Source organism: Arthrobacter sp. NPDC056886 (genome assembly GCF_042788715.1).
Lineage (GTDB): Bacteria > Actinomycetota > Actinomycetes > Actinomycetales > Micrococcaceae > Arthrobacter.
On record NZ_JBHUBT010000006.1, the window covers coordinates 222,833 to 276,703 of the forward strand.

At 64.5% G+C, this 53,871-nt stretch carries 59 protein-coding genes (1 of these 59 running past the window's edge); 33 read left to right on the forward strand and 26 right to left on the reverse strand.

The window, feature by feature from the left end; translation table 11 throughout:
• Positions 1 to 456: the 5' portion of a response regulator transcription factor gene (locus ACFRJ8_RS12340; RefSeq protein WP_377986448.1), read on the reverse strand. The gene continues 228 nt to the left of window position 1, outside the view; only the first 456 of its 684 coding nucleotides appear in the window; it begins with the start codon at positions 454 to 456; the stop codon falls past the left edge of the window.
• Positions 457 to 587: 131 nt separating this feature from the next.
• On the opposite strand from ACFRJ8_RS12340, the gene ACFRJ8_RS12345 reads away from it, so the two are divergent.
• A complete protein-coding gene (locus tag ACFRJ8_RS12345; RefSeq protein ID WP_377986449.1) occupies positions 588 to 1,010 on the forward strand; it encodes a hypothetical protein in 423 nt (140 codons plus the stop codon).
• 170 nt (positions 1,011 to 1,180) lie between these two features.
• Here the strand turns inward: ACFRJ8_RS12345 and ACFRJ8_RS12350 are convergent, their stop codons facing one another.
• From ACFRJ8_RS12350 to ACFRJ8_RS12360, 3 genes are all read right to left on the reverse strand, one after another.
• Complete coding sequence (locus ACFRJ8_RS12350; protein WP_377986450.1) at positions 1,181 to 2,635, reverse strand: MFS transporter; 1,455 nt, start codon at positions 2,633 to 2,635, stop codon at positions 1,181 to 1,183.
• A gap of 210 nt (positions 2,636 to 2,845) precedes the next feature.
• Positions 2,846 to 3,193, reverse strand: coding sequence for a UBP-type zinc finger domain-containing protein (locus ACFRJ8_RS12355; RefSeq protein ID WP_377986451.1), 348 nt, complete (start codon positions 3,191 to 3,193; stop codon positions 2,846 to 2,848).
• Positions 3,194 to 3,313: 120 nt separating this feature from the next.
• Positions 3,314 to 4,255 carry a DUF5996 family protein gene (locus tag ACFRJ8_RS12360; protein WP_377986452.1) on the reverse strand — a complete coding sequence of 314 codons (942 nt, stop codon included), beginning with the start codon at positions 4,253 to 4,255 and terminating at the stop codon, positions 3,314 to 3,316.
• Between the two features lie 385 nt (positions 4,256 to 4,640).
• Between ACFRJ8_RS12360 and ACFRJ8_RS12365 the strand changes: the two genes are divergently transcribed.
• The 3 genes from ACFRJ8_RS12365 to ACFRJ8_RS12375 are packed head-to-tail and all read left to right on the forward strand — an operon-like array spanning position 4,641 to position 6,700.
• On the forward strand, positions 4,641 to 5,141 hold the full coding sequence (locus ACFRJ8_RS12365; protein ID WP_377986453.1) for a VOC family protein: 501 nt from the start codon (positions 4,641 to 4,643) through the stop codon (positions 5,139 to 5,141).
• A gap of 27 nt (positions 5,142 to 5,168) precedes the next feature.
• Positions 5,169 to 5,336, forward strand: a complete 168-nt coding sequence (locus ACFRJ8_RS12370) for a hypothetical protein (RefSeq protein ID WP_377986454.1) — start codon at positions 5,169 to 5,171, stop codon at positions 5,334 to 5,336.
• Positions 5,333 to 6,700 (forward strand): dihydrolipoyl dehydrogenase family protein, encoded by a 1,368-nt coding sequence (locus ACFRJ8_RS12375; RefSeq protein WP_377986455.1) that lies wholly within the window; start codon positions 5,333 to 5,335, stop codon positions 6,698 to 6,700. Before ACFRJ8_RS12370 ends, ACFRJ8_RS12375 begins: the two co-directional genes overlap by 4 nt.
• Positions 6,701 to 6,832: 132 nt before the next feature.
• Here ACFRJ8_RS12375 and ACFRJ8_RS12380 read toward each other — a convergent pair whose 3' ends face one another.
• The 6 genes from ACFRJ8_RS12380 to ACFRJ8_RS12405 form a co-directional block, all read right to left on the reverse strand.
• Positions 6,833 to 7,537 (reverse strand): SOS response-associated peptidase, encoded by a 705-nt coding sequence (locus tag ACFRJ8_RS12380; protein WP_377986456.1) that lies wholly within the window; start codon positions 7,535 to 7,537, stop codon positions 6,833 to 6,835.
• 106 nt (positions 7,538 to 7,643) lie between these two features.
• Entirely contained in the window at positions 7,644 to 8,606 is a 963-nt protein-coding gene (locus tag ACFRJ8_RS12385) for an alpha/beta hydrolase (protein ID WP_377986457.1), read from the reverse strand.
• Between the two features lie 321 nt (positions 8,607 to 8,927).
• On the reverse strand, positions 8,928 to 9,770 hold the full coding sequence (locus ACFRJ8_RS12390; protein ID WP_377986458.1) for an alpha/beta hydrolase: 843 nt from the start codon (positions 9,768 to 9,770) through the stop codon (positions 8,928 to 8,930).
• Between the two features lie 227 nt (positions 9,771 to 9,997).
• Complete coding sequence (locus ACFRJ8_RS12395) at positions 9,998 to 10,417, reverse strand: DoxX family protein (RefSeq protein ID WP_377986459.1); 420 nt, start codon at positions 10,415 to 10,417, stop codon at positions 9,998 to 10,000.
• A 237-nt stretch (positions 10,418 to 10,654) separates the two neighbouring features.
• Positions 10,655 to 12,193: a CoA transferase gene (locus tag ACFRJ8_RS12400; protein WP_377986460.1), complete on the reverse strand. Its 1,539-nt coding sequence runs from the start codon at positions 12,191 to 12,193 to the stop codon at positions 10,655 to 10,657.
• A gap of 147 nt (positions 12,194 to 12,340) precedes the next feature.
• On the reverse strand, positions 12,341 to 13,036 hold the full coding sequence (locus tag ACFRJ8_RS12405; RefSeq protein ID WP_377986461.1) for an alpha/beta hydrolase: 696 nt from the start codon (positions 13,034 to 13,036) through the stop codon (positions 12,341 to 12,343).
• A 614-nt stretch (positions 13,037 to 13,650) separates the two neighbouring features.
• On the opposite strand from ACFRJ8_RS12405, the gene ACFRJ8_RS12410 reads away from it, so the two are divergent.
• Positions 13,651 to 14,085: a hypothetical protein gene (locus tag ACFRJ8_RS12410; protein WP_377986462.1), complete on the forward strand. Its 435-nt coding sequence runs from the start codon at positions 13,651 to 13,653 to the stop codon at positions 14,083 to 14,085.
• Between the two features lie 277 nt (positions 14,086 to 14,362).
• Here ACFRJ8_RS12410 and ACFRJ8_RS12415 read toward each other — a convergent pair whose 3' ends face one another.
• Both ACFRJ8_RS12415 and ACFRJ8_RS12420 read right to left on the reverse strand, forming a co-directional pair.
• Positions 14,363 to 15,856: a hypothetical protein gene (locus tag ACFRJ8_RS12415; protein WP_377986463.1), complete on the reverse strand. Its 1,494-nt coding sequence runs from the start codon at positions 15,854 to 15,856 to the stop codon at positions 14,363 to 14,365.
• A 103-nt stretch (positions 15,857 to 15,959) separates the two neighbouring features.
• On the reverse strand, positions 15,960 to 18,716 hold the full coding sequence (locus ACFRJ8_RS12420; RefSeq protein ID WP_377986464.1) for a glucosidase: 2,757 nt from the start codon (positions 18,714 to 18,716) through the stop codon (positions 15,960 to 15,962).
• A gap of 430 nt (positions 18,717 to 19,146) precedes the next feature.
• On the opposite strand from ACFRJ8_RS12420, the gene ACFRJ8_RS12425 reads away from it, so the two are divergent.
• From ACFRJ8_RS12425 to ACFRJ8_RS12445, 5 genes are all read left to right on the forward strand, one after another.
• Positions 19,147 to 19,323, forward strand: a complete 177-nt coding sequence (locus ACFRJ8_RS12425; protein WP_377986465.1) for a hypothetical protein — start codon at positions 19,147 to 19,149, stop codon at positions 19,321 to 19,323.
• 147 nt (positions 19,324 to 19,470) lie between these two features.
• Complete coding sequence (locus ACFRJ8_RS12430) at positions 19,471 to 20,064, forward strand: sulfite oxidase-like oxidoreductase (RefSeq protein WP_377986553.1); 594 nt, start codon at positions 19,471 to 19,473, stop codon at positions 20,062 to 20,064.
• Positions 20,065 to 20,074: 10 nt separating this feature from the next.
• Entirely contained in the window at positions 20,075 to 20,812 is a 738-nt protein-coding gene (locus ACFRJ8_RS12435) for an FAD-binding oxidoreductase (RefSeq protein WP_377986466.1), read from the forward strand.
• Complete coding sequence (locus tag ACFRJ8_RS12440; protein WP_377986467.1) at positions 20,809 to 21,156, forward strand: DUF6510 family protein; 348 nt, start codon at positions 20,809 to 20,811, stop codon at positions 21,154 to 21,156. Before ACFRJ8_RS12435 ends, ACFRJ8_RS12440 begins: the two co-directional genes overlap by 4 nt.
• A gap of 72 nt (positions 21,157 to 21,228) precedes the next feature.
• Positions 21,229 to 21,804 (forward strand): hypothetical protein, encoded by a 576-nt coding sequence (locus tag ACFRJ8_RS12445; RefSeq protein ID WP_377986468.1) that lies wholly within the window; start codon positions 21,229 to 21,231, stop codon positions 21,802 to 21,804.
• Here ACFRJ8_RS12445 and ACFRJ8_RS12450 read toward each other — a convergent pair.
• Positions 21,779 to 22,204: an ASCH domain-containing protein gene (locus ACFRJ8_RS12450; protein WP_377986469.1), complete on the reverse strand. Its 426-nt coding sequence runs from the start codon at positions 22,202 to 22,204 to the stop codon at positions 21,779 to 21,781. The two genes, ACFRJ8_RS12445 and ACFRJ8_RS12450, sit on opposite strands and share 26 nt — an antisense overlap.
• Positions 22,205 to 22,384: 180 nt before the next feature.
• On the opposite strand from ACFRJ8_RS12450, the gene ACFRJ8_RS12455 reads away from it, so the two are divergent.
• Positions 22,385 to 23,017 (forward strand): hypothetical protein, encoded by a 633-nt coding sequence (locus tag ACFRJ8_RS12455; protein ID WP_377986470.1) that lies wholly within the window; start codon positions 22,385 to 22,387, stop codon positions 23,015 to 23,017.
• A 12-nt stretch (positions 23,018 to 23,029) separates the two neighbouring features.
• Here the strand turns inward: ACFRJ8_RS12455 and ACFRJ8_RS12460 are convergent, their stop codons facing one another.
• From ACFRJ8_RS12460 to ACFRJ8_RS12475, 4 genes are all read right to left on the reverse strand, one after another.
• Positions 23,030 to 24,175 carry a YihY/virulence factor BrkB family protein gene (locus ACFRJ8_RS12460; RefSeq protein ID WP_377986471.1) on the reverse strand — a complete coding sequence of 382 codons (1,146 nt, stop codon included), beginning with the start codon at positions 24,173 to 24,175 and terminating at the stop codon, positions 23,030 to 23,032.
• A gap of 83 nt (positions 24,176 to 24,258) precedes the next feature.
• A complete protein-coding gene (locus ACFRJ8_RS12465; protein ID WP_377986472.1) occupies positions 24,259 to 24,855 on the reverse strand; it encodes a DUF3618 domain-containing protein in 597 nt (198 codons plus the stop codon).
• Between the two features lie 18 nt (positions 24,856 to 24,873).
• Positions 24,874 to 25,287 (reverse strand): phage holin family protein, encoded by a 414-nt coding sequence (locus ACFRJ8_RS12470; RefSeq protein ID WP_377986473.1) that lies wholly within the window; start codon positions 25,285 to 25,287, stop codon positions 24,874 to 24,876.
• Positions 25,284 to 26,123: a hypothetical protein gene (locus ACFRJ8_RS12475; RefSeq protein ID WP_377986474.1), complete on the reverse strand. Its 840-nt coding sequence runs from the start codon at positions 26,121 to 26,123 to the stop codon at positions 25,284 to 25,286. The genes ACFRJ8_RS12470 and ACFRJ8_RS12475 overlap by 4 nt, the downstream gene beginning before the upstream one ends.
• Positions 26,124 to 26,312: 189 nt before the next feature.
• Between ACFRJ8_RS12475 and ACFRJ8_RS12480 the strand changes: the two genes are divergently transcribed.
• The 8 genes from ACFRJ8_RS12480 (at position 26,313) to ACFRJ8_RS12515 (ending at position 32,992) form a co-directional block, all read left to right on the forward strand.
• Positions 26,313 to 26,915, forward strand: a complete 603-nt coding sequence (locus ACFRJ8_RS12480) for a MarR family winged helix-turn-helix transcriptional regulator (RefSeq protein ID WP_377986475.1) — start codon at positions 26,313 to 26,315, stop codon at positions 26,913 to 26,915.
• 205 nt (positions 26,916 to 27,120) lie between these two features.
• Positions 27,121 to 27,387, forward strand: a complete 267-nt coding sequence (locus tag ACFRJ8_RS12485; RefSeq protein WP_377986476.1) for a GlsB/YeaQ/YmgE family stress response membrane protein — start codon at positions 27,121 to 27,123, stop codon at positions 27,385 to 27,387.
• A 270-nt stretch (positions 27,388 to 27,657) separates the two neighbouring features.
• Entirely contained in the window at positions 27,658 to 28,098 is a 441-nt protein-coding gene (locus ACFRJ8_RS12490; RefSeq protein WP_377986477.1) for an Hsp20/alpha crystallin family protein, read from the forward strand.
• A 33-nt stretch (positions 28,099 to 28,131) separates the two neighbouring features.
• Positions 28,132 to 28,479 (forward strand): hypothetical protein, encoded by a 348-nt coding sequence (locus tag ACFRJ8_RS12495; RefSeq protein ID WP_377986478.1) that lies wholly within the window; start codon positions 28,132 to 28,134, stop codon positions 28,477 to 28,479.
• Between the two features lie 107 nt (positions 28,480 to 28,586).
• A complete protein-coding gene (locus ACFRJ8_RS12500; RefSeq protein ID WP_377986479.1) occupies positions 28,587 to 31,253 on the forward strand; it encodes a PEP/pyruvate-binding domain-containing protein in 2,667 nt (888 codons plus the stop codon).
• Between the two features lie 41 nt (positions 31,254 to 31,294).
• Entirely contained in the window at positions 31,295 to 31,720 is a 426-nt protein-coding gene (locus ACFRJ8_RS12505; protein ID WP_377986480.1) for a GNAT family N-acetyltransferase, read from the forward strand.
• 195 nt (positions 31,721 to 31,915) lie between these two features.
• Positions 31,916 to 32,422, forward strand: a complete 507-nt coding sequence (locus ACFRJ8_RS12510) for a hypothetical protein (RefSeq protein ID WP_377986481.1) — start codon at positions 31,916 to 31,918, stop codon at positions 32,420 to 32,422.
• A 33-nt stretch (positions 32,423 to 32,455) separates the two neighbouring features.
• Complete coding sequence (locus ACFRJ8_RS12515) at positions 32,456 to 32,992, forward strand: dihydrofolate reductase family protein (protein WP_377986482.1); 537 nt, start codon at positions 32,456 to 32,458, stop codon at positions 32,990 to 32,992.
• Positions 32,993 to 33,047: 55 nt separating this feature from the next.
• Here ACFRJ8_RS12515 and ACFRJ8_RS12520 read toward each other — a convergent pair whose 3' ends face one another.
• Entirely contained in the window at positions 33,048 to 33,395 is a 348-nt protein-coding gene (locus tag ACFRJ8_RS12520) for a hypothetical protein (protein ID WP_377986483.1), read from the reverse strand.
• 267 nt (positions 33,396 to 33,662) lie between these two features.
• Between ACFRJ8_RS12520 and ACFRJ8_RS12525 the strand changes: the two genes are divergently transcribed.
• Together ACFRJ8_RS12525 and ACFRJ8_RS12530 are read left to right on the forward strand one after the other, a co-directional pair.
• Positions 33,663 to 34,487 (forward strand): SDR family NAD(P)-dependent oxidoreductase, encoded by an 825-nt coding sequence (locus ACFRJ8_RS12525; RefSeq protein WP_377986484.1) that lies wholly within the window; start codon positions 33,663 to 33,665, stop codon positions 34,485 to 34,487.
• 143 nt (positions 34,488 to 34,630) lie between these two features.
• Positions 34,631 to 35,593, forward strand: a complete 963-nt coding sequence (locus ACFRJ8_RS12530; RefSeq protein WP_377986485.1) for an aromatic alcohol reductase — start codon at positions 34,631 to 34,633, stop codon at positions 35,591 to 35,593.
• A 51-nt stretch (positions 35,594 to 35,644) separates the two neighbouring features.
• Here ACFRJ8_RS12530 and ACFRJ8_RS12535 read toward each other — a convergent pair whose 3' ends face one another.
• Entirely contained in the window at positions 35,645 to 36,421 is a 777-nt protein-coding gene (locus ACFRJ8_RS12535; RefSeq protein ID WP_377986486.1) for an ion transporter, read from the reverse strand.
• A 52-nt stretch (positions 36,422 to 36,473) separates the two neighbouring features.
• Positions 36,474 to 37,223 carry a phosphotransferase gene (locus ACFRJ8_RS12540; protein ID WP_377986487.1) on the reverse strand — a complete coding sequence of 250 codons (750 nt, stop codon included), beginning with the start codon at positions 37,221 to 37,223 and terminating at the stop codon, positions 36,474 to 36,476.
• 1,026 nt (positions 37,224 to 38,249) lie between these two features.
• Here ACFRJ8_RS12540 and ACFRJ8_RS12545 point away from each other — a divergent pair.
• Positions 38,250 to 38,546, forward strand: a complete 297-nt coding sequence (locus ACFRJ8_RS12545) for a DUF4190 domain-containing protein (RefSeq protein WP_377986488.1) — start codon at positions 38,250 to 38,252, stop codon at positions 38,544 to 38,546.
• A gap of 84 nt (positions 38,547 to 38,630) precedes the next feature.
• Here the strand turns inward: ACFRJ8_RS12545 and ACFRJ8_RS12550 are convergent, their stop codons facing one another.
• The 4 genes from ACFRJ8_RS12550 to ACFRJ8_RS12565 form a co-directional block, all read right to left on the reverse strand.
• The gene (locus ACFRJ8_RS12550; RefSeq protein ID WP_377986489.1) at positions 38,631 to 39,062 is read right to left on the reverse strand and encodes a cupredoxin domain-containing protein; all 432 of its coding nucleotides are present in this window, start codon (positions 39,060 to 39,062) and stop codon (positions 38,631 to 38,633) included.
• Between the two features lie 170 nt (positions 39,063 to 39,232).
• A complete protein-coding gene (locus ACFRJ8_RS12555) occupies positions 39,233 to 40,009 on the reverse strand; it encodes a MerR family transcriptional regulator (protein WP_377986490.1) in 777 nt (258 codons plus the stop codon).
• A 73-nt stretch (positions 40,010 to 40,082) separates the two neighbouring features.
• The gene (locus tag ACFRJ8_RS12560) at positions 40,083 to 41,273 is read right to left on the reverse strand and encodes a Fic family protein (protein ID WP_377986491.1); all 1,191 of its coding nucleotides are present in this window, start codon (positions 41,271 to 41,273) and stop codon (positions 40,083 to 40,085) included.
• Between the two features lie 202 nt (positions 41,274 to 41,475).
• Positions 41,476 to 42,366, reverse strand: a complete 891-nt coding sequence (locus tag ACFRJ8_RS12565) for a helix-turn-helix transcriptional regulator (RefSeq protein WP_377986492.1) — start codon at positions 42,364 to 42,366, stop codon at positions 41,476 to 41,478.
• Positions 42,367 to 42,468: 102 nt separating this feature from the next.
• Here ACFRJ8_RS12565 and ACFRJ8_RS12570 point away from each other — a divergent pair, with 102 nt between their 5' ends.
• The 5 genes from ACFRJ8_RS12570 (at position 42,469) to ACFRJ8_RS12590 (ending at position 46,760) form a co-directional block, all read left to right on the forward strand.
• The gene (locus ACFRJ8_RS12570) at positions 42,469 to 43,917 is read left to right on the forward strand and encodes an MFS transporter (RefSeq protein ID WP_377986493.1); all 1,449 of its coding nucleotides are present in this window, start codon (positions 42,469 to 42,471) and stop codon (positions 43,915 to 43,917) included.
• An 83-nt stretch (positions 43,918 to 44,000) separates the two neighbouring features.
• Positions 44,001 to 44,882, forward strand: a complete 882-nt coding sequence (locus ACFRJ8_RS12575; RefSeq protein WP_377986554.1) for an aldo/keto reductase — start codon at positions 44,001 to 44,003, stop codon at positions 44,880 to 44,882.
• Between the two features lie 36 nt (positions 44,883 to 44,918).
• Positions 44,919 to 45,944: an aldo/keto reductase gene (locus tag ACFRJ8_RS12580; RefSeq protein WP_377986494.1), complete on the forward strand. Its 1,026-nt coding sequence runs from the start codon at positions 44,919 to 44,921 to the stop codon at positions 45,942 to 45,944.
• A 73-nt stretch (positions 45,945 to 46,017) separates the two neighbouring features.
• A complete protein-coding gene (locus tag ACFRJ8_RS12585) occupies positions 46,018 to 46,350 on the forward strand; it encodes a carboxymuconolactone decarboxylase family protein (protein ID WP_377986495.1) in 333 nt (110 codons plus the stop codon).
• Between the two features lie 8 nt (positions 46,351 to 46,358).
• The gene (locus ACFRJ8_RS12590; RefSeq protein WP_377986496.1) at positions 46,359 to 46,760 is read left to right on the forward strand and encodes a cupin domain-containing protein; all 402 of its coding nucleotides are present in this window, start codon (positions 46,359 to 46,361) and stop codon (positions 46,758 to 46,760) included.
• A gap of 132 nt (positions 46,761 to 46,892) precedes the next feature.
• Here ACFRJ8_RS12590 and ACFRJ8_RS12595 read toward each other — a convergent pair whose 3' ends face one another.
• Together ACFRJ8_RS12595 and ACFRJ8_RS12600 are read right to left on the reverse strand one after the other, a co-directional pair.
• The gene (locus ACFRJ8_RS12595) at positions 46,893 to 47,948 is read right to left on the reverse strand and encodes a DNA polymerase IV (RefSeq protein WP_377986555.1); all 1,056 of its coding nucleotides are present in this window, start codon (positions 47,946 to 47,948) and stop codon (positions 46,893 to 46,895) included.
• 108 nt (positions 47,949 to 48,056) lie between these two features.
• Positions 48,057 to 48,449 (reverse strand): VOC family protein, encoded by a 393-nt coding sequence (locus ACFRJ8_RS12600; RefSeq protein WP_377986497.1) that lies wholly within the window; start codon positions 48,447 to 48,449, stop codon positions 48,057 to 48,059.
• 293 nt (positions 48,450 to 48,742) lie between these two features.
• On the opposite strand from ACFRJ8_RS12600, the gene ACFRJ8_RS12605 reads away from it, so the two are divergent.
• From ACFRJ8_RS12605 to ACFRJ8_RS12630, 6 genes are all read left to right on the forward strand, one after another.
• Positions 48,743 to 50,116 (forward strand): DJ-1/PfpI family protein, encoded by a 1,374-nt coding sequence (locus ACFRJ8_RS12605; protein WP_377986498.1) that lies wholly within the window; start codon positions 48,743 to 48,745, stop codon positions 50,114 to 50,116.
• 93 nt (positions 50,117 to 50,209) lie between these two features.
• Positions 50,210 to 50,596 (forward strand): hypothetical protein, encoded by a 387-nt coding sequence (locus ACFRJ8_RS12610; protein ID WP_377986499.1) that lies wholly within the window; start codon positions 50,210 to 50,212, stop codon positions 50,594 to 50,596.
• A 108-nt stretch (positions 50,597 to 50,704) separates the two neighbouring features.
• Complete coding sequence (locus ACFRJ8_RS12615; protein ID WP_377986500.1) at positions 50,705 to 51,922, forward strand: sensor histidine kinase; 1,218 nt, start codon at positions 50,705 to 50,707, stop codon at positions 51,920 to 51,922.
• Entirely contained in the window at positions 51,910 to 52,593 is a 684-nt protein-coding gene (locus tag ACFRJ8_RS12620) for a response regulator (RefSeq protein WP_377986501.1), read from the forward strand. The genes ACFRJ8_RS12615 and ACFRJ8_RS12620 overlap by 13 nt, the downstream gene beginning before the upstream one ends.
• A 270-nt stretch (positions 52,594 to 52,863) precedes the next feature.
• Positions 52,864 to 53,106 carry a hypothetical protein gene (locus tag ACFRJ8_RS12625; RefSeq protein WP_377986502.1) on the forward strand — a complete coding sequence of 81 codons (243 nt, stop codon included), beginning with the start codon at positions 52,864 to 52,866 and terminating at the stop codon, positions 53,104 to 53,106.
• A gap of 168 nt (positions 53,107 to 53,274) precedes the next feature.
• Complete coding sequence (locus tag ACFRJ8_RS12630) at positions 53,275 to 53,859, forward strand: 5-formyltetrahydrofolate cyclo-ligase (RefSeq protein ID WP_377986503.1); 585 nt, start codon at positions 53,275 to 53,277, stop codon at positions 53,857 to 53,859.
• Positions 53,860 to 53,871 lie beyond the last annotated feature (12 nt).

Consider the following 53,871-nt stretch of genomic DNA (forward strand, 5'->3'; position numbering starts at 1 on the left):
CACCCCGTCGAGGGCCACGCGACGCGACCGCTGGTCAATGCTCAGGCCGCCGATGTTCCTGCTGATGTCCGCCTCGGAGCGGCCGTTCGGGAGCCGCTCTTCGGAGCGGCGCGCCACTGCCCGGATCCGTGCGATGAGTTCCCGCATCCCGAAGGGCTTGACCAAAAAGTCGTCGGCGCCCAGTTCCAACGCCAGCACCCGGTCGATCTCTTCATCCCGTGCACTGACAACGATGATCGGGGTGGCGGTCAGGGCGCGAATGGCTCGGCACACATCGGTTCCGTCCATATCCGGCAGCCCCAGATCCAGGAGGACAAAATCGGGACACAGTTCACGGACCACCTCCAACGCACGGCCGCCCGTCCCGACATGGCTTGCCCCGAAGCCGGCCCGGCTCAGCCCTTCGAGGACGCCGGCGGCCACTGATTCGTCGTCCTCCACTACCAGGATTTGCATACCTGATTATGTTCCAGCCCACGCGAATCGTGTCGCAATCCACACAATTTGGCCGATCGCGGGCGCAAACTTGGACAGTTCTTGGATTTCCTGAGGGTCTGTCCTGTCCGTTGAATACCTAGGGTTGACACATGAATACAAAAACGGCCCTCGCCCTCACAGCAGCCGGTGTCCTTTTCACCGGATCCGCGGCCCTGGCCGTAAATATTCAGACCCTCAACAGTCCACCGGCCGGGACGACCCCCGCGAACACCGTCCTTCTGCCCCAGAATTCCACAACCGCCACGTCCCCTTCCCCCGCGTCGACGCCGACCACTTCGTCCGTGGAGGATCGCAGACCGGCATCATCTCCGAGCCCCTCCCCCAGTGACGACCGGGGCAACGACAATCCGGCCGCATCCAGACCCGCCACCGGCGGCCGGACCGCGGTCTCCCCCGCTCCCGTCCCGGTACCGGCCCGTGCACCCTCCCGCACGAATGAACCCGGCGACGATCACGGCGGCCACGGCGAACCCGAACCGGGCGACGACAGGCACTCAGGCACCGACGACTAAGGACCACTGCCAACTGCCGAGGCTGAACTGCCGCCAGTCGGTTGTCGGCGGCCTCGACCCCTCACCCTGGGTGCGGCCCATGAACCGAACCCTGGAAATGCCGGCCCCGAAGGAGCCAGCTAGCTTGTCCGCGCGTCGGGCGTGAACGCCCGGTGGCCCACAATCCAAGGCTACCCGCGGCGGCGACGGGAAGGGAGCCTCGCCCCCATACCCGATGGGGCTTTCTGTGTCCGGCCCGCCGGCCGCTTGATCGGGTTCTGGATACCGACGGCGGAAACAACACCACCGAGGATGAGCAGCACCGCCGTAACGGCCACCACGCGGTGAAATCCTTCGAGCTCCAGTTTGCCGCCCACCACCAGGCCCACCAGCGCGATGCCGATCAGACCGGCAACCCTGCTGACGGCGTTATTCACTGCCGAGCCGATGCCCGCCTGCTGTTCCGAAACGGACCCGAGAATGGCCGCGGTGAGCGGTGCGACAGTCGCCGAGAGCCCGACCGCGAACAGGAGGATCCCCGGCATCAGTTGGGTCCAATAGTTGACCGGAATTTCCGACTCAAGCATCAGGAGGTAGCCGACTCCGGCCAGGGCAGGTCCGCATGCCATGAACCAGCGGGGGCCGAACCGCCCGGCCAGCGAGCCAAACCATGACGCGAGGAAGATGTTGACGATGCTGACGGGGAGCAAGGCAAGAGCGGCCAATGTCGCCGGATAGCCGGCAACCTGCTGCAGGAAAAGCACGATGATGAATCCCCCGATCGACAGCGCGGCGTAAACGAACGCAGTGGCTACATTGCCGACGGCAAAGTTTCGGACGGAGAAGAGGCTCAGCGGCAGGAGCGGCTGCCGTGCGGTCTTTTCCCGCCAAATGAAACCGGCGAGGCACAGGATGCCGAGGACGAAGGGCATCATGATGAGCGGGCTCCCCCAGCCGTAATTGGCTTGTTCGATCAGTGCGTAGACCGGCCCGGCCAACCCGAGCACACAGAGCACGGCGCCCGGGTAGTCGATGCTCACGCCCGCCTTGCGAACATCTTTGGCCCGCAACACGCCCAACAGGTATAAGGTCACAGCGATGGGCAGGACGTTGATCCCGAAGACCCACCGCCAGCCCACCGAATCGACCAGCACTCCGCCGAGCAGGGGGCCCGCGATGAAAGCCACGGTGGTACCAGCTGTCCACTGGCCTATCGCCTTCGCCCGGGGCGCCTCGTCAAAGTTTGACGTGATGAGGGCCAAGGAACTGGGCACCAGCAAGGCGCCCGCGACGCCCTGAAGCGCCCTGGCCAAGACCAGCACTTCCGCCGTGGGTGCCAGCGCACACATCACTGACGTCGCGCCGAACCCGATCAGCCCGGCCCGGAGAACCACAACGCGTCCGAGCAAATCGGACAGCGAACCGGCGACCAGGATCAGGGAACCCAGGGTGATCAGGTAGGCATCGACAACCCACTGCTGCGTCGTCAGTCCGCCGCCCAGGTCGCGGGAAATAGCCGGCAGTGCCACGTTGATGACGCTGCTGTCGAGAAACGACACGAAGGACGCGAGAATCGCGATCCAAAGCACAAGCCTCTGCGTACGCGCCGACGGTAGTGAACTCACCCTCCCAGTTAACACCCGCACCCGCGGTTGCCGGACGCTATCCGGGACACGCTCACGCAACGAAGTACGCAGACGACGGCGACTGGCGGGCCGCCACACAGCCCGCGCCGGGCAGGGTGATGGTTCCACGAACTTTGGACGTCCGTCAGCTTCCGGATGAAGCCGGGGACCCAGTCCTAGGAAGTCCACTACCCATCCCGGCGCGGTGAGCGGTTCTTCCGTGGCCCGTGGTCAGTGCAGCTGCCGCTGCCAGTCTTTGGGGACGCGCGAGGCCGGTCCCGGGACGGTCTGATCAAGGGGGTGGTGGGCCGGCGGTTCAAGGTCGGGTCCGTCGATAAAAGAGGAGCTTGGGTAATCGAAGAACCAGTTTTCACCGGGTTCGAAGCTGCGGATGACCGGGTGGCCCGTGGCTCGAGCATGGGCCGTGGCGTGTTGAGCCGGCGAGGTGTCGCAGCACCCGATGTGACCGCACTGGGCGCACCGACGAAGATGCAGCCACCACCCGCCGCCGGCCAGGCACTCAACGCAGCCGGTCCCGCTCGGTGGAACTGAAGCTTCGATTCCAGCTATGGCGTTCATGTGGCTTCCTCCTCGGACCGAGTGCCCCTTGACTCACCCACAACGCTACTCTCGGAGACAATTCCAGCGAAGGAATCGGCTCCCGCGACGGCCACCCTTGAAATGGGTCGACTGCCGGGGTCACCGCCGCCAACCGTCCCGGTCCACCTCAAGGCCCGCTCGGTCCCAGCGTCCTGTCTCTGCGGCCGCCTCGTAGGTGGAATGAAGGAACCGCAGCAGCTTGCTGTCCGGGTCCGGCGCAGAGCGGACATTTTCATATGGAAGGAGGTAGAGCCTGTCGCTTTGGCGATATACGACTCCGTCGGCTTCGCTCACATACTGGGCGTAGCCTGGCGGCTCCGGGTAGGTGTAGGCATAGAAGGCCCCCTCCTCCCCCACTCCGGGCCAGAACCCGCAACTGCTCAGCTCGTGGGAGTAGCCCTCCACCATCACCCAGTCGGCGCAGTTCGGGACCCCGCCGGGGTGGGTTGGCGCCGCCCGTCCGGAGAAGCGCGCGTAGGCCAGATCCATAGACCCCCAGAAAAGGTGGACGGGACTGGCTTTGCCCCTGAAGTGGGAGCGAAACTCGTTCAGGACCCGGTCCGCCTGGAGTAGCTGCTGCCAGAAGGTCCGGATGGCCCTTGGGTCGTAGGAGGCGTGCTGATGGTCGTCGGCGAAGGGTATGGCCGGTTCCACCTCGTTGGGAACCGCACGGATGGGTGCCTGGATGCCGAGCCTGGCGAGGGTTTCAAACACCTCCGCATGGAACGCGGCCACGGACTTGGGTTCGAGGACGACGCTCCGGGTAGTTCCGTCGCTAGCGCGGACGTGCAACTGATGGTCACAGAAATCGAATTCGATGTCGAATGCCCCGCCCCCGTAGGGGATTTTCGACGTCGACAGTCCGCGCGGCGTCACGTACAGCGTCACGTGCCACCAGTGGTTCAGCATCGGGGTGAGCGCCATGCGGATCTTGCCGACAATCTGCGTCCACATGTGCACAGTGTCCCGGGTTTGGATCCAGTCATCGACCCGGAGTTGGGGCCACCCATTGCCAGCGCCAGGAACTTCAGCCGAGCCCATCGCAGGTCCTTCCGTGCCCTATGCCGCCTCAACGGTTTCCGTTCGGCCGTGTCCGTTGGTTCCATCCGTGGAAGCGCGCCCAGTTGCCGGCGCCACGGCTCCGCCATTCCTGCGGGCGAGCCTACGCCGAGGCCGGGAAGCCAGCAAGGGTGCCTGGAGTGGACGCCAATTTACCCTTGACTTTCGCTCTGGAGCGGACAAATGTGGGGTTCCGAGGGCAGCGTCCCCGGTCCGAAGACCGGCCGGGGGGCGACCAGGAAAAGCTTGCTGCAGACCTGCAGCGCGGCCCGCAGCGTCAGCATTTCGACCGGCGTTCGGCAGCGTTCCCGGGTCCACTAGTCTGGTGTCGCCCTGTTCTGGCGCGCCCGACTCAGGGGAGGCCGAGATGAATAGTGTCGATACGAACAGCCACAGCGCTATCGCCAGCCCGCCGGTGAAGCCCGGCGAGTTCAGGCTGGAGGTCATCGTCCTGCCAGTCTCCGACGTCGACCGGGCCAAGCGCTTCTACGAGTCGCTGGGATGGCGGCTGGACGCCGAAGCCGCCGTCGAGGACGGCTACCGTCTGATGCAGCTGACGCCTCCCGGTTCCGGCTGCTCGATCATTTTCGGCGAGGGCGTCACCTCGGCGCCGCCGGGCTCGGCCCAGGGCCTGCACCTGGCTGTCTACGACATCGACGCAGCCCGGGCCGACCTCATCTCGCGCGGGGTCGAGATCAGCGAGACATTCCACGACACCACGGGCGTCTTCCATCACGCCGGGACGGAGGCACGCCTGGACGGTCCGGCCCCCGAACACCGGGACTACGGCTCCTTCGCGTCCTTCAGTGACCCGGACGGCAACGGCTGGGTCCTCCAGGAAATCAAAACCCGGCTGCCGGGCCGCTAAAGCATCAAACGCTGAAAGGAGAGGCTGATGGCCACCACTTACGAGTCCGTGGGCGAGCTTGCGGACGCCCTGAGGCGCGCCGCGAAAGCACACGGCAAACACGAAGAGCTCACCGGCCAGGAGGACGCGAACTGGCCCGACTGGTACGCGCTCTACATGGTGCGCGAGCACGCCGGGGAGGAGTTGCCAACATGAGCGACTACGACGTCATAGTGATCGGCGCCGGCTCACCAGGCGAACACTGTGCGGGCGCTCTCGCCGAGGGCGGCCTGCGCGTGGCCGTGGTGGAACGGGAACTCGTCGGCGGCGAGTGCTCGTACTGGGCGTGCATCCCGTCCAAGACGCTTTTGCGGCCGGGTGAGGCGGTCCATGCGGCAGGTGAGGCCGCCGCCACGGCTGAAGTCGACGTGAAGGCGGCCCTCGCGTGGCGCGACTTCATGGTCTCGGACTACTCCGACGCCGGGCAGGAACGCTGGCTGGCAGATAACGGCATCGACCTGCTGCGCGGCACCGGCCGTCTCGCCGGACCGGGCGTGGTCGAGGTCGACGGCGTGCGCCACACCGCTAGCCACGTGGTCCTCGCCAACGGTGCCGAACCTGTCATACCCCCGGTCCCGGGCCTGCGCGAGCTCGACGGCGTGTGGACCAGCCGCGAGGCGACCTCCATGAAGGCCATCCCCCGCCGCCTGCTCATCCTCGGCGGCGGCCCGGTGGGCGTCGAAATAGCCCAGACGGTGCGCCGATTCGGCGGCGAGGTGGCAGTCATCGACAGGTCCGCACACGTCCTGGCCCGGGAGCCTGCGGCGTTGGGTGAGGCCCTCGGCGAGGTCCTGACCAGTGAGGGCATCGAACTCGTGCTCCCGGCGACCTCGACCGCGGCGCGGCGAGAGGACGGCGACTACATCGTCGAGATCGACGGCGGACGCGAGCTGAGAGGCGACCACCTGCTCGTCGCCACGGGCAGGCGCCCACGCATCCAGGCGATCGGCCTGGAGACCGTAGGCGTCGCGGCCGAGGCCCATGGAGTACCTGTCGACGCGCGTCTGCGCGTGGCGGAGGGCCTGTGGGCGATCGGCGACGTCACCGGCATCTGGCCGCTGACCCACGTCGGGAAGTACCAGGGCGATGTCGTCGCCGCGAACATCCTCGGGGAGCCGCGTGAGGCAAACTATGAGGCCGTCCCGAGGGTTACCTACACGGACCCGCAGGCCGCTGCGGTGGGCGCCGTCGACGGCCGCTTCAGCGCCACGGTGCCGGTCTCTGAGGTATCAAAGACTGCCACCTACACGCGTGCCTACGCCGAAAGCAACGGTTTCCTCACCCTCCTCAGCGACGGCGACCGGCTGACCGGTGCCTACGCGCTCGGCCCGGAGGCCGGCGAGTGGCTGCAGCAGGCAACACTGGCTATCCGGGCGCATATCCCCATCGACGTCCTGAGCGACACCATCCAGCCGTTCCCGACGTTCTCGGAAATCTACGTGTCCGCGCTGAAGGCACTACGCGGGGAGATCGCGGCTACGCGCAGACCGGTAGGCGCCGGACCATCCACGGCGGACTGAGGGCGATCCGATGAACACGACAGCTGCCGCTTCGCCGACCAAACGTGAGCCAGATTTGGCGGGGCAAACCGTGGTGCTGATAGGCGGCAGCGCCGGCATCGGGCTGGAGACGGCACGGCGCTGAGGTGTGGGTCAGGAGGCCGGGTCGATGAGTTCGGGGCCGTTGTTGCGGACGCTGTTCACCCGGTCCGTCACCACCGTCGGCGTCAGGACCGGTTCGGGAATAGCATCCAGGATCCTTTTCACTTCGGTCTTGTCGGTGGTGCCGGGGTTGAGCCAATCCCGGAACATCTCCGGCGGGACGATGACCGGGGCCCGGTCGTGGACGTGGCCCGTCGAGTCGTGGGCCGTAGTGGTCAGCACAGTGCAGCTAAGCAGCCACCTGTGCGGATCATCCTCGGGCAGGGACGGGTCCGGCCAGAACTCGTACAGCCCGGCGAAGGCCAGCAGCTCGTTCTTCTCGGAATGGAGGTGATACGGGATCTTCTTGCCGTCCGGGGTCTTCTCCCATTCGTAATATCCCTCGGCCGGGATCAGGGCCCGCCGCTTGATCGCCGCCTTCCGGAAGGCCGGCTTGTCCAGGATGGATTCGCTGCGGGCGTTGATCAGCTTCGAACCGATCTTTACCTCCTTCGCCCACGACGGGACCAGACCCCAGCGGGCGATCAGGAGCTGGCGCTCCACGGCGTCCTCGTCCAGCCTCTCGGCGATGATCGGGACGTCCTGGGTCGGTGCCACGTTCCAACTCGGCGGAGGCGGGCTGCCCTCGGCGTCCTTCGCCTCGAAATGGCGCAGAAGATCCCCCGTCGCCTTGGACATCACATACCTGCCGCACATGCATTAATTGTGCTCCCGTACCGGCGGCGACGGAGGTTCGGACGGTCAGTCCGGCGTCGCCGTCTGGGACGGAATGCGTGGGCGTATGGGCGTGGGATTCCCCTGCCTATGCGGTCTCCTGCATGTTCCCGAACGCCTTGCGGAGGACATGGATAGCCTGCTCAACGGCGGCCGTGGCAGCGGCGCTTTCGCGCACAGGATTCAACATCATGAAATCGTGGATGATGTTGTTATAGCGTGCGCTTGTGGTCCTGACGCCTGCTTCAACGAGCCGGCGTGCGTATGCCTCGCCTTCGTCGCGAAGGACATCGTTTTCGTCGACAATGAGGAAGGCTTCGGGAAGCCCGGCGAGGTCTTCAAGGGACGCTTGGAGCGGTGAGACCGTGATTTCGCTTCGCTTATCCGTATCGGGCAGGTAGGCGTCCCAGAACCATGCCATACCTTTCGCGGTGAGAAATGGCCCTTCAGCGAACTCCTGGTAGCTTTCGGTGTCCTGTCGTGCGTCGGTGACCGGGTAGTACATCGATTGATGGATGAACTTTACATCCCCGCGCTGCTTGGCCATGAGTGCGACTGCCGCCGTCATGTTGCCTCCGACGGAGTCTCCGGCGATAGCAATCCGTGAGGCGTCCAGACCCTCCGAGCCACCGTGACGAGTGATCCACTGAGCCGCTGCGTACGCCTGCTCAATCGCTACGGGGTATTGGGCCTCAGGCGATCGGTCGTACTCCACGAACACAATTGCTGCTTCGGCGCCGACCGCCAGTTCACGCACCGGACGGTCGTGCGTGCCGGCATTTCCGAGGATCCATCCTCCGCCGTGGATATAAAGGACGGGCGGAAGGACCCCATCGGTGTTCTTGGGCCTGACGATCCTGACTTTCACGTCCCCTACGTCAGTGGGTACTGTGAGCCACTTGTCGTCGACGTCGGGCATGGGGACAGGAGCGGCCTGAATATCGTCGAGGACTTTCCGGGCCCCCTCCGGGCCGAGCTGGTACAGGAAGGGGGGCTTGGATGTTGCATCGGCAATTCCTTGCGCTGAGGTTTCCAGAATGTGCTTTTTCATTGCGAGGGTCCTCATCCTTTATGTGCTGCGAATAGGTGGCCGGCCGCCCGACGGAACCTGATGGCACGCACGCTTTGTACCAATAGGACCGGAATGCATCCGGCAATGTGACAGGGCGAAAGGTCTTCCTCTCGAAGAGAAGCGGCGGGGCTTACCTCCGCAAGGCACAGGCCCGGACCGATGGGCGCCAAGAGCCCACTAGGGCTGCGTCTCTGACAGCAAACTATCCGCTGGCGCCAATCCATGGATGTGCACCAAGTCAGACCTCGCCCTTGCGAACTTGAGGGCAAGCGAATCCTTGGCACCACTGCAGGCTTGAGGCTACGTTCCCGCGGCTGGTCGCTTCGCGTGCTCTACGGCCCATTCGAGGGCGAAGTCTGCTACCTCCTCCCATCCGTCCTGCCCCACGGTGTAGTGCGAGCGTCCAGGGAACTCCTTGTAGTCAGTAACGGTGTTGACGTGGCTGTAGTGCTTGACGTTTGACTGGTTGACCGCTGGAGGCATGAGGTTGTCGTCTCCACCTGCGATGAACAGCAAGGGCGCGCGGTCCTCGTTCCTGAAGTTCACGTAGGTGTCCTGGTGTCCAGGTGTGAAGTTGGCGAGGGGACCGGCCCACACGAAGCTGCCAGGCGTTGGGATGTGGTAGCGCTGGTAGACCTTATCCGACTCTTCCCGGCTGAGGGTGTTGGCGAAGGCGTAGTGGAACTGTTCTGGGGTGAAGCCCACCGCCCGGTGGCGGTTGGCGGGGTTTTTCAATATGGGGAAGAGGGATCTTATCTGTGAAACCGGGGTCACCCTGACGCCCTCCGCTGGCGCGGAGTCTATGACCACCCCTGCTGCCCCGTAACCGTGATCGAGCAGGATCTGGGTAAACAGGCCTCCTGCCGAGTGGCCCATGATGATCGGAGCTCTGTCCAGCTCGCCTACGACACTCTCGAGGTGTTCGACGACCGCAGAGATAGTCAAAGCCTCAATCGGGGACGGATCCTCGTTGAGGGCTTCGACCTCGACCTCGAAGCCTGGGTAGGCAGGCGCGAGCACGCGGTAACCTCGGCCCTCGTAGCGCTCGACCCACTTCTCCCAGCTGCGGGGTGTCACCCAGAGCCCGTGAACCAACACGATGGTGTCCGGGGCGCCCGGGGCGGCGGGGTTTTCTTCAGTCACGGGGGTCCTCCTAACGTCGGGGTGGAAACCCGTGATGGCCTCGCGGGCCGGCTCTGCCGGCTGTTTCGGGCTTCCTCCCACCATTAGGAACCCACCACCATCTATGTGCAATACCGGGACCCGACAACATAGCGATCACTGAGTAGGAGGCGCCCCGAGCCAGACACGAGGCCTTCTTCGATAACCTTGCCACGACGCAGGCAACCCAAGAGGCGGGCCGTGGGAATTCAGGCCAGCCTGCTCAACCTTGAGCGCCTTCCCCCGAACAGTTTGTGGTCCACGGAGTACCGGCCGGCCCCGGCGAGGACAAACAGCAGGCACGCTGCGGCAAGCACCAGGACGAGTTCAATGCCGTTGTTGGCAACAAAAAATCCATGGGTGTGGTGCACAAAAAACATCGCACCGAGCACGTCGACTATGAACAGAGCGGCGAAAATCCGCGTGAGCACTCCAAGAATCAAGGCGACCCCGCCAACCAGTTCCAGGGTTGCCAGCCCCGGGGCTGCAATATCCGCCAGCGGCACGCCCACGTTCCGGAACGCAGCCTGGGTGCCGGCAATCGTGAACTCATTGAACTTCTGCCATCCATGCATCGCAAAAGTGAAACCAAGCACAACGCGCAGAACAAGCATTCCAAGCTGAGCCATTATGTACCTGCCTTGGCGGGAGCCGAACCCGGCCGGTTGGCCATGGGTTTCCTTCAACCTAGCGCCGCACTCCCGATGCCACAATCATTCCGCGGGCCAACCCACATTTCAGCCGGACCGTCCAGAGCCGCAATTTCATCGGGCACCGCTGGGCGACAGTTTGGCAGGCGCCGAACCGGCAGCCAGGTTCGGCCACCGCCCGGACCGACGCAAACTCGCCTGATGAATCCCTGCGAATCAGGCCGGATTTTTTGCTCGCGGCAACCACTCCGGCTGATCGGCGCCCATCGGATGCAGCACGGTGGTGGTGAACCCCTGCGGAAGTGAAGAGAATTCGATCTGATCGGTCATTCCCTGATAGGTGCCGAGTGGGGTCTTCGCGGTGAACAGCTCGGGCGGAATGGCGGAGTGTTCCGCAGTGCTCCCCGCTGCGGTCGTAGCGAACTCCTTGTCGAAGATTCCCAAGGAGATCAGCCAGAGGCAGACGCGGGTAAGAGAGACCCGGACGCGGTAGGAGCCGCCCTCTACAGCTCTGCGGCGGAGCGCCTCCAGTACCCCAACCGTGCCGAACCAGCCGACGATGTTGTCGACGATGGGCAGCATCGGTGGCATCCTGGGGTCTTCGAGGGTGCCGCCGAGAGCGAAGATCCCGCTGACGCAAGCGCCGATCTCATCGAAGCCCGGACGTGTCGCCCACGGCCCCTCGGCGCCGTGCAGCAGCACCTGCGCATGGATCAAACCCCGGTGACCGACAGCGACTTCGTCGGCGGTCAGGCCGACCTGCTCCAGGTGGCCAGGGTGACGGTTGGAGAAGAAGACGTCCGCCTCCCGCAAGAGCTCGTCCAGCTTGGCACGGTCGTCGCCGGCGTCGGACAGGCACGCCGATCGCATGCCTACCTGTGTGTCCCAGTAAAACATTTCGACCTCACTGTCGTCGGGGCGCCACACGTTCAGGACGTCGGCCCCGAACGATGCCAGGTCCCGGCCGATCCCGGAGCCGGCAATGACATGCCCCATTCCCAAGGCCCGGATGCCTTCCAGCGGCGTTGACGCACCCGCTGCCAGCGGCTGCGGGTCGCCGTCGGCGATCTTCTCGACGGAGATGAGCGGCATGTGCTGCAGCACCTGCTGGTACTGCTGCTCCTGGAAGAACTCCTCGGTCGATCGCACCTTGGCGATGATGATGCCAGCTTTTGCGGCCGCTTCCTCAAGCTCGTCGGCGTCCCGCCTGGCGATGGCCTCGTTGATCGACTGGGCGTTGTCCGCGCAGTCCAGGAACGTCAGGGCTTTCTGGTGCAGCCCCGGGTAGACATTGAGTGCCACCACATGCCGCCCGTCCCGGGTAGCGCGGAAGAACGGCACGTCGCCGAACGGGTTGTACTTGTTCCACTTGAGCGACGGCGGCCGTCCGTTGATCTGCTCCCAGCGCCCGTCCGCGAATCCGGAGAACCGCTGGAACGCCCTCCGAATGTCGATGGCGATGTCCTGACCGCTGCCGCCGCGGTCGCGCCAGATCGCTGAGGCAGCAACACCCTTGGCGCCGAGCGCTACCGCAGACGCAGACGCGAAAAGGAAGGGGCTGGCGATCAACGGGTCGGCTCCGCCGTAGAAGCGCACGTGCCCACCAGCGTCCCTGGCGCTGAGACCGACGGCGCTCAGCACGTCGTCGAGGACTTCGGCGTAGTCGAATTCAGAAGAAGTGAGGGGGTTGTTGACGCTGCGCCTGATCCGGTCCGTGAGGCCTGACACTGCCGCTCCCTTGCCGTTGACGCTCATTGCTGATCCTTTCGTAAGAACGTCTGCGTTCCGTAAGACAAGTCGGCCCGCCCGCCTCCCGGCCGCGCCCGTGAATACCACTGGCCGATCCCAGGTCCCTGGCGGCAAGGGGTTGAGCGCTCCTGGTTCTCAGACGTACGACCTCTGCTAACCGCGCTGCGCCGCGGCTTCCTTGATGATTGAAGCCACGGCTTGTGGCTGGGAGACGTACACGGAATGGCTTGCGGCAACTTCGGTGACCGATGAACCAGCGCGTGTCGACATTGCCTGCTGCGCGGCGGGCGGAATCATCCGGTCCTCTGTGGTGAGCAGGTACCAGCTGGGCAGGGTTCGCCACGCAGGCTTGGTGATTGCGCCCTGGAGTGCGCCGACGCCCCAAGGGACCTGTGAGTCCGCCATGAAGGCCGCCTGTGCGGGCGGCACATCCGCGGCGAAGGAGGCGGAAAACTTTTCGCGGTCCAGGAAGAGGAACCCGTCCTGGGGCGGAAGGATGGGCGGGACGGGGGCGCCGGGTGGCGGGTCGGCGATGAGGGTGTTCACGGATTCGCCCGCGTCGGGGACGAACCCCGCGATGTAGACGAGGGCGGCGACTTTCTCGTCGGTGCCGGCTTCGGTGACGACGGCGCCTCCGTAGGAGTGGCCGACAAGTACGACGGGCCCATCGCACTCTGCGATGGCCCGCCTGGTCACGGCGACGTCGTCGTCCAGGGACACCGTCGGGTTCTGGACAACCTTGACGCTGTAGCCCTCCGCGCTCAGCAGGTCGTACACCCCCTGCCAGCCGGATCCGTCGACGAAGCCGCCGTGCACGAGCACGACGTTCTGTAATGATTCTTCGGACATGGGATTCTCCTGTTTCGAATGGAGTAATAGCCGGATGCTAACCCGGGGCGGAACGTGCCGCTAGGGTCTATGGACTCGGCAATGCCTCGCCGCCACGCCGGCGCGCCGCCCTGGTCACTTCCTCAGCTGGGCAAGACCCGGACGCTCATGTTTGGTTCACCCGGAACCTGCATCTAGGCGGCCCCCTGTTGCCGCCAATAGAAGCGGTGGTAGCATGCCGGCATCCGCGACAGGGCATTCCAACATTCCAGCACTGCAACTCCAAAAGCATGCGGCGCTCCCCATGACATCGACATCATGCGGTATTCCCGCACCGCCCAGATTCGGCCCCATGGGCAGGCTCACAAGCTCGCGCCCGAAGGGGTGGTACACACGAATCCCAATCCATTTCGTCAAAATCCTTGGGATTCGGTCCCGTATTTACGCGAACGATTCGGACGAATGAACGCTCCACGCCTACATCATCCATCCCCGTCCCCCGCAGTTCTCGCGGGCTGACCGGCCTGTCGGCGAAGGGACGCTGGTATCCATCAAGCGAACAATCCGGGTCTGGGCACTCACGTCCGGTGTACCAGACGCACTCGATCCAGGACGTCCGCTGAAAGGAATCGAAAATGGCACTCTCAGACGCTCTCATTAATCTTGGAAAGCAGGCGAAGGACCTCGAGGACTCGGCTGCCGGAACCCGCCAGGAAAACGAGGCAAAACTCAAAGCCCGCTCCGATGCGCTTCGCACCTCGATCGCCGAGGCCAAGTCCACCATGGACGCCAAAGTCGAGGAACGATCCGCGGAAATTTCCGGCCGCTGGAAGCAAATGCAGGTATCGGTCGCCGACGGATTCGACTCGCTGCGCCAGAACATCGAGGCGCGGCGCGCCGACCGCGCGGTTGCCCGCGCGGAACGAACCGCCGAAAACGCCGAATTGGACGCCGAGGAAGCCGTGAACTTCGCCGTTTACGCCCTCCAGGAGGCGGAGTACTACGTTCTGGCGGCCGCCGTGGCCCGCGCGGAATCCGACGCCGCGGAAGCAGGCACCCCGACCCCCTAGCGTTCACCCGCGCACGGTATCCTGTCGCGCGTGGCAGGAGTCGAGGCACAAAATTTGATCAACGCACGGGGTTCGACTATCTGGGAAATCATCACCGACTCCGGCAACTTCGCGGTCTGGCAATCGCTTTGTCCGGCCTGTGACGACGTTTCCGGCCATTCCGAGCTCCTTTCGAAGGGGATCACTCGGGTGCGGGGGTGGTGACCGTCCACCGCCTCGACGGACGGCACAACGGCGGTCGCCCCGCGGCGGAAGCGCTGGCGCAAAGGGCATGCAGTCAGTCGTTGGTACCGCCTTCTGGCGATCGGTCGAGGCGGAGCAAATGCCATTGCCGTGCGTCGAGTCCGATGAACAGCCCCTCGACCAGATCGTCACCGGTGCGTTCGAAACTCATATCCCGGGTCGGGTCGGTCAGTTGCCACCGGTGACCACGCAGGTCCGGCCACGGTGCTCTCACATGACCTTCTGCGGGCGCATCGCTCAGATTTACCACGATCAGCCACCGAGTGGCACCGTCCCAGCTCCAGGCGACGAGATTTTCGAAGCTGTTGTCCCCCGGCCACCCCGACCGTTCACACAATTGCCAGTTCCCGTCCCGAAACGTGGGGTCGGCGACAGCCGCCAAGAGCCGGCGGTAGAAGGCGGCCAGCTGGTCATCGACCGGCTCGGCGGGGAACCGGCCGAGGAACACCGGAAGGTGTGTCCGCCACCCCAGCAGCTGGCCATGGTGAACGAGCCGTGCCCCGGTCTGGGTCAGTGCCGTCACCGCCGCCGCCTGTGCACGCCCGGCTGTGAACGCCGACGCGGCCCGGGGCTCGTCGTGATTCTCCACGAACCGAACGAGGGCGTTCTGATACGTGCGCTCTGCCAGCAGGTGCAGCCGCACCTCGTCGGCACTGAAGCCGAGAAGGCGGTCATACAAACGCTTGTCGTAGCAGTAGTCGAAACCCTGCTGCATGAGGGACCACTCAAGATCCCAGTAGGCTTCGGCGAGGAATACGAAGCCGGGGTGGCTTTCACGAACGGCGGTGATCACCGTCGGCCAGTACTCCGTGCTCGGTGCAGGACCGACCCGGGCACCCCACGTGCGGGCGAAAACGTCGTTCATGACCAGCATCGCCATGTCGCAACGCACCCCGTCGCACTGATCGGCGATCGACCTCACCGTCTCCACCGCCGCCGATCGAAGGGCGGGGTCGAAGGCGTTGAGCTGGACGACATCCGGCCACGCCGGGAAATAGGGGTCCCGCCCATTGGCGAGCACCCGGCCGCCTACCTCGACGAAGGACGCCGGATCCAGGTCCCGATCCGCGGCGGTCCCCTGCACGAAGAGACCGGGTGACTCCGTGGTCCACGGATGATCCGGTGCGACATGGTTGGGAACGAAGTCCAGGATCAACCGGACTCCTCGCACCGCCAGCGCTCCCCGGGCGGCGGCAAGCCCGGCAGGCCCACCCAGACGGTCATCGGCCACATAGTCCCGGACGCAGTACGGGGACCCGACGACGTCCTCGGCACGCCAATCGGGAAGAGCGGCCTGGAAATCGGCCCGCAGGGCTGGGTTTGCCAGTGCAATCCCGATTCCGGCCGGGCTGCGACGCCAGACCCCCATCAACCACACCGAATCGAATCCCAGATCCGCTATCTCGTCCCAGGGCCGTTCAGGGACGGAGCCCAGATCGATTGGTTTGTTTTCCTCGGCGCTGATTGATTCGAGCCATGCCCATGTGTTGATCTCGTAAATAAACGGGTGGGCCACTGCTGGCGACAAGCCAGGAGGCCGGGCCGCCGCTACCATCTCGTCCATCACCGCGCCGTCGCCCCTCATGGCTCTCCGCAAACGGCCTTCTCCCTCAGTGTTGTTTGACATCGGTTCACGGCTCCGTTTCCGGTGGTCCTGTCGTGGTGGTCGGGTCCGGATCGTCCGGATGGTCGGTGAACACCATCCGGTAGCTCTGGCGGGGTGGGTCGAGGAGGAGGTCCGCGACCAGGGCGGTCCATCCCGTCTGGTGCATGGCGCCGAGTCCGGCCCCGTTGTCGCCGTGGAAGTATTCGTAGAACAGCAGATTGTCCTTCCACGCGGGATCGTTCTGCAACAGATCGACGCCGCCATAGGCCGGCCTGCGTCCGTCCGGCCCGGGGAGCCAGATGCTCACCAGCCGATCGGTGAGGTCACCGGCTATCTCCCGCAGGGTCAGGTGGTGGCCGGATCCGGTGGGGTATTCGACGGTGAAGTCGGGACCGAAGAACTCGTCGTACTGCAGCAGCGCCCGGATGGTGAGGTAGTTGACCGGCAGCCACACCGGGCCCCGCCAGTTGGAATTCCCGCCGTACATCGCGGTCCGCGATTCGGCTGGTTCGTACTGGATGGTCGCGGTGGGTAGCCCCGGAACCGCATAGGGCGTGTTGTGCCGCTTGGAGATCGATCGCAGCCCGTGGGGAGACAGGAATGCCTCCTCGTCGAACAGGGTGCCGAACAGCCGGACGAGTTTGTCCATCGGGAGGACCGACAGCAGCGTCCGCCGGGAGTCCCCGGCACCACGGACCTGCCACTCGAGGATCTGGTGCCGGTCGGTCTGTTCCAACCGGCTGGCGAACCGCTTCCGCAGCCGGCGGTTCCGGTCCGTGTCCTGGGTGGGGAGCGCGACCGCGGGCAGCGCCGGGATCAACCCGACGAGGGTCTGCACCTTGATTGGGACGCTGATCCCATAGGGGTCGGTGAGCCGGTCGTAGAAGAAGCCGTCCTCGGTGTCATAGCAGCCTGAGTCCTCGAGCGCGTCCATAATCAGCACGGTCTGTTCCAGGAATTTCACCACCATGTCCTCATAGACATCGTCATGTTCGGCGAGTTTGGTGGCCAGGGTGAGCATTGCCACGGAGTAGTAAGCCATCCACGCGGTACCGTCGGCCTGGTCCAGCCTGAAGCCGGGCGGGAGGTGCGAGCGGTCGATGGGGCTGATGTTGTCCAAGCCTAAAAAGCCGCCGCCGAACAGGTTGTTCCCGTCGGGGTCCTGCCGGTTGAGCCACCAGGTGAAATTCAGCAGCAGTTTGTTGAACACCCGCTTCAGGAAGTGTAGGTCGGTGCCGCCGTCGATGACGAACACCCGGATGGCGGCCAGCGCATGGACGGGCGGATTGACGTCGTCGAAGCTCCACTCATACGACGGGAGCGCACCGTTCGGATGTTGGAACCACTCCCGAAGGAGCACCAACAGCTGGTATTTGGCGAACGCTGGATCCAGGTGCGCCCAGGTGACGGCGTGAAAGGCCAGATCCCAGGCCGCGAACCACGGGTACTCCCACGGGTCGGGCATGGCAAGCACGTCGAAGGAGTCCAGGTGCCGCCACCCCGTGTTCCGGCCGTTACGATGCCCCGCCGGCGGCGCCGGTTGGCCGGGGTCGCCATCCAACCACCGGTTGACCCGGTACGGGTACATTTGTTTGCTCCAGATCAGCCCCGCGCAGGACTGGCGCATCACTTGCATCGGCCCGGCGCCGATCTCAGCGGGGGCAATCGCCGCGTAGAACTCGTCCGCTTCCCGTTCCCGGTCTGTCATGACGTCATCGAAATAAGACTCGAACCACTGGGCCGGGGGTGGGGCTTGGTCCGGGACCGGCCGGTGCAGCCGCAGCCGCAGCTCGGCCCGGCCCCCTCCCGGCACGGTCACCTGGTACCACCAGGCTGCCTTGGTGCCCTGATGTTGCGGATTCACGGTGTCCGTGCCGGAGACCACGTGGTCGTTGATGCCGTCCTTGGGATAGGCGGTGACCGGTGCCGCCCCGTACAGTCGGGCCGTGTTCGTCTCGTTGTCGCAGAACAACGCCTGCGGCCGCACTCCCTCCTTGGTGGGGGCGGCGTCGAGCCGGTAGCCGGACAGCCGTGGGTGCTCGACCGCGACCCCGTCGCCGTCCAGGAACAACGACGGCGCCTCACCGCCGTTGACCTGCCACGTGTTGCGGAACCACAGGGTGGGCAGCACCGAAAGTACCGCTTCCTCGGAGGAATGGTTCTCGATGGTGATCCGGGCAAGTACTTCGGTCGGTGAGGCCTTCGCGTACGCGACATCCACTGACCAGTACCGGCCGCCGTCGAAGACACCGGTATCCATCAACTCGAACTCTGGTTCGTCCCGGGAACGACGGGCGTTCTCATCGATCAGCCGCTGGTAGGGAAACGCTGCCTGCGGGTAGTGATACCGCCATCGCAGCCATGCATGGCTGGGCAGCGCATCCGGGTACCACCAGTATTCTTTGACGTCTTCCCCGTGGTTGCCTTGGGGACCGGTAAGCCCGAACATCCGCTCCTTCAGGATCGGATCGGTCCCGTTCCACAGTGCCAACCCTAGGCACAGGTCATGGTGAATATCGGACAGCCCCGCCATTCCGTCCTCGTTCCACCGGAACGCACGGGACCGGGCGTGGTCATGCGGAAAATAATCCCATGCGTCGCCATTGTCGCTGTAGTCTTCTCGAACCGTGCCCCAGGCCCGCTCCGACAGGTAAGGCCCCCACTCGTACCAGGGATTCGCCTCGAACAGGACGTCTTCCGCTGCTCCAGTGGCCTCGGCCAGCCGGGCATGTTCAGCGGTCACACCCCGAGGTGCCGCGGACGGAATCATGTCGTCGGTCATGACGTCCTCTCACGAAACGCTGACAGCCGAATTCTCGAGATAAGCCAGATCGTGGCCCACTACCTTGGTCACCGTCGAACTTCAGCGACGCCGTGGACCGCGCCGGGTGTGCCCATTGAGCCCGATATTACCAAGCCGAGCATCGCTCCGGTCGCCCCGGGTCAACAATTTACCTGACGTTCACATCGTCCCCACGGCGTTGCGACGACCAGTTGACCTTGCATTGCTCGATGGGCGGGGAATGGCCCTTGGTTGGGTCTGGCTCCGGCGGCGCGACGGAGAGGTGGCAATCCGCAAGCCATGATTCTTGGCAGTGACGTGCTGTCGCATAGCGCGGTGGAGCTGCTGCCCGGATTCCGTAACGTCTACAACCCCGCCGCCTGTTCGTTGCCCGCGTGGGTGGCCGCATGGTTGCCCGCGCCGTCATGTCGTGGCTGGCTTCGGTGAACTCCCCCTAGGTGCACTGAATCTCTACGGAACGGGTCCGAATGCCTTCAACGAGGAGTCCGAACAGGTCGGCCTGCTTGTCGCGGCGCACGCCGCCGTGGCGTTCGCGGATTCCCAGAAGATCAGTCAGCTCGCGAAGCCCTGGTTGCCCGGCAGCTGATCGGCCAGGCTGCTGATTGTCGTTGACAGGAACAGCGAGGCGCTGACTGGACCCGGAGGTTGTATGTCTAGTCTCTGCCGCGCCGTTGCCATATCGTTGGGGCACCGATTACATTCGACCGGCGGAGCCCCGCATCGGAGGTACATGATGGGAATATTTTCGTCTGGTTTTCATGGAAAACGGCGCACCGACAACCCAGCATTACCACCCGGCCAATATGAAACAGCAAGCTTTCCCGTGCTGACGGCGGGGCCGGCACCCTATATCGCCAACGCTGACTGGGAATTCTTCATTACGACGGAGACGGGGCAGCGCCGCGCCTGGACCTGGGATGAGTTCTTGGCACTGCCGCAGGTTGATATCCGGACCGATATTCATTGCGTGACCAGTTGGTCCAAGCTGGGCACCTCGTGGCGCGGGGTGTCCCTGGACACATTGTTCGAGGACGTGGAAACAACGTCCGAGTTCACCACGGCTCACTCCTACGGCGGCTATACGACCAATGTCCCGTTGCAGGACCTGCTGGACGGCCAGGCTTGGGTGGCCTGGGAATTCGACGGCGAGCCATTGGAACGGGCCCACGGCGGCCCCGCCCGCCTGCTGGTACCCCACTTGTACTTTTGGAAGAGTGCGAAGTGGATCAATGGCATCGAACTGATGCCGCACGATGTTCCCGGCTTCTGGGAATCCAACGGTTACCACATCTACGGCGACCCGTGGCGCGAGGAGCGCTACTCATGAGGCAGGACAGATGAGCACCCTGTGGCGCGTCGCCGACGTCGTCAGCGGCGTTCCCGAAACGGAATCGTCCAGAACCATCGGGCTGCGCGTTGACGGTCTGAACGGCAACCTTGCCGGCCAGCACATCGATATCCGGCTCACAGCCGACGACGGCTACATGGCAGTGCGGTCCTACTCCGTGGCCACAGCCGGGATGAACGAAATCCTGGAGATCACGGTCGACGAATTAGCCAACGGGGAGGTCTCCCCCTATCTGGTCAGAGACCTGATGGTCGGAGACCAGTTGGAGATAAGGGGCCCCGTCGGCGGCTGGTTCGTCTGGCGGCCGACTGACCCGAACCCGGTACAGCTGATCGCCGGAGGATCCGGCATCGTCCCGCTCATGTCCATGATCCGCGCCCACGAGGCATCCGAGAATCCCTCACAGTTCCGGTTGCTGTACTCGCTCAAATCGCCCGAGGCAGGGTTCTACCGGGAGGAGCTGCTCACCCTGAGCCAGAAATCTCCCAAGCTGACCGTCGACTACTTCTATACACGCACAGTCCCGGAGGGCTGGCCTAGCCCCCCGAAGCGACTCACAGCTGAAACTCTGTTGGCAAACATCCTGCCGGCGGACGTTGCCCCCGCCATTTTCATCTGCGGTCAGACGATGTTTGTCGAGACGGTCACGGAGTGGCTGGTGCGGGCGGGCTATCCGACCGCCTCGATCAAAACCGAACGCTTCGGCGGAACGGGAGGAATACGGTGACTGGCAACAACGGCTCCGCGGCCCCAGGTGCTGAAGACCCGCACCTCGAAGACCAGGACATCGCCGGAACCGCAGGCAATCCAATACCTCATCTTGACGGTAACGCGGCGGCGGGACCGCTGTGGGAATTGTTCCGCATTGACATCATTGCGGCGATCGGTCGGTGCAAGAACTGTGGCGCTGTCAGGGTCTTCGGGGAAGCAGCGGTCTATGCCGACGCACCGGGAATAGTTGTGCGGTGCAGTTCCTGTGGGGGCGTCCTGCTGCGTCTCGTAGAGACTCCGACCAAGTTCTGGCTCGATGTCAGTGGACTCAGCTACCTCCAGATCGACCGGGAGAGCTAAGGCACGTCCCTGATTTACGCCCCGCCGTGTTGAGGGCCCCGGACGCGGACTCTGTGGAGGTAGTCTGCGACGATGCTGAACATCCTCAACCCTTGCCGCCTGTTCATCATGGGTGCCAGCGGATCGGGAACCACAACACTCGGCCGTGCGATCGCCAACGAATGGGCGGTACCGCACGCCGACGCCGACGACTACTTCTGGCAGCCGACCTCACCGCCCTACAAGATCCAACGGGACCCCTCCGAGCGCATTTCGCTGATGCGTGAAGTCTTCCTGCCGCGGACTGCCTGGGTTCTTTCCGGCTCCATTATGGGCTGGGGCGAGGAACTCGTTGAGAACATTGATGCAGTGGTGCTCCTGACACTCGATCCGGCGTCGCGCATGTCGAGGCTTCAGGCCAGAGAGACAGTCAGGTCGCGCGGACTAGCCACAACCGGCGGGGTGGACGATGCAGCCCACGAGGAGTTCTTGTCCTGGGCGCGAGGATACGACGACCCCGAGTTCGCAGGCCGGAATCGCGGTCGACACGACCAGTGGCTGGCAAGGCTGTCCTGCCCCGTACTGCGACTCGACAGCTCCCGGCCGGTGGACCGCTTAGTTCATGCAGTTACGTCACGAAGCATCACCGATCAGTCGCCAACAATTTGAAGGCTACAACTTCCACGACGGCGTCCTCGGGCAAGCCTGGATAGTGGCTTTGCAGCCCCCGCCGGAGGTCCTCGATTCGCATTCCCGGGCCTAACCGCGCGTCGTCGTCGGTCATTTGGTCAAGCCGGCGGCTGACGACGTCCGTAACCAAACCGTCCAAGGAGCGGTGCCCGGCATCATCTTCGAACACGAATAAGGCGGGTCCGAGCGCCATCGGATCGTCGTAGCGGATGGTGGTGGTCTTGGTGCCGCTGGCAACAGGATCGAAGTAGCGCTTGTTGAACCGCACGACCCGTCGCGCATTGGCATCTGGGAAGAAGAAGGGGTCCAGCCCCAGCGGCGGCAGCCGCACCCAGGACAACAAGTTCGGCACACGGGCCGCCGGTGAAGTGATGGACATTCGCTCCAGCGTGAATCCTGCCTGCGGAATCCATGGCTGCCGCACCGACCGTGTGATCGGGGTCTGATCCGAGCGTCGCAGCAAGATTCTCAGCCGCTGCGATAACTGACATCTCGGACTCAAATAGCTTCATGGGCTCATTCTGCCGGAACACCCGCCGCCGCGGTTAGGCTTGCAGCCATGGCGATCATTCATGAGGCAGAACTGCAGCCTACGAAACTTGAACTACTCGAAGAGTGGCTGCCCCGCCAGCCCTGGTTCACTGAGCCTGGCACGGCAGGACTGTGCAAAGTCGGCTCCTACCGCTTCGACGACCCCGCCGGCGAAGTCGGCATAGAAACGATCATCGTCTCGGTAGGCAGCTCCACCGTCCAAGTTCCGCTCACGTACAGGGCCCGGCCCCTGGCCGGCGCGGAACCATGGCTAGTCGGGACGATGCAGCACTCGGTTCTCGGCCCCAGATGGGTTTACGATGCCTGCGCCGATCCCATCTATGTCGCAGCACTGGCGGCGAGCATCATGCTGGGGCGGCCGCAGGCAGAGCAATACCTCCAAAAAGGGGGAACACAAGAACTCCTGAACCAGTCGGTCTTCGTGCACAGCACCGGGCCGACACTCGACGCAGTTCCTGACGTCTGTTCGTCCACGCCACGCACCATCGACGCCGGCACGGCTATCGAGACTGCGGGTCTTCACTTAATCGTTGTGCGGCGACTGGACCTTAGCGAGCAACCAGTCGGCCGGCTCACGTTGACCGGTACCTGGGAAGGACAGAAGAACGGCGTCAAACTCGCCGCCATAAGCGAGGCCTGACATTTTCGTGACCTAGGAGCGGTCCACTCCGTTGTTGTCCCTGGGATGGTCGTTGCCTTCCTGCTGTTCGTGTTGTTCCCGCAGCTCTCGCCCGCGGCGGATGTCGTCTTCTTCGTTCGCCTGCATTTTGTCGCTCTTCTTGGTGTCCCGGGGCGGCAGCTGGATGGTTTCCTCGGCCTCGATGCCGGCCTGGAGCTGGCGGCCGCGTTCCATCTCGGCGTCGAACTCAGCACCGAACAGCAGCGACATGTTCAGGATCCAGAGCCATAGCAGCGAGATGATGACGCCGCCGATCGCACCATAGGTCTTCTCGTAGCTGTTGAAGTTGGCAACGTAGAAGGCGAAGGCCAGGGATGAAAGCAGGAAGATCACCAGGGCGATTGTGGATCCCAGGCTCATCCAGCGGAACTTGGGCTGCTTTACGTTCGGCGTGGCGTAGTAGAGGATAGCGATCGCCAGGATCACGAGCAGCACGATCACCGGCCACTTGAGAATGTTCCACGCCGTCAGGACGGCGCCGCCCAAGCCGATTGCGTTGCCGACAGACTCGGCCACCGGCCCGCTCAGGACCAGCATGGCTGAGAGCACCAGGACGATCAGTACGGTGGCGATCGTGACCACGAGCATCGTGCCCCGAAGTTTGATGAACGGCCGGCCCTCATCGATTTCATAGATCCGGTTCATGGCCCGGCCAAACGCACCGACGTAGCCGGAGGCGGACCAGAGGGCGGTGAGGATGCCGAGTACCAGGGTGAGTCCGGCAGCGGAGGAACTGCTGAGCTGCTCGACTGGCTGGCGGATGGCTTCCACCGTGTCGCCGGGCGCGAAGCCCTGGACGATCTCCAGGAGAGCGGATGTGGTTTTCCCGGCCTGCCCGAAAATGCCCAGCAAGGACACGAGGGCCAACAGCGCCGGGAAAATGGAGAGGACCGAGTAGTACGTCAGGGCTGCGGCGAGATCCGGGCACTGGTCCTTCGTGAATTCACGCAGGGTCTTCTTCGCGATGTACTTCCAGGACGGCTTGATGACGTCGGTGGGGCTGTCCGGTTTGCGGGAGTCGTCCGGGGCGGGTGCCGTCCGGGCCTTAGCGGTGCTGCTCTCGTCCGTTTCTGCGTCGGTCATGGAGTCATTTTCTGCCTTGGCAGGGTTCTTGGCCATGGAAAAATCCTTCTTGGGGTTAAGCGAAGTGGCCGGCCGCCCAGCGCATTAGCGAGGGCAGCCGGCCGGATTCAGATGCGGCCTCAGGCCTGCTGAACGTTGTCCTTGGCTTCGGCGGTCCGATCCTTGACGTCCGCCACAGCCGTTTGGCCTTCTGCCTTGACGTGGTCGGTAGCGTCCGCCGCGGTGGCCTTGACGTTTTCCATGGCTTCCTGGGCGGGCTCCTTGAGTCCCTCCGCCACGTGCTTGGCGGCGTCCGTCAGTTCCGTGGTGAGCGGCTCGGCGGCTGTCTTGAGGGCGTCGGCGGCTTCACGCTCCTTCTGGCTGGCCGGAATCAGGGAGGACACCAGGAGCCCGGCGCCGAAAGCGATCAGCCCGGCGGCCAGCGGGTTCCCCTGGGTCTTCGCCTTCAGTTGGGTCGGCGCCGCCGCGACCGCTGAACCGGCGTCACTCACGTGCGCGCCAGCGCTTCCTGCGGCTGAATGGACGTTGTCGGCGGTGTGGTCCGCGGCTCCCATGACCTTCTCCTTCACTCCAAAGACGGCGTCCTTGACCTTGTCGGTTTGCCGCTGGACGATGTGCGACGGCGTGACCTTGTCGGCGACGGCGTCCACGTTGGTGCCCAGCCGCGCGCGGGTTGCTTCAATATCTGCTCGGATGACATCCGGGTTTTCACTCATCGTGTTTCCTCGCTGAATCTAAGAGTTGGGTTTCAAGGTGGGCGGGATTTCCTGCAGGGTCTCGGCGGTCTGGGGCAGGCCCTTGATCGCGTTAAGTTCTTTGCGGCCCATGGCTGCCAGGATGGCGGCGACAATGGCCCAGATGACGGCGACAACGACGGCGGACCAGCCGCCGCCCATCAGGGTCCCTAGAGCCCACCAAAGCGCCAAAGACAGGAACAGGAGCACGAAGTGGCCAGCGACACCGGCGCCCGCGAGCATGCCGGTGCCTTTGCCGGCCCGGGTGGCGGACTGCTTGAGTTCGACCTTGGCCAGTTCCACTTCCTGACGCATCAGGGTGGACATGTCCCGGGTGACTTCGCCCAGGAGGTCACCCAAGGAGTTGGTTTCCGCCTTCGCCTGGGCGGCAGTGGGAGGGATTTCGCTGCTCATCGACGGCCGCCGTTAAAGGGATCATCGCGCAGCGGATCCGCCGACCGGAGGGGCTCGCCGGCGAGGGGCTCAGTGGCCCGGCGGCCCGGCGCGCCGTCGCGGAGGGGATCGGTGGCGCCCAACTCGGAGTCCAACGGATTCGGAGGATACGTGTCCGCGTAGCCCGCCGTCGTGGTTTGCGGAGCCGGCATCTGCACCGGCGGCGGCGGAACGGCTACCCCGGTATCGGGGATCCGTCCGGCGGCAGACGTTCCGGTTGCGGTGGTGCTAGTCGTTTCGGGGGCCCCGGCGCTCAGGCTGCGGCTGAGGCGTCCGGCCAGCACGCCGGCTCCCGCCGCGAGCAGGAGGAACGTGCCCGGGCGCTGGCGGGCAAAGGACTTTACGTCGGTCAGCAGCGAACCCGGGTCCCGATTATCGAGCCAGGATGCAACGGCGGAGGAGCGCTCTGCGGCTTGGCGGACAAGGTCGGTGGCCACACCGGGCTGATCGGAGGCAGCGGCCATGGAATGCAGTTCGCCGGCGACGGACCGCAGGCCTTCGGCGACCTTCTGCTGCTGTGTTCCTGCCTGTTCGGTGAGATCAGACTTGGCCTTGTGCATCAGGTCCCGGGCATTGGTCTTGACCTCGGCGGCGACGTTGGCTGCCTCCGTCTTGGCAGTCTCGGCGACGTTCTGTGCTGAGTCGGCTGCGTGCCGCGTTACGTCTGCCGCTTCGTCCTTGGCTGCCTCCTGTTTGGAGCCAGCGCGTTCCGCACCCTGAGGGGGCACCACGCCAACGCCGGCGTACTGGTCCGTGGAAGCTTGGGGTGTTGCCTGGGCCCATGGGTTCTCTGTCATCGTTGCTCTCTTTCAGGAATGGACCGCGTGGGATCGTGACTAGCGGTACCGGGTGAATTAGTAAGCACGGTTACTAACTAGATAGTAAGCACACTTGGTATATGTAACGCAAGCCCTTACTGAAAGTCGAACGGACGCCGCCCTGCAAATAGCCCACACGGCGGCCTTTGTGCATGAAAAATAGTAAGCATGCTTGCAAAACGGGTGCTCGGCGTGCTTACTGTGGAGGTGGACGTCGGCCCGTTTGGCGTCGCTCCTGACAACGTGATTTCGTTGCCAGCCCCAATCAGGAAGGCTCTCGTAGTGATCGTCGCCCCTGAGCCCCGCGCCCGGGACGGATACCGGCTTCTGACCGTGGCTGCCCGTCTTGTCCAACGCCTCCACGACGACGCCTTGGCCCCGTTGGGTCTGACGCGTGCCGCCGTAATCGCCTTGGAAGCCGTGGCACCCCGCGCCATGTACCAGGAACAGCTTGCCGCAAAGGTTCATGTTCAAAGCCAGACGCTGGGTCGCGTTCTTGCCCGACTGGAGGAGGGTGGGCTGGTCACGAGGACACGTAACCCCGCCGACAGGCGGCAGTTTCAGGTCCAAATTACCGAATCCGGATATGCCGCACTGCAAGCGGCCTCTCAGGCTGAGAGTGCGGCCGTACCTGCGGACTTCGACGGCTGGGAGAGCCTGTCAGAACAACTCGCCCGGTTTGTGGAATTCTTCCAGAATCCACGACCGGGCACTCGAAACCCCGGCGCCCCTCCGGCGCCCAAGGCCGGTCCCGAAGCTGCAATGAATTAGCCTGCCGCGGTTGGATTCCGCTCGGCCTGCCATCCTGGCAGGCTCGGCCAGCGGCCGCATCCATTGCAGGCAAGATCAAGGCAAGACCGCGCAGGGACCGCTGCAACTGCAGCCACGACCCGGGTATTGCACGACACAACGCATGCTGATTAAATCGCGGTTACGGCCGCATTCCACGACCGGTCTACCGAAAGGAAGTACAGTAATGGGAATTCTTGCGTTCCTCATTCTCGGCCTTATCGCAGGAGCTATCGCCAAGGCGATCCTTCCCGGCCGGCAGGGAGGCGGCTGGGTGATCACACTCGTTATCGGCGTCGTCGGCGCCATCCTCGGAGGCTGGATAGGTTCACTGATCTTCGGCGGAGGCCTCGCTGACTTCTTCGACCTGCGGACCTGGCTCCTCTCCATCCTCGGTGCCGTTATTGTGCTCCTGATCTATGGCGCCGTTGCCGGCCGCAGAAGCAGGGCATAGAGCCCTGCATGCATGAACTTCCCGTAAGGGCGTTCTGCGAATTCTGTTAGACGGCTGCTGGCCGGTGCTGTGACACCCCGGGAGGCAACGCCCGGGGTGCTCCCCCGACACTGCCGGAAAACACGTTGCACGATGCCCACGACCATGACTGGCCCGGCTGCCCGGCAAAACTTCGTGGAGCACAGACTCCCGAGGCCCCTCGCGGCCGAAGTCGCCGCTCCAAGCGCTTCACACCGGTGAGCGGGGGTGCAAATCAGCAAGGAGATGGACATGGACAACTTATTCCGCCGCACCGGCATCGACATGCCCGAACCCGTCCGGCGCTTCCTGCAGGGTGAGACAGAAACCTGGCTAAGAGTCGAGGAATACCGCGACGGAAACACGTTTGTGGTCAGAACCGATGTCCCCGGCATCGACCCAGATAGGGACATCGATATCACGGTCACCGATGGGACATTGCACATTGCTGCCCGGCGAACGGAACCAGCCCACAAGGATCAACCGGGTTACCGGACCGAAGTGCGCTACGGCGAATACTCGCGCAGCATCCCGCTTCCCCGCAGCACGAACCCGGAGGCTATAGAGGCAAGTTACATCGACGGTGTCCTCGAAATCCGCGCCCAGCTACCGGAGCAGTCAGGAACGTCGGCCACGAAAGTGCACGTCTCACGCGGTGCGGGCCAGCCGCCGGAGGCACCTGAAACTCCATGAATTGACCGGCACCCACAGAGCGGAACGACCCTGATGACGATCAAGCTCAACACCGTGGCACTGCGCCATGCCCGGCGGCTGATCAAGGACGCAACGATTGCCCGGGATTCCCGGGGCGACTGGAGCGAGCACGCCCCTGACGCCGACCAGGAAAACGCGTTCCTCGACCGGCACGGCTACACCGAGTACGGCACGTGGCATCTGGGCGAAGACACCGAGAAGCCCCACGACACCAAAGGGCGTTACAGCTTTCCCTACGGGGATTTCCGGCGGCTGCACCGCTGCGCGATTCTTGCCATCGAGAGTCGGGCCGCCCAGAACGACCACGAAGACATCGCCAAAGCAGCGAAATCCCTCCTCGACGAACTCGATAGAGACTAGAACCGGCGGCCCGGTGTAGCTATGGCCTCGGGCCTGCGGCAGTGCCAGTATGTTGGGAATCGGGTTCAACCAAGGCACCCGGCGCCGGGCAGAAAGGACGCACGGTCATGACCTACATCAACAACTTCGCCGATGTGGGACATGGCGACGTCGAGGTGGCAGGCGGCAAGGGCGTCGGACTGGGCGGCCTCACCCAGGCCGGCCTACCGGTTCCTCCGGGGTTTGTATTGAGCACCGCGGCCTATACGGATTTTGTGGCTGCCAACCACCTCGAGGCAGGCATCCGCGAGCTGGCCGCACTGGCGCCGCTGGCAGCGCCACAGGACTACGAGGATGCCTCGAAGCGGATCCGCGCCCTGTTCTCCGGCGGCACCATGCCGGCCGTGATCGCAGCAGAACTCGGCGATGCTTACGGGCGCCTGGGCAACGGGGATTCGGCTGTGGCGGTGCGCTCCTCAGCCACGGCCGAGGACCTCGCCTCGGCCAGCTTCGCCGGCCAACAGGAAACCTACCTGAACGTCTGCGGGGTGGACGCCTTGGTCGAGGCCGTGACCGATTGCTGGGCTTCCCTGTGGACGGCGCGTGCCATGGCCTACCGGGCCCGCGAGGGCATTGGGCCAGACGCTGTGAGCCTTGCGGTGGTGGTCCAGCAGATGGTCGAGGCCGAGGCAGCCGGGGTCATGTTCACCGCCAATCCGGCTAACGGGCGCCGCGACCAGATAGTGATCAGTGCCGCGTGGGGTCTGGGTGAGTCCGTGGTCAGCGGCACGGTGACCACAGATGACGTCGTCGTCGAGGCAGCCACGGGCTGGGTGCTGTCGCGCCGCACAGCTGACAAGGAGGTCATGACTGTCTATGCGGATCACGGCACGCGGGAGCAACCGGTGCCGGCGACTCGCCGTCGTCAGCCCGTCCTCGACAACCAGGCCGCGGCCGCGCTGGCCGGCTATGGGACGCGGATTGCTGATCATTTCGGGGTGCCGCAGGACATCGAGTGGGCACGGGCCGGCGGCGAATTCTTCATCCTGCAATCCCGGCCGATCACGGCACTGCCTGAACCGTCGGCTGACACCCCGGATGTCTGGACGGTGCCGTACCCGAAGGGGATGTACTTCCGGGCGAGCATCGTAGAACAGTTGCCCGACCCGCTTTCGCCGCTGTTCGCCGATCTGATTGACGGCTCGGTGGCCCGTTCGTTGCGAGCCCTGATGGCCGAGGCCGTCGGGAAGAACGTCATCCGCGATGACGACGTGGGACTGCCCACCATTAACGGCTACGCCTATTACTACTACCGCACCTCGGGAATGTGGCGCATGATGGGCAAGTCGCTGACCGCAGTACGGGCGCTGGCCCGCGGCAAGGCGCACATGGGAGTGGCCGGCTGGCGGGAATTTTCGCATCCCCGCTACGAGCAAGCGATCAAGGACTGGTCCGCGACCCCCGTCGAGGAGCTCTCCGGCGAGAAACTGTTCGAGGGCGTGCAGGCGTTGCTGGACGCCGGCACCGTCTACTACACGGCCGTGCAGTCAATCATTCCCATCGCCGCAACAAGCGAAATCTCCTTCCGGGCCTACTACGACAGGTTCGTTCGGCGCGACGGAGATCCCCCCGCCCAGACGTTCCTCCTCGGCTATGACAGCGAACCTATCCGGGCGGAGAAGTCGCTATACGATCTAGCAGCTTGGGCGCGTGAAGTTCCGGGACTGGCCCCGGCGGTCGTCAACGAACCCACAGCGGCACTGGCCGAGGCCCAGCACTCCGGGATCCCGCCGGCCGGCATGGACCAGGCGCTCTGGCAGCAATGGCATCCCCGCTTCCGGGATCACCTCGACCGGTTCGGCCATGCGGTCTACAACCTCGACTTCGTCAGCCCGTTGCCGGCCGACGATCCCTCCACCCTGCTGGAGACGGTGAAGTTCTACCTGCGGGGACAAGGCAACGACCCCCACGAGCGCCAGCGGCTATCGGCCGAGCGCAGGGAGAACCAAACCAACCAGGCGATCACCCGACTCGGGCCGAAACGCAAGGCCCCGTTCCTCCGGTTGCTCCGGTGGGCTCAGAACGCCGCCCCGATCCGCGAGGACGCTCTGGCCGACGTCGGCCTGGCCTGGCCGCTGCTACGGCGGATGCTGCTCGAACTGGGACGGCGGCTGGTGGACTCCGCCGTCATCGCCGAGCCTGCCGACGTCTTCTGGCTGCGCCGCCAGGAGCTGCAAAGCGCCGTCGAGTTCGGCCTCGCCGCGCAGGGCGCATCGGCGGCCGTGGCAATTACTGGCGCGGAGCGGCCCGTCCGCGCCGACGCCGTCGAGGAGCGCAAGATGCTGTGGCGAGGGCAGGCCAAGGCCGCTGCCCCGCAACTGCTCCCGAGAAGCCGGTGGATGGAGGGGGCCTTCGGGAAAATGATGCCCGCAGGCTCACAGGACCAGCTGGGCAACATCATCAAGGGCGTCGGCGCCAGCGCGGGCCGGGTCACCGCTCCGGCCCGCGTCCTCAGGGGGCCCCAGGATTTCGCCCTGATGGTGCCCGGAGACGTCCTGGTGGCCCGCATCACCACTCCCGCCTGGACCTCGCTGTTCGCGATGGCCTCCGCCGTTGTCACCGACGTCGGCGGACCGTTGAGCCACAGCTCGATCGTGGCCCGCGAGTACGGCATCCCCGCCGTGCTCGGCACCGGGGTGGCCACCCAACGGCTGACCAGCGGCCAGCGGATCCGCGTGGACGGCGACGCCGGCACCGTGGCGATCGAGGATCCGGGAGTTACGCAGGGGCCGTGACCCGATCACTTCCGGGCGAGTAACCGTGCAACACTGATCCGATGTCGACCTTCAGCATCTCCACTTCCTGCGAGTTTTCCGACGTCGAAGTTCTCTCCTTGTACGAATCCGTGGGCTGGACCGCCTATACACGGGACCCAGAACTGCTCACCAGGGCGATCCGAAGTTCCTCGTTTGTTGTCACAGCCCGAAACGAGGAAGGCGGGCTGGTTGGCCTCGCGCGGGTCATATCCGACAACGCGACCATCTGCTATGTGCAGGACATCCTGGTGCGCCCGACGTTCCAAGGCACGGGTATAGGGCGGGCCCTGGTGGAGCAAGTGTCAGCAAGGTACCAGCATGTCCGGCAAACAGTGCTCATTACAGACAACGAACCAGCGCAGCGCGCCTTCTACGAAGCCTTGGGATTTACTGAGGGGTCGAACTTCACTCCGGAACCCGTCCGCGTCTTCGCCCAATTTCACTAACAGGAGGCCGGCAAGCCTCGTAACTGGATCAACTTGATTGGCCGTTCCTGCCGTCTGCTAGTGCTCGATGATGCGGAGCCTGCTTGTTGGACCGACGGCCAGCTCGGCCCGGCCGCCGATGGGCAGTGTGACTCCGGTCGACCGTCCCGCCGAATTGCGTGGCCAGACGACGAGCATCGGCGGTAGATTGTCGCCATGGGACAGACTTCCTCAGGCAGCCGGGATTTGCTCACGGATCGGCTATTGGGTGTGGCGGAGTTCAGCCATGCGCATTGGTTCTTCGGCAATCTCTATGAGGCCCTCGTCAAGATCCCCCACCGGGTCGCGGCCGCGGAAGCAAGCCGTGAACTCCCCCGCTCGCCCTTTGGCGCGGGAAGCCCCGGCCGCTACTACGCCCCGATCGCCCCGATCAACGCCCCAGCGGCCATCGCTGCCCTCGTGGCAGGCTGGAAGCATGCCGACAGCAGGCCATGGCTGATAGTCGCTGCTGCCAGTTCGACGACGGGCGCGGCCGCCACCGCGTATCTGCTCCGGACCATCAACCCCGCCCTGTTCTTCAGCCCACAACCGCTCAGCGAGATGCGGCGCAACCCCCTGCTGAAACGGTGGTACAGGGTCCACGCACTCCGGCTCGCAGCCAGCGCTGTTGCCCTGGCCGCCATCCATGAGGCACGAACACTTCGGCTCAGAAGCCGCGGATAACAGCCAAGCGCTACCGACCTGAAGGAGATCTTCATGGGCAAGCTCACTGTCACCGCTTTTACCACTCTGGACAACGTCGCAGAGGAACCCCAGCTCTGGACGGGCCCGTTCTTCAGTGACGCTACCGCGGCATTTAACGAACAAGTGCTGGCCGATGCGGACTCGATGCTGCTCGGCCGGGTCACCTACGACGGATTCGCCGCCTCCTGGCCGTCACGGTCGGGCGACTTCACCGCCGACAAGTTCAACGCCATGCCGAAGTATGTCGTGTCGACCACCATGGACCACGCGGACTGGAACAACAGCACGATTTTCGCCAACGACATACCCGGCAGGGTCCGCGCGCTTCGCGAACGGGAAAACGTGATCGTCTGGGGAAGCCCGACGCTGGTCAAGACGCTCATGGCGGAGAACCTCGTCGACGAGTACGTTCTGCTGGTCTCCCCCATCGTGCTCGGTGGTGGCAAGAAGATGCTGCCGGAGGACGGAACCCGGCACACGCTGCACATCGTCGAACTTGAACTCCTCGAAGGCGGGATGCTGGCACTCCGGATGGCGCCTGCGGCCTGAGGCATGAGCCCACCCGGCCCGTTCCGCAGTCGGGAACCTCCTGTCCCCGGCTGCGCTAGTCCGCGGGACCCGTCCCGTCCGGCTGGCTGGCATCAACCGGGAAGGTCATGAACGCCGGCGTCTCATAGGGATGCGCAGACAGCGCGGCGTCGACGACGGCGTCGCGCCGGGAGCGCGGGTAGATCGCCTCGATCCGCGTTTCCGGCACCTCCGCCGGCGCATCGACGGCGCCGATGGTCGGGTTCGCGCCCTGCAGCGGCGTGAAGCGGCCGGTGCCTTCGAGGCTGAAGGAGCAGTGCGAGTAGTTGCCCAGCCGGCCCGCGCCGGCGTCGCCAATGGCCTGCCGGACCGCGTGCGCAGCTTCGGTGGGGACGTAAATGACCAGACAATCCATGGGCTCCATGCCAGGAAGTCTGCCACGGAGCGCAGTTGGGCAGAGAGAATATGGGGGCCGGATTGGGGACCGCTATGTCGCGATGACCCGGGCCACCCAGCAACTCGTCATCCTCACAAACCCCTGACGTCTGCCAAGGCGTGACTGCCACCCGACGGTCACGGTGTGGGGACCGCTGAGCGGCGCGAAAGCGACGTGCGGGCACCGGCTTCCAAGGCGCCGGCTCCGGCCTATCATGGGGATCACGGAACGGAACGCAAGCGGGGGCCGCTCAGCATGACCAACGAACGCCAAGGCAATGAAGCGCCGACGGGAAACGTCGCGCTCGTGACCGGCGCCAGCCGAGGCGTCGGCCGGGGCATCGCGCTTGGCCTGCTGGAAGCGGGATTTCGAGTTTACGGCTCGGGCCGCTCGATCGAGCAGGCGGACCTACCGCCGGAGATCCGGCGCCTGCCCTGCGACCAGCTCAAAGACGAAGAGACGGCGCAGGTGTTCGAAACGATCCGGTCCGAGTGCGGCGCCCTCCATCTTCTCGTCAATTGCGCCTGGGGCGGCTACGAGAAGATGGTCGAAGATGGAGCATTCACGTGGCCTGCGCCGTTTTGGGATCAACCGGCGCACCGCTGGACCGGCATGATGGACGCCGGAGTGCGCGCGGCATTTGTGTGTTCGGCACACGCGGCGCGCATGATGACGCCACGGCACCGCGGTCTGATCGTCAACATCAGCTTCTGGTCCGCGCAGCGTCACCTCGGCAACACGATCTACGGCATCGCAAAAGCAGCCACTGACAAGATGACCTCCGACATGGCCGTCGAGCTAAAACCGTTCGCTGTTCCGGTGGTCTCGCTCTACCCCGGTCTGGTTCGAACCGAGGCGGTGGTGGCTGCGGCGAAAAGCGGCGCGTTCGATCTCTCGACCAGCGAAAGCCCAGAGTTCATCGGCCGCGTGATCAACGCGCTGTTCCACGATCCGAACCTGATGGCGCGGACCGGCCAAGTGCTGGTCGCCGCCGCGGTTGCCAAGAAGTTCGGCGTACTGGACGTCGACGGAAATTCGCCGCCGGTGCTGACACTGGCAGACATCGGTTCCGAGGGGTGAGCCCCCAGACGAGGTGGGGAGGCCTTCGATCAGCCTCGGTTGAGGGCGGCGAGCCGGTGCTGCACCCAGAATCCGTCTCCCCCGCTGTTGGTAGTCTTAGCGGTCTATCGCCTTTCCACCGGACATCACTTGAGGTGCAATCCATGACCGCGACGACACCCCCTCCGGGCACCGTCCTTCTCGCCGGCGCCACCGGCGATCTCGGCGGGCTAATCCTGCGGAATCTGGTCGGCCTGGGGGCTACCGTTCGGGTCCTGACCCGACCAAGGACCGACCCAGCGCGGATCGCACAGCTACGCGCCCAGGGCGCCGAGGTGGTCCAGGCGGATTACGATGATCCGGACGGTCTCCGAAGGGCCTGCACGGATGTTGACTGTGTAATCTCGGCGATCAACGGTCTCGACGGCGTCATCTTGGGTGCTCAGTCGCGCTTGCTGGAGGCGGCGGCCGCGGTGGGCGTGCCCCGTTTCATCCCGTCCGATTTCTCCGTCGACTACCGCGGTATCCGGCCTCGAAGCAACCGGAATCTGGAGCTCCGCAGGGACCTCGCTCAGCGGCTGGACGCAACTCAAATCCAGGCCACGTCGATCCTCAACGGCGCCTTCACCGACATGCTCTCCGGGCAGGCGCCATTGATCCTGTTCTCGCGGCGCCGTGTGCTCTTCTGGTCCGACCCCGACCAGGTGCTCGACTTCACCACCAAAGAGGACACTGCCACCTACACCGCCTCCGTCGCCGTCGACGAGCGGGCGCCGCGTGTCCTCCAGATCGCCGGGGACCAGGTCACGGCAAGGACCCTGGCATCCACCATGACCGACCTGACCGGCACGCAGTTCCGGCTCCTCTACGCGGGCAGCGTTGGTTCCCTGACTGCCATCAGCCGGGCAGTTAGAGCCATCATGCCGGCCTCTACCGAACCGTTCCCCGCGTGGCAGGGCATGCAGTACTTCGCCAGCATGTTCAGTGGAGACGCGACTCTGCGTTATATCAACAACGACCGGTACGGAAGCCGGAAATGGACCACGGCCCGGGACGTTCTGGAGCAGCATCTCCATAGCCAAACGCCACCTCTAAGTAGCCCGCGAGCCACCGTTCACAAGACATGATGAATGCCGCGACCCACCGAGGACTCCCGGGCCCGGTCCGGGGCTGGGCGTTCACTGGGTTGGCCCGGCTAGGAGCTTTCTGATCTGGGCGAGCTTTGCTTCGGACGCTTCGAGGCCCAGCCGAAGCCCTTCGACTGTCGCGGTACTCGTGTCAGCCGCATCGACGGGCGGTGCGGAAACTTTCTTGGGAGCCAGGAAGAAGTTGGCCAGGTAACCGGTGAACGTGCCGAAGATGCCGACACCGAGGACGATAATGCCTGCCCCGATCACACGGCCCAGATCGGTGACCGGATATTGGTCACCGTATCCAACTGTCGAGATAGTGACGATCGTGTACCAGATGGCGTCCGAGGCGCTCGTGATGTTGGCCCCGGGGGCGTACTGCTCGACGCGGAGCATCGTGAGGCTTCCGAATTCCAGGACCAAAATGCCCATGAGCAACAGGACGTACAGGGAACTGCCGGCCCGGTCTTTGATCAGCGCGCGGCCGACCGTGCGGACGCCGACCTCACGGAGCAGGCGGTACACCCGGACCAGCCGGAAGATCCGCAGGATCTTGAATTGAGCAACAGGCACGCTGGCCAACAGGTCGGCCCAGCCGAAGTGCTTGAAGAAATAGGCGCCCGCCGATGGCGCGGTGACGATCCGGTAGAGGAAGTCGGCGAGGAAAATCACACTGAAAATGCCGTTCATCACCGTGAGCACGGTGTCGAGCGACGTGTCCCGCACGACATACAAGAGCACGAGATTGACGATCGACAGGACCGAAAGGATACCAATGAAGATTTCGTATCCAGTGCTCTTCAGTTCACTGCGTTCCTTGGTCATATGAGGATTCTGGCACGCAAGCAGCGGCATAGCCGACACTATTTTCGCCCAGCTACGAGAGGGTCTGCTCCCAGACCTCTTGATGCCGTGCGACGTACTGAGCAGCGGCACGCCAGTGTTCGCCGTGTCCATTGACAAACATCTTGGCCCAGGGCTGGAAACCGGTCTGGTTCGAGGTCTCCAGGAGATTGAACATCGCCGCTGTTCGTTTCGCCATAGCGGCCGGCAGCGCCTTGCGTAGCGCGCCATCAGCTTCGTACCCGTCAACGACGGCGCGTAGTCTCAAAGCCGCATCTTGCACTGGTTGCCCGTCGAACAGCTGGCCGAACGACTGCGCGGCGTACGCCAAATCCCACAGCCGCGTGCTGGGACCTGCGCCATCCCAATCGATGAACACCCAGCGGTCTCCCATGATGAGGTTCCACGGAGCGAGGTCGTTATGGCACATCAGATTCGGATTTTCAGCGGGCAGCAGCGTGTTCCAGTCGTCCGGATTGGGAATCACTACTTCTTCACTTGCATCATGGATGTCCCGGATCATCCGGCCCACTCGTAGCAAATCGTCGTGCCCGAGGGGCAATTGATCCAGCGCGAGTGCGCCTTCGATGTACTCGACCACAAGCCGGCCGTCTGCGTCCCGGCCTAGGGGCTGAGGAACATCCACGCCTGATGACCGGAGCGCACCAAGATAGCTCTGCACGGCGGAAGAGTTTTCCAGCCAAGGTTTTCGGACGGTTTGGCCAACGCGCACGACCCGTTCCGACGCGTTTCCCCCTGTCAGTTCCTGCTCGTCCTCGACCATCCCAGAAGGCTACTGGGCGCGGGCCAGATCGGCCAACGGCCCGCGTGGCCGTGCGGTGGAGGCACACCCAGGTTCGTCGTCCACAGCGAACGAAGAGTCCCCCACCTTATCCGCCTATCGGGCGCCGGTACGCTTCGGTGGAGATCCATTGAGCGCAAGAAAGGCATGCTCCGTGAACCTTTTTACGGCCAGTGTCGTGCCCGGCGGTCCGGCAGCAACCGCCGAAGTAGCCGAGGTCCTGAACAACGCAGCGGCAGCAACCGTCCGCACCTCCGACCCGGTGGTGGGACCCGGCCAGTACCTGAAAATCGAGACGACAGAGCTCACCGGCGGGGGCATGCAAGCCGCCGACGGAAGTGACATTTCCTGGCAGGAAACGACCGGCGGCCAGGTTTATGTTCCGGCAGACAGGAAGGGTGAATGGGTCTGGAACCGTGAAGAGCGTGTCCCCCTCGAGTCCTCCAGCGAAGCCGCCAAGGCTGCGGCAGCCGAGTTACGGAAAGCACAGAGGTTGCAGCCGGAAGGGCAGGCGGGGCCGGTCGGGATTCAGCGTGCCCCCGGAGGCGCCTTCTACGGGAACGAGCCAACAGTGGCGTCATCGTCGGGGACAGGCAGGCAACAGTCGACGGCAGAAGCGGCATCGCCATCGGCATCCCCTCTCCCGACGGAGGGACGAGGCGCGACATCATCATCGATCCCACCTCGGGACTCGTGATCGGGGAACAGGACGTACTGCTGAAGGACTATCTTGGCTCCCCCGCCGGAACCGTCTCGACCTGGACCTCTGTAGAGACTTCCGTGGTGAACTCTGCGCCCTAGGATGCTGAAAGCCGAGGGATGACCGCCGCGTGGCGGCCATCCCTCGGCCAACAGGTCGCAGCTTGACCTGCGGACCGTCGAATCGTCGAAGACCCGGGGGTGAGCGGTGGTAGGTTCCGGGAAAATGTTTGTCCCGGCACCGGGCATTCTCTCGGCGGCGCGCCTCGGCTAAAGTCAATCCATACTGACAAGGTTGGGGGAAACCAAATGAGTACACCTTCTGTGCCCGTTCGCACGAAAACTGGCCGACTGAACAAACTTGCCGTTGCAGCCATCGTCTTTGCGGCCATAGCTGCATCGGGACTTTTGGTGTTCGGGGTGGCGGTCCTTGCCGTATTCGCCGTGGGTGCGGGACACGTCTCACTGAATCAGATCAAGCTGAGGGGTGAGAGAGGCCGTGGACTGGCAATTGCTGCCCTGGCTATCGGGTACGCCATAGCCACCCTGTCATTGTTCAGCAGCCTGTCGTATATCCCGAGCGCAATCCAACAGTTCATGACGTAATTTCGAGCCACGTCGCGATCCTTGTCTGCCGGGCCGGACAGAACGGGTCTCGGCACGGCGTCGTCCCTTATTTGACCGTCGTCCTTATTTGACCGTCAGTGAGCCGTGCATATTGGAGTGGTATGTGCAGTGGAACGGGTAGGTGCCTGGCTTGGATGGTGCCTTGAAAGTGGCCGTACCGCCGTTTTCCTTGACCTCGACATCAAAGAGCGTCGCATCCTGGTCTGCGGTCACCGTGTGCTCGGCAGTGTCCATGTTGACCACCTTCACCTCCGCACCGGGAGCCACCGAACCCGGGATCTCATAGGCGAAGTTGCTGATCGTGATTGTCGCAGCTGCGGCGTTTGCCGGCCCTGACGTCGTGGAGCCCGCCGGGGCAGACGGCTCCACCGACATGCTGGCAGAGGTCCCGGCCGTCGTCGCCGGAGCGGTCGTCCCGCCGCCTCCGGCACAGCCGCTCAGCCCGATCAAAACCGTGGCCAGCACAAGTGCAGTCCGTGTCTTATTGCTCGTCATGACGTGCCGTCCTCGATGGTGGAGGGGGCTGAGGAAACAGCCCGGCTTCCTTCCATTCTGCATCCGGCACCGTCAAAAAGCACCGCAAAATAGACGTCGTGAGGCCCGGGCCAACTGCGCGTCCTTGCGGCCTGCGGCGGCACCGGGTGCAGCGCATCTCCCGGACCTGGTCAGGCTTGCGCCCTTGCCTTTTGCAGGTATGCCAGGAGTCCGGCCAGTTGCTCCGAGGACCATGGCAGATCCGCGCTGAGGGCGGCCCTGTTTTCCTGCCACATGGAACGGGCGGCGGCTTTGGTCTGCTCACCTGTATGGAACATGGATCCGATTTCGTCCCATGTCATGGCCCACTCCCGAACGGACGGATCAGAGACCGGTGTCCCGTTCTCGACGTGCCTGAGGCCTTCCTCGACCAATGCGGCCCATCGGGTCTTGGCGGCCTCGACTCGGTCGCTGCCGAGTTCGGCCCTGCGGTCGGCCAGTTCCTGGCGCTGTTCTGGTGTGAAGTGGTTTTCGAGCACGGTGATCATCTCCAACGTTGACATGAACTGTTCGGGGGCCGGCACAGCGGCCCCCTCGATGAGTGAACTGTCGATGCGGGAAAGCAGGTCCCGTAGCCGGTCTTGGACGGCTCGGACCTGCTCGGCGTGCCGGCTCATGTGCAGCAACTGCTGTTCCAGGAGGATGCGCAGTGAAGCCATGTCATCGGCAGGGGTTGCCAACGCGGTGCCGATATCGGCCAGCGGGAGGCCAAGCATCTGCAGCGCACGGATCCGGTACAGTCGCCGCACGTCTTCCTCGGTGTAGCGGCGGTGGCCGGAAGCGGTTCTCTGGCCTGCCGACAGCAGCCCGATCTCGTCGTAGTGATGGAGGGTCCGGACCGTGACGCCACACGCTTTGGCGAGTTCGCCGATGCTCCATTGGCCTGCGGCACCGCTCGTCTGTTTCATAGGCACAACGGTAGATCCTCACGCCGCGTGAGGAGCAAGGCCACCCGGCCGCCTGCGAGAAGTCGCCGCCCGCTCAGCCGGCCTGCCCGGCGTCGGCCAGCCGGTTGTTGAGCCGGTCCACCTCGTCCAGGACCTCGGTCGCCGCCCAGGCCCGGCTGCGCTTTGACTGGGTGACCGGGGTGATCACCCCGGCGTTGGAGAGCCGCTGCAGCGCGGCGTAGACCGAGCTCTCGGCGACGCCGGCAATATGGGCAGCACTGTGGGCCTCGAACACAGGCCGCTCCAGCAGCCACGGGATGATCTTCTCGTCCGCGGAACCCCTGCGTGGTCTGGCCAGCTCCAGCCACATCGCTGGCAGGGCATCGAGTGCGGCCACGGACTCCCGCGCGGCGTCCGAGGCGCGGACCGCGGAACGGGCCAGGTAGAGCACGAACGGATCGGCGTCGCCGGAGCGGTAGTTGTTGACGAGGCTGAAATACGTGTCGACGTCGGCGACCATCGCCGACGCGATCGGGGTGACCGTGTTCTTTGTGAGCCCGCGACGGCGGGAAATCGCACCGATCAGGGCCCGGCCGATCCGGCCGTTGCCGTCGGTGAACGGGTGGATGGATTCGAAGTGGGCGTGCGCGATCGCCGCCTGCGCCATGATGGGGACGTCGCGGCGGTTGCAGAAGGCCATCAGGTCCTCCATCAGCTCCGGCACGAGCTCCGGCGGGGGCGGGACATGGATGGCGCCGCGCGGTGAATGGTCGCTGCCGCCGATCCAGTTCTGAACCTCCCTGAACTTGCCGGCGTGGGGGCCGTCCATCGGGTCGTCCTTCATGAGCGTGTTATGGGCGCCCAGCATTGCCTCCAGCCGGATCTCCCCGGTTCGCCCGGCGTCGTCGATCATCCCTTGTACGGCGTCGGCTGCGGCCACCATGGAACGGGCGTCATCACTGGCCTTGAGCCCGATCATGGCCCGGGCGTAGTCGTCGCGGTTGGCGTTGACGTGCTCGATCTTGGAGGAGGACACGGCTTCGCTGCGGAGCAGGAACCCGCTGATGGCGGCCATCCGCGTGCCCGCCGTGACGTCCAGGGACGCGATGGCAACCGCGGCCTCCTCCAGGGCGATAATGGTCTCGCGGCCCGGATCGAACCAGCTCCCGGCGATCATGGGTGGCAGCGAGACCACAACCTCGGTGAATTCCCGGTCTTCGCGCGGCGGCCGCCCGGACGACTTCCACGGCATCGTCTTGCTGCCGTGTGCGGGCCAACGGGTCATGGATCCTCCGGAAGTCTAAATAGTCACCCTGCTATTTAGATTTTAGGGGTCAAACATGAATAGCGCGACACTTGTGGAGCCCGCCGCCCATGTGCCGCAAGTCGGGGTCCGTTCCTCAGTCGACTAGGAGTTCGGATTTACCCTCGGTCTTTGAGGCTTCCTGGGGTGATTCTGGTGATCAGGACAGTGGAGGGACGGCGGCTCACTTTTTCTCCTTGACTGCGGCCTCTTCGGGCTCTGCCGTGGTCTGCTGGGTGGCGGCCCAACTGGCGAGGACTTTCAGTGCGTCCTCGGAGGGTGTCCCGGGATCTGCTGTGTAGACGTTGATGCGCATTCCCGGGTCGGCGGGCAGTTCAAGCGCCTCGAAGCTCAAGTCAAGGTCCCCAACAACCGGGTGGCGGAGCCGCTTCCGGCCGGCGCGGTGGTACTTCACATCGTGCCGGGCCCACCGGGTACGAAACTCTTCGCTTCGGGTTGAGAGTTCACCGATCAGGTCGGTGAGGTCCTTGTCATACGGGTTTTTCCCGGCCGTGGACCGCAGGACAGCGACGATGTCATCCGCCGCGCGTTCCCAATCGGCGAAGAAGTCCCGCGCCTTCGGGTTCAGGAAGGTGAAGCGTGCGCTGTTCGGCGGGGTGGTCTGCTCGGCCATCAAGTCCAGATAAAGCGCACGGCCCAGCTCATTGGCGGCCAGGACATCCCCGCGGTCGTTGCGGACCCAGGCAGGTGCGGCCGTGATCGCATCAATGACGCGTTGCACGCTCGGCCGCACTGTCTGCGGGCTGCGCTTGCGCCGGGCACGGGGAGCGGCGGTGGCTGCGCGGGCCAGATCAAAAAGGTGGGCCGTTTCGGCGTCGTCGAGCTTCAGGGCTCGCCCGAGGGCTTCCAGGACGCTGTCCGAGGCGCCGGAAAGGTTCCCCCGTTCCAGGCGTATGTAGTAGTCGATGCTCATCCCGGCGAGCATCGCGACTTCCTCGCGGCGCAGGCCGGCAACGCGCCGGTTGCCACCGTAGACGGGCAGCCCGGCCTCATCCGGCGTGATCTTTGCGCGGCGGGAGGTCAGGAACTTCCGCACGTCGTCACTGTGTGTCATGGCATCCACGCTACGCGGTGGCTGATCCTCGAGGGAGGCACTGGCGTTACCCGGAACAGCCGTGACTCCCGGCCCGTGAGGAATCACGGTTGCATTGAAAGCATGAAATCCGAACCCACAACAGCCCACCCGGCTGCGATTCTGGCGATCATCCTCGCCAGCTACTTCATGATCCTGCTGGACAACTCGGTTATCTTCACCGCCCTGCCGAGCCTGCAGGCAGATCTGCAGCTGAGCACCGGTGAGCTGACCTGGGTTCAGGATGCCTACACGCTGGTCTTCGGCGGCCTGCTGCTCCTCGGTGCCCGGGCAGGAGACCTACTCGGACGCCGGCGGGTCTTCGTGTTCGGGCTGGTGGTGTTCTCGATCGCGTCGCTGCTGATCGGACTGGCACCGACTGGCTGGTGGGCGATCGCCGGCCGCGCCGTGCAGGGTGTCGGGGCTGCGATCGTCGCGCCCGCTGCACTCTCCCTGCTCACAGCCAGCTTCCCAGAAGGCCGCGAGCGCACCCGGGCCGTCGCCTTGTACGGCGCCACCGCAGGGATCGGCGCCAGCCTCGGGCTAGTCATCGGCGGGGCGCTGGCCCACTGGATCTCCTGGCGGGCCGGGTTCTTCGTCAACGTACCCATTGGCGCCGCAATGATCGCACTCGCACCGCGGTTCCTCCCGGAATCAGGCCGGGCCCGCGGCCGCTTGGACGTATTCGGGGCGGCCAGCGCCACGCTGGGTGTCGGCGCTCTCGTATTCGGCATCATCAACACCGTCGATGCGGGATGGATTTCCACGGTTACGATGACGGCCGTCAGCGCCGGCGTCGTGCTCCTGATCGTGTTCGTCCTGACCGAACGCAGGGCTGCCCAGCCGATCATGCCGTTGAGGCTGTTCGCGAGCCGCCGCCGAACCGGTGCCTATGTCGCCCGCTTTCTGTACCTGGGCGCGATGATCGCATTCTTCTTTTTCACCACCCAGTTCCTTCAGCAAGTACTTGGCTTCGACCCCCTCCAGGCCGGCATCGGATTCCTGCCCATGACCGCAGTCAACTTCGCTGTTGCAATGAGCATTCCGCGGTTCATGGGTAAAGTGCCGGGTTCAATTCCACTCGTGGCCGGCATCCTGATCACGCTTGCCGGGATGTTCTGGCTCAGCCGAGTCGGTGTGGACTCCCGCTATCTGACCGGGGTGGCGCTGCCGATGGTGCTCATTGGTGCGGGCCAGGGTCTCGCGTTTGCGCCGCTGACCTCGTTCGGCATCATCGGCGCTCCCGCGGCCGACGCCGGCGCGGCATCGGGCCTGGTGAACACCTTCCACCAGGTTGGCACGTGCCTTGGGCTTGGCATAGCGGTCGCGGCGGCATCGGCCGTCCCGGCGGCGGGTTCCGCCGTAGCGCACCTGGCCTCGCAGGTCGGCGTCGCCCTGACGACGGGCAGCATTCTCCTGCTCCTTGCCCTGATCGTGACGGCAGCCGTCATCCTGCCCGCCGATCTTGCCGCCCCCCGCACCGAGAAGCCGTCCGGGACAGCGCCCGTGCCCCAGGTCCAAGAGGTCGGTTGAACCAATAACGCCATCCGCAAGAAGGGGGTAATGACGTGAACTCCCACAATTCTGTACGTCTCAATATCGTGAAAGGCATGAACATGGAACTGACCCTCAACAACGGCGTCACAATGCCGGCCCTGGGCCTGGGCGTCTTCCAAAGCGCCCCGGAGCAGACCACTGCCGCGGTCCGGGCCGCGCTGACCACCGGCTACCGGCACATCGACACCGCAGCCGCGTACGGCAACGAGCGGGAAGTCGGGCAGGGCATCCGCTCTTCCGGCCTTGACCGTCCGGAGGTGTTCATCGAGACCAAGGTCTGGGTCAGTGACTACGGCTATGGCCAGACCCTGCACGCCTGGGACAAAGCGACAGGCAAGCTCGGTGTCGACTATCTGGACCTGTTCATCCTGCACCAGCCCGCCCCCGACCGCTTCGAAAAAACCATCGCCGCCTACAAGGCGCTGGAGACCCTGCTTGCTGATGGGCGCGTCCGGGCGATCGGCGTCAGCAACTTCATGCCGCACCACCTCAAGCAACTGCTCGATGCGACCGACGTCGTCCCGGCAGTGAACCAGATCGAACTGCACCCCTATTTCACCCAGCCGGACGTACAGGCAGATGATGCCCAGCACGGGATCCTCACCCAGGCCTGGTCACCGATCGGAGGCATCACCTTCTACCCAGGGTGGGGCCAGGACCGCCGGAACGTCATGGAAGACCCCACAATCGCCACCATCGCACGGGCCTACGGCAAGAGTCCGGCACAGGTCATGCTCCGCTGGCACCTGCAGCAGGGCCGCTCGGCCATTCCCAAATCGACCAACCCTGCACGCATCGCCGAAAACTTCGACGCGTTCGATTTCGAACTCAGTGCCGAGGAACTCACCGTTATCGATTCGCTCAACACCGGCAACCGCACTGGCCCGGACCCGGACGAGGCCCGCGAGGAACGCTTCGCCATGGTCATCCCCGAAGCCTAAGACCCCAGAAGCCTAAGACAAAGAGAAGGAAACACCATGGAATACCGCCCCCTGGGCCGCACCGGCGTGCAGGTCAGCCCCTTATGTCTCGGTGCAATGATGTTCGGCCCCTGGGGCAACAACGACACCGCCGACTCCATCCGCATCATTCACCGCGCCCTCGACGCGGGCATCAACTTCATCGACACCGCCGACGTCTACTCCGGCGGTGCATCCGAGGAAATCGTCGGACAGGCACTCGACGGGCGCCGGGACGGGGTGTTCCTCGCCACCAAGTTCTTCATGCCCATGAGCGAGGACCCCAATCAGCACGGCGGATCCCGCCGCTGGATCATGCAAGCGGTCGAACACTCCCTCCGCCGGCTCAACACCGACTACATCGACCTCTACCAGGTCCACCGGCCCAGCCCCGATACCGACGTCGAGGAAACCCTCGGCGCGCTCAGCGACCTCGTCCGCCAGGGCAAAGTCCGTTACATCGGTTCTTCTTCGTATTCGGGATCCCAGATTGTTGAAGCCCAGTGGGCCTCCCGGGAACGCAACCTGGAACGGTTTGTCACCGAACAGCCGCCCTACTCGCTCCTGGTCCGCGGCATCGAAGAAGACATCCTCCCCACGGTCCAACGCCACGGCATGGGCACGCTCACCTACAGCCCGCTCAGTGGCGGGTGGCTTTCAGGGCGCTGGCGCAAGGACTCCGCTTCCACCCCCACCTCCCCCGCACGTCCGAACGCCCGCTTCGACATGAGCAGCCCGGCCAACCAGCGAAAACTGGACATCGTCGAAGAACTTGCCCAGCTCGCCGAACAAAACGGGCTGACCCTCATCGAGCTGGCCATCGCTTTCGCGATCCACCACCCAGGCGTCACGGCCGCCATCGTTGGCCCGCGCACCATGGAACAACTCGAGTCTTACCTGCCCGCCGCTGACATCACCCTGGGTACCGACGTGCTGGACCGCATCGACCAGATCGCCGCCCCCGGCGTCACCGTCAACCCCGACGACAACAGCTACGGCGCCCACGAACTCACAGCGCAGGCACGACGGCGGCGGCTGACGTGACCGCTGGGTCAAGGTCCTCGTCCGCCCGCAACGCCCACCCGAAACTGGCACTCTCACCGAAAGAAGAAACATCATGAATGTCCAACCCAAGCAGGTCGGGGGCGGACGGAGAATGTTCGGCGACTTCGCTCCCAAGCTCGCCGAGCTCACCGACGACGTCCTCTTCAGGGACGTCTGGAACCGGCCCGAACTGAGCGCCCGCGATCGCAGCCTCATCACAGTAGCCGTGTTGACCGCCGGAGGGAACACCGAACAGCTGGGTTCCCACCTTGGCCGCGCCCTCGAAAACGGTGTGACCCAGGAAGAGCTCATCGAAGCCATCACCCACGTCACGCTCTACGCCGGCTGGCCCAAAGGCATGTCCGCGATGGGCATCGCCAAGCAACTCTTCACAGACAACAAATAAGGAAAATCATGAACATCGAACCCTCAGCGCCGACCACGAAGAACCCGGCGGCCCAGTTCGCCGGCGACGTCTGGCTGGATCCGATTGCGCTGCCTCACGAGAAGGACCAGACGATGGTCGTAGCGACCGTTCGCTTCGCGCCGGGTGCCCGCACCGCCTGGCACTCGCACAAGCACGGTCAGTACCTGCGCGTCACTCAAGGCGTCGGCCGCTTCGGCGGCCGAGACGGCACGATCATCGAGGTCCACCCCGGCCAGACGCTCTACACCGCGCCCGGCGAAGAGCACTGGCACGCTGCAGCCCCCGGCTGCTTCATGGAGCACATCGCCATGCTTCAGAACGGCGAGGACCCCGCTAGAACCACGACCTGGGGCGAGCACATCACCGACGACGAATACAACGGCCGCTAAACAGCAGATGTTATTCGCAGACCCGAGTCGTCGAGGGGGCGTTTCCCTTCGACGTCTCGGCGCGCTGGACATCTAGGACTATTACTTCCGCGAAGCGATTCATCCGCGCTGGCAGGGAAGCGGGCGACGCCGTCACCAACCGCCGCGGGTAGGCGTATGTCCCTTTCGGGCGTCGTCGGGCATTGCCATTTCGGCCCGCAGGCCTAGCAGCCGGATCGGACGGCCCGGTTCGATTCCGGCTGCGAGGTCCAAGGTCTGCGCCAGGATTTCGTTCCGGTCGAATGTCTCGGGAATCTTCCTAGCGTGGGTCTTGGTGAAGAACGGCGCGTACCGAACCTTGAGGGTCAGCCCAACCACGGGCCGTCCTTCGGACACAACATCCTCAAGGACGCGCGCTGTCAGCTCCCTTACGGCGCCGTCCACCTGGGCGGGCTCGGTCAGGTCCCGCTGGAAGGTGGTCTCCCGGCTATGCCCGCGGGCAACCCACGGGGTGTCGTCCACAACGCTGGCGCCGTCTCCGCGTCCGAGCTCCGCGTACCACGGCCCCATCTTGGAGCCGAACTCGGCGACCAGGTCTTGGGGGTCGGACGCGGCGAGCTCGGCGACTGTGTTGATGCCGAGTTTGGCCAGTCGTCCCGACACTTTTGTTCCGACGCCCCACAGGTCTCTGGTGGGCCGACTGCCCATGACGTCGAGCCAGTTCCCGGCAGTGAGCCGGAAGACTCCGGCCGGCTTGCCGAAACCGGTGGCGACTTTGGCCCGGACCAAAGTGTCGCCGATGCCCACACTGCAATGCAGCTGCGTCCGCTCAAGGACAGCGGCCTGCACCTGCCGGGCGTAGGCCTCCGGACTCTCTGTCTCAGTGCCTACGAAGGCTTCATCCCAACCCAACACCTGCACGGTGGCGCCGGGCTGCGCGCGCAGGGTAGCCATCACGGTTTCAGAAGCTGCGAGGTAAGCCTCCTGATCGACGGGCAGGATCACAGCGTCGGGCACTTTCCGGGCCGCAATGCGTAAGGGCATTCCGGAGCCCACTCCGAATGCCCTGGCTTCGTAGGATGCGGTCGACACCACGGCTCGTTCCGTGGGGTCGCCCCGACCGCCGACAATGATTGGCTTGCCCGCAAGCTCCGGGCGGCGGAGCACTTCGACCGCCGCGATGAACTGGTCGAGATCGACGTGCAGCACCCACTGGATTCCGCTCACGCCACCAGTCTGCCTTAATCATCCCCGGCAAGCATCGGCTCGCCACCGCCCCTTCGCCCTCATTTCGATTGCGCCGGGCAGCGGGCGTGTCTAGCGCTGAAAGGCTTCCCGGACGTCCGGCGGCGTAGCTTCCTGTATGACCCAGCGGTTGCCGTCCGGGTCACTGAAATAGGCGAAGGCGATTCCACCCATGTCCTGGACCTCGCTGACCTCCGCTCCGCGTTGGAGAAGCTCAGCCCTCGTGGATGCCATGTCAGGGACCACCAATTGCAGGCCTTCCAGGCTGCCCGGCGGCATACTGGTCATTCCTGTGCCGATCACGATGGAGGTGGCGGAGCCGGGTGGCGTAAGTTGGACCACCCGGATGCCCGGTATGTATTCCACGTCGTGGTCCAGGGCGAACCCAAGCCGGTCTGTGTAGAACGACTTGGCTTTGTCCACATCACTGACGGGTACTTGTACGACCTCGAGGCGCATCTCCATGCGCCTCAGAGTACCCCGGTTTTCTCGCTGTGCACGGGCCTGGAGGAAAGCCGCGCCCCTGCGGTCTCCGCCAGGATTTCTGGTCGGTCACTCCGGAGTGGAACGTGCAACCTGTGACGTACGCGAAGCGCCCTAGTGAGCGGTCAGGTAGTACCCCGGTACCGGTTGTGCCCGTTCAGTAGTGTCCTCGGGGCCGATGTGTGTGGATGGGGGCGATCCGTAGCGTGAAAGAGCAAGGCGGGGCACATTGAAGGCGATGGCCCCGCAACTCCATACGGAATCGAGACTCACAAATGGCTTCCCTCTCTACGCGACTCATTCAGGCCGCTCTCTCGGTTGGATTCTCCGTCCTCGCTGTGGCCGCGATGGCTTTCGCGGGCACGTCGGTGGCGGATGCGGATAGTCACGTCCGCCCCGCCGCCCACGAGGCGAAGGAACTGCCCGCGAATCGGCCCTCCTCCTCCGGCCCGCTAGTTGTCGCCGTCGTCCTGGGTTCGTCAGGAACCGTAGGAAGTGATGTTCTCGCTCCCTACGAAGTATTTGCCAGCTCCCCGGATTTTTCGGTGTACACAATCGCAGCGAAGTCTGCCCCTGCGCCAATTGACGGGGGTCCGGCGATAGTGCCCACGTACACGTTTGAGGACGTCCGATCGGGCAGGGCCCGGCAGCCGGCCGTCGTCGTTGTGCCGGCCGTCGGCGCTCCGGAGGGCCCAGAGGAAACCGCAATGCGCGAGTGGATCGTGGAGCAATCAGGTCGCGGGGCCCGCATCCTGGGCGTCTGCAACGGATCGAGCGTCCTTGCCGGGACAGGCCTCTTGAACGGTCATAAGGCGACCAGCCACTGGTCCCGTCTGGGTGCCCTCAAGCAGAGCCATCCCGAGGTCCAGTGGCTGGGAGGTCTGCGGTTCGTTCAGGACGGCAGGATCACCACCACGGCCGGCGTAACCTCCGGCATCCCCGGCGCGCTGAAAGTCATGGAGGACATGACGGGTGCCGTCGAAGCCGAACGAGTCGGCCGGCTAATGAAATACCCTGGTTGGCAGGTGGCAGCGACAGCGCAGATACCCGTCCAATCCTTCGTCGCTTCGGACATTCCCATCGCACTCAACGCCCTCGTCCCATGGCTCCGGCCGACGATCGGCGTCGGGCTCTTCAACGGGGTGGGCGAGATCGATGTCGCCAGCGCCTTTGAGGTCTACAACATGTCCTTCGCCGCCCGGGCCGTGGCGGTCGGTGCCACTGACACGGTCACCACCAAGCATGGGCTCATTCTCCTGACCGTCCCGGAACGTCAGGCTCCCCCGATGGACCGGTTCATCGCCCCCGGCGCGGCCCGGGACCAGGACATTGATCCGCAATTGCGTGACTGGTCCGCGTCCCGCAACACGCCCGTCGATGCTTTTGCTGGTGCCGACGGGTCGCTCGGGTTCGACGGCGCCATCGAGTCTCTGGCGCAGCACACCGACCGTGCCACGGCTGTATCGGCAGCCAAGATGATGGACTATCCCACGGCGCATCTGGACCTTCCGACCGGAGGAGCTTCTCTCCGGGTTCCCGGACTGATGGCGCTCGGCCTCCTGCTCGCTGTATTGGCCGGAACTCTCCCGGCCGCCATTCGAAGCGTCATCCGGCGCCGAAGGGAGGGGCGCGGATGGCCGTTGCCATGATTCTGCCGGATTCACGAATATGCTCTCTACAGCCACCACAGCAGGGCACACGAACACCATGCTGCTTCGGACTGCACAAGAGAATGGATTTAGATGCCGCTAGATCAGCTTTTCGCGACACTCGCCTGCGCAGTTCTGGCCGGCCTGACCATCTTCCAGGTCGCGCTTATCGCCGGAGCTCCGCTGGGAACAGCGGCGTGGGGCGGCCAACACCGCGTCCTGCCTCCCAAACTGAGAATCGGGAGCGCCCTGTCCATAGCCGTGTACGCCCTCTTCGCCTACGCAGCTCTGGCCAAGGCTGGTTTGGTCCCGCTGTTGGTCAACGAATCCTTTACTGCGGTCACCATGTGGGTGATGACGGCATACTTCGTGCTCGGAGTCTTCATGAACGGGATCTCCCGCAGCAAAGCCGAACGCCTCATCATGACCCCCACCACGTTGGTCCTAGCCGCCCTCTACCTGGTCCTTGCGCTCCACTGATGTCCCAACGAACGGCCAAAGGACCCTTATGCCCTTCACTCCAAGCAGAGTTCGGAGCATGACCGGGACGGGGTTGCGGCAGGCCCCGCAGCATTGCCGGTACCGGCTGTGAAGACACCGATTTCGTCGAGCGAACCACGCGAGCCACGCGGGTGGCGCTCTCGCCCGCGCGTCACGGACCTCCTGGTCGCTGCCGCCTACACAGCACCGGCTCTGGCGGCAGCCACCGCCTTCAGCGGTGGCGGGACCGAAGCGCCGGGGCTCGTTCTCCAGTGTCTCGCCGTGGTGGTTTCCGGAATTGGCCTGGTGTTCCGCCGGCTGGCTCCGATGTCGTCTTTGGCTGCCACAGCCGTCATCATGCTCATCACGTTCTCGGTCCCGGCGAGCTTCGCAACGGTCGCGACAGCCATGGCGCTGTACGCCGTCGGCGTTTACCGGTCCGCGCGGCACGCGGTCGTTTCCCTTCTGGGGACCAGTGCGATCCTCCTTGTCGCCGCGGTCCTGCAGCCGCTGTCGATGGTGGACCTTGGCCAAGCTGTCCAGGCGATTGCCGTCTTGGTGATCGCGACACTGAGCGGCCTGAACGTGCGCACGCGCCGCCGTTACGTGAGCGCCCTCGTGGACCGTGCAGACCGGCTGACGCGTGAACGGGAGCATCTGGACAGCATCGCGGCCGCCGCGGAGCGCAACGCCATCGCCCGGGAGATGCACGACATCGTCTCGCATGGATTGGCTGTGATGATTTCCCTGGCCCATGGTTCGGCCGAGATCGCCTCCACTGATCCCGCCCGCGCCGTCCACGCCATGCGTCAAGTCGCCGAGACGGGGCGCGTGGCGGTGACGGATATGCGCCGGATGCTCGGAGTTCTGAACGAAGGCGATACCGAAGGAAATACCGCGGAGTTGGCCGGTGCGGCACAACCTTCGCCCGGGGTGGGGGACATTCCTGATTTGCTGGGGCTGTTCCGTTCTGCGGGCCTTCCCGTGGCCCTGCAGTCGGCTGGTGTTCCTCCGGCCGATCCCGGAATCCAACTGGCTATCTACCGTGTCGTCCAGGAAGGGCTCACTAATGCGCTTAAGTATGCGAGAGCAGCAACAGCGGTCACGGTTCGTACGGAGTTCAGCCCGAAGACGATTTTGGTCTCGGTGACCGACGACGGGCACCCTGAGGTTGCCCCTGCCGACCATGCCGGGCGTGGCGTCGCGGGAATGCGTGAGCGCGTCGCACTGTGCGGCGGCACGCTGCGCGCGGGTCCTCTGACGAGCGGTGGATGGTCCGTGACCGCCCGGTTCCCGCCGCAGGAGGAATCTCCATGGCAACGGTAAGTGTCCCGCCCAGGCGTCCGATCCGGGTACTGCTGGTCGATGACCAGACACTTGTCCGGATGGGTTTCCGCATGGTGCTGGATGCCCAGGACGGGGTGGAGGTCGCCGGGGAGGCCGCTGACGGCAGGATTGGCATCGAAATGTGTCGAACCCTGGCGCCGGACGTGGTCCTGATGGACGTGCGGATGCCCGACACGGACGGAATCACCGCGACCCGGCGCATTGTCGAGGAGTGCCCGCAGTCACGGGTCATTGTCTTGACGACGTTCGACCTCGACGAGTATGCCTTCGCGGCGCTCCGGGCCGGTGCCAGTGGTTTTCTGCTCAAGGATGTGGGGCCAGCTGAGTTGCTTGCCTCCATCAGGGCCGTCGCCGGAGGAGACGCCGCCATTTCCTCCAGGGTCAGCCGCCGGATGCTGGAGCTCTTCAGCCAACGGCTCCCCTCCGTGCCCGCCGCCGCGGGCGACGAAGCGGTGGCGTCCCTGACACCGAGGGAACTGGAAATTCTCGTCGCCATCGCGCGGGGACTGACCAACACCGAGATCGGGGAACGACTGGCCGTGGCGGAATCAACGGTCAAAACCCATGTGGGCCGTATCCTCATGAAACTCGCACTGCGCGACCGTGTACACGCCGTCATCTTCGCCTATGAACACGGTTTTGCACGATAGCGGCGGCGGCCGAACTAAACCCCGTGAGGGATGCCCTGCCTCCGGGAGACCGCCGCTCAGGTCTTCAAAGGGGCAGTCTGTCCTTAGCCTGTCGTCCGTCCATGCCTCCTTGCCGACGGCCTTTTCAAGCCATGGGACGTCCCCCTAAAATGGCGTTGTTGCCCCAGACCCCGGCAGCGTTTCCTACTGCCGGAGCGTCTTCGGGAAGGAATGTCATGCGAGGCAACAAACCACGTTCACCCGGACTGATCTGCCGGGCAGGTGCGCGTCATGAATATTGATGCAATCAGAGCGGTAGAAGAGGCGGCCGCGACGAATTCAGCCTTAGATTTCGAACACGAACATTCCGCCCCCGAGCTTCAGGCTGCCGTCGCGGAGGCTGTCACGAACGGTCTGCCCATCAAGGACGTGGCCTCGGCGGCACATATGACGGCGCTGGAGGTCCTGGACGCCGCGGACCGTCATACTTACTCGGGCGCCGCCGATCCCCCGCGGCGGCGCCCGGCCCTCTAGCAGGCTGACAGTCAGTTACGACATGAGACGTCCTCCGGCTCATGGGTCCCAGCCGCGGTCGAGGAACACCGGGGGCGGCAGTCGCCACGGACCCCCTGGCCAGCGGCGATTTGTGGGTGACACTCTGAAGAAGGTGCGGGCAGCGGAAACTAGGGCTAGTGTCGCGGCATGGTGTCGGACGCTTTATTGAGGGATGCAAAGAGTGTCTTGCGCGCCGAGGTTCGTCTCGGCCGCCGGGCTCGATCGGTGAGCGAACGGGAAGCGGCCACGGCCGGCCTGACGGCGAATTTAATCGCTCTGGTCCGTCTCCGTGCCCCCGCCCTGGTCGGCTGCTACCTGTCGGGTTCAGATGAACCGAACACGCGGCCGTTCTTGAGCTGGGCCGCCGCCAACGGCGTCGAGGTTCTGGTTCCAGTGAGCAGACGGGACGGGCTCCTGGACTGGGTGCAGGCACGAGGAGGGCCCGAACAGGTTGGCCTGTTCGGCATCTCTGAAATGGTTGGCGAAGTTGTCGGCCCCAGTGTGTTCCAGAGTGTTGAACTGCTGCTTATTCCCGCTGCCGCGGTCGACTTGTCGGGAATGCGGATGGGGTGGGGGCGCGGGTACTTTGACCGGGCCCTCGCGTCGCTAAGGGAGCCCCCTCCGGTGTTCGCCGTGGTCTACGACGACGAGTTGCTTGACTCGGTCCCGGCAGAGAGCCATGACATACCCGTCAATGGGGTAGTCACTTCGAGTCAGACCCGTGAGTTCTGACCGGCCTTATCC

Excerpts from the sequence above, each read along its gene's own strand:
- ACFRJ8_RS12345 (WP_377986449.1), top strand. The coding sequence starts at position 588 with ATGAATACAAAAACGGCCCTCGCCCTCACAGCAGCCGGTGTCCTTTTC.
- ACFRJ8_RS12355 (WP_377986451.1), bottom strand. The coding sequence starts at position 3,193 with ATGAACGCCATAGCTGGAATCGAAGCTTCAGTTCCACCGAGCGGGACC.
- ACFRJ8_RS12360 (WP_377986452.1), bottom strand. The coding sequence starts at position 4,255 with ATGGGCTCGGCTGAAGTTCCTGGCGCTGGCAATGGGTGGCCCCAACTC.
- ACFRJ8_RS12365 (WP_377986453.1), top strand. The coding sequence starts at position 4,641 with ATGAATAGTGTCGATACGAACAGCCACAGCGCTATCGCCAGCCCGCCG.
- ACFRJ8_RS12370 (WP_377986454.1), top strand. The coding sequence starts at position 5,169 with ATGGCCACCACTTACGAGTCCGTGGGCGAGCTTGCGGACGCCCTGAGG.
- ACFRJ8_RS12375 (WP_377986455.1), top strand. The coding sequence starts at position 5,333 with ATGAGCGACTACGACGTCATAGTGATCGGCGCCGGCTCACCAGGCGAA.
- ACFRJ8_RS12380 (WP_377986456.1), bottom strand. The coding sequence starts at position 7,537 with ATGTGCGGCAGGTATGTGATGTCCAAGGCGACGGGGGATCTTCTGCGC.
- ACFRJ8_RS12385 (WP_377986457.1), bottom strand. The coding sequence starts at position 8,606 with ATGAAAAAGCACATTCTGGAAACCTCAGCGCAAGGAATTGCCGATGCA.
- ACFRJ8_RS12395 (WP_377986459.1), bottom strand. The coding sequence starts at position 10,417 with ATGGCTCAGCTTGGAATGCTTGTTCTGCGCGTTGTGCTTGGTTTCACT.
- ACFRJ8_RS12400 (WP_377986460.1), bottom strand. The coding sequence starts at position 12,193 with ATGAGCGTCAACGGCAAGGGAGCGGCAGTGTCAGGCCTCACGGACCGG.
- ACFRJ8_RS12405 (WP_377986461.1), bottom strand. The coding sequence starts at position 13,036 with ATGTCCGAAGAATCATTACAGAACGTCGTGCTCGTGCACGGCGGCTTC.
- ACFRJ8_RS12410 (WP_377986462.1), top strand. The coding sequence starts at position 13,651 with ATGGCACTCTCAGACGCTCTCATTAATCTTGGAAAGCAGGCGAAGGAC.
- ACFRJ8_RS12420 (WP_377986464.1), bottom strand. The coding sequence starts at position 18,716 with ATGACCGACGACATGATTCCGTCCGCGGCACCTCGGGGTGTGACCGCT.
- ACFRJ8_RS12430 (WP_377986553.1), top strand. The coding sequence starts at position 19,471 with ATGGGAATATTTTCGTCTGGTTTTCATGGAAAACGGCGCACCGACAAC.
- ACFRJ8_RS12435 (WP_377986466.1), top strand. The coding sequence starts at position 20,075 with ATGAGCACCCTGTGGCGCGTCGCCGACGTCGTCAGCGGCGTTCCCGAA.
- ACFRJ8_RS12445 (WP_377986468.1), top strand. The coding sequence starts at position 21,229 with ATGCTGAACATCCTCAACCCTTGCCGCCTGTTCATCATGGGTGCCAGC.
- ACFRJ8_RS12450 (WP_377986469.1), bottom strand. The coding sequence starts at position 22,204 with ATGTCCATCACTTCACCGGCGGCCCGTGTGCCGAACTTGTTGTCCTGG.
- ACFRJ8_RS12455 (WP_377986470.1), top strand. The coding sequence starts at position 22,385 with ATGGCGATCATTCATGAGGCAGAACTGCAGCCTACGAAACTTGAACTA.
- ACFRJ8_RS12460 (WP_377986471.1), bottom strand. The coding sequence starts at position 24,175 with ATGGCCAAGAACCCTGCCAAGGCAGAAAATGACTCCATGACCGACGCA.
- ACFRJ8_RS12465 (WP_377986472.1), bottom strand. The coding sequence starts at position 24,855 with ATGAGTGAAAACCCGGATGTCATCCGAGCAGATATTGAAGCAACCCGC.
- ACFRJ8_RS12470 (WP_377986473.1), bottom strand. The coding sequence starts at position 25,287 with ATGAGCAGCGAAATCCCTCCCACTGCCGCCCAGGCGAAGGCGGAAACC.
- ACFRJ8_RS12475 (WP_377986474.1), bottom strand. The coding sequence starts at position 26,123 with ATGACAGAGAACCCATGGGCCCAGGCAACACCCCAAGCTTCCACGGAC.
- ACFRJ8_RS12480 (WP_377986475.1), top strand. The coding sequence starts at position 26,313 with ATGCTTGCAAAACGGGTGCTCGGCGTGCTTACTGTGGAGGTGGACGTC.
- ACFRJ8_RS12485 (WP_377986476.1), top strand. The coding sequence starts at position 27,121 with ATGGGAATTCTTGCGTTCCTCATTCTCGGCCTTATCGCAGGAGCTATC.
- ACFRJ8_RS12490 (WP_377986477.1), top strand. The coding sequence starts at position 27,658 with ATGGACAACTTATTCCGCCGCACCGGCATCGACATGCCCGAACCCGTC.
- ACFRJ8_RS12495 (WP_377986478.1), top strand. The coding sequence starts at position 28,132 with ATGACGATCAAGCTCAACACCGTGGCACTGCGCCATGCCCGGCGGCTG.
- ACFRJ8_RS12500 (WP_377986479.1), top strand. The coding sequence starts at position 28,587 with ATGACCTACATCAACAACTTCGCCGATGTGGGACATGGCGACGTCGAG.
- ACFRJ8_RS12505 (WP_377986480.1), top strand. The coding sequence starts at position 31,295 with ATGTCGACCTTCAGCATCTCCACTTCCTGCGAGTTTTCCGACGTCGAA.
- ACFRJ8_RS12510 (WP_377986481.1), top strand. The coding sequence starts at position 31,916 with ATGGGACAGACTTCCTCAGGCAGCCGGGATTTGCTCACGGATCGGCTA.
- ACFRJ8_RS12515 (WP_377986482.1), top strand. The coding sequence starts at position 32,456 with ATGGGCAAGCTCACTGTCACCGCTTTTACCACTCTGGACAACGTCGCA.
- ACFRJ8_RS12520 (WP_377986483.1), bottom strand. The coding sequence starts at position 33,395 with ATGGAGCCCATGGATTGTCTGGTCATTTACGTCCCCACCGAAGCTGCG.
- ACFRJ8_RS12525 (WP_377986484.1), top strand. The coding sequence starts at position 33,663 with ATGACCAACGAACGCCAAGGCAATGAAGCGCCGACGGGAAACGTCGCG.
- ACFRJ8_RS12530 (WP_377986485.1), top strand. The coding sequence starts at position 34,631 with ATGACCGCGACGACACCCCCTCCGGGCACCGTCCTTCTCGCCGGCGCC.
- ACFRJ8_RS12535 (WP_377986486.1), bottom strand. The coding sequence starts at position 36,421 with ATGACCAAGGAACGCAGTGAACTGAAGAGCACTGGATACGAAATCTTC.
- ACFRJ8_RS12540 (WP_377986487.1), bottom strand. The coding sequence starts at position 37,223 with ATGGTCGAGGACGAGCAGGAACTGACAGGGGGAAACGCGTCGGAACGG.
- ACFRJ8_RS12545 (WP_377986488.1), top strand. The coding sequence starts at position 38,250 with ATGAGTACACCTTCTGTGCCCGTTCGCACGAAAACTGGCCGACTGAAC.
- ACFRJ8_RS12550 (WP_377986489.1), bottom strand. The coding sequence starts at position 39,062 with ATGACGAGCAATAAGACACGGACTGCACTTGTGCTGGCCACGGTTTTG.
- ACFRJ8_RS12555 (WP_377986490.1), bottom strand. The coding sequence starts at position 40,009 with ATGAAACAGACGAGCGGTGCCGCAGGCCAATGGAGCATCGGCGAACTC.
- ACFRJ8_RS12560 (WP_377986491.1), bottom strand. The coding sequence starts at position 41,273 with ATGACCCGTTGGCCCGCACACGGCAGCAAGACGATGCCGTGGAAGTCG.
- ACFRJ8_RS12565 (WP_377986492.1), bottom strand. The coding sequence starts at position 42,366 with ATGACACACAGTGACGACGTGCGGAAGTTCCTGACCTCCCGCCGCGCA.
- ACFRJ8_RS12570 (WP_377986493.1), top strand. The coding sequence starts at position 42,469 with ATGAAATCCGAACCCACAACAGCCCACCCGGCTGCGATTCTGGCGATC.
- ACFRJ8_RS12575 (WP_377986554.1), top strand. The coding sequence starts at position 44,001 with ATGGAACTGACCCTCAACAACGGCGTCACAATGCCGGCCCTGGGCCTG.
- ACFRJ8_RS12580 (WP_377986494.1), top strand. The coding sequence starts at position 44,919 with ATGGAATACCGCCCCCTGGGCCGCACCGGCGTGCAGGTCAGCCCCTTA.
- ACFRJ8_RS12585 (WP_377986495.1), top strand. The coding sequence starts at position 46,018 with ATGAATGTCCAACCCAAGCAGGTCGGGGGCGGACGGAGAATGTTCGGC.
- ACFRJ8_RS12590 (WP_377986496.1), top strand. The coding sequence starts at position 46,359 with ATGAACATCGAACCCTCAGCGCCGACCACGAAGAACCCGGCGGCCCAG.
- ACFRJ8_RS12600 (WP_377986497.1), bottom strand. The coding sequence starts at position 48,449 with ATGGAGATGCGCCTCGAGGTCGTACAAGTACCCGTCAGTGATGTGGAC.
- ACFRJ8_RS12605 (WP_377986498.1), top strand. The coding sequence starts at position 48,743 with ATGGCTTCCCTCTCTACGCGACTCATTCAGGCCGCTCTCTCGGTTGGA.
- ACFRJ8_RS12610 (WP_377986499.1), top strand. The coding sequence starts at position 50,210 with ATGCCGCTAGATCAGCTTTTCGCGACACTCGCCTGCGCAGTTCTGGCC.
- ACFRJ8_RS12620 (WP_377986501.1), top strand. The coding sequence starts at position 51,910 with ATGGCAACGGTAAGTGTCCCGCCCAGGCGTCCGATCCGGGTACTGCTG.
- ACFRJ8_RS12625 (WP_377986502.1), top strand. The coding sequence starts at position 52,864 with ATGAATATTGATGCAATCAGAGCGGTAGAAGAGGCGGCCGCGACGAAT.
- ACFRJ8_RS12630 (WP_377986503.1), top strand. The coding sequence starts at position 53,275 with ATGGTGTCGGACGCTTTATTGAGGGATGCAAAGAGTGTCTTGCGCGCC.